The sequence below is a fragment of the Sediminicola arcticus genome, from assembly GCF_040566695.1.
Classification (GTDB): Bacteria; Bacteroidota; Bacteroidia; order Flavobacteriales; family Flavobacteriaceae; genus Sediminicola; species Sediminicola arcticus.
In genome coordinates, this window is the sequence record NZ_JBEXAE010000009.1 from 1 (window position 1) to 57,671 (window position 57,671).

A 57,671-nucleotide genomic window follows, 5' to 3' on the forward strand; every position below is an offset into this window, starting at 1 on the left:
AAGTACTCTGTGCCTCTACATTATCAGGAATACCGTCATTATCACTGTCTATATCAATTCTATCTGAATAACCGTCATTGTCACTATCCCTATCGATGGGACTACCATCAATGTCGTCAGATTCCACTGTATCCAAGATACCGTCGTTATCGTCATCAAGATCCGTTACATCGGGAACTCCGTCACCATCTGTATCCGTATTGTCATCGGTTGGATCTAGGTAATCCGGCGTACCGTCGTTATCCGTATCGTCATTGGTAGGGTTACCGTCATCATTGGCATCCTCGTCCGGGGTATCAATAGTATCCCCGTCATCGTCCAGGTCCCTATAGTTTACGTCACCATCCGTTGTAGCATCACCGTCCGTATCAGGCAGGTCGTTCGTAGGATCATCGATCTCGTCGTTCACATCAAAACCGTCATTCACATCACTGCCCTCGTAACCGTCATCTAGACCGTCACCGTCCGTATCCGTTCCTGTAAAGGTCTGATCAGGAATCCCATCAAAATTAAAATCGTTCCCCTCATTGTTGTCGGGTACAAGATCGTTGTCACTATCCAGGTCAAGGTGGTCCGTAGTGTTATCTCCATCCGAATCCACGGGTGTCAAACCTTCATTACCAGTGCCCTCATAGGCGTTGTCCAGACCATCGTTATCATCGTCCAATCCACTTGGAGCAACATAACCAGAAGTACTCTGTGCCTCTACATTATCAGGAATACCGTCATTATCACTGTCTATATCCCTGAAATTAGGAAATGAATCTGTATCTGAATTTATTGGGGTAATTCCTTCGCCCTTTCCAGGTGCACTTTCATAATGATCATCCAAACCATTTTCATCTGAATCTACGCCACAAGGTTCTTGGAAATCAGCTGCTATTTGAGCCTCTACATTATCTAATATCCCATCGCTGTCTGAATCTATATCCCTAAAGTCAGGATGATGATCTTCATCCGTATCAATTGTAGTTATTCCTTCTCCGTTTCCTGGATGACTTTCGTAATGATCGTCGAGTCCATTTTTATCCTTATCTATCCCACAAGGTTCTTGAAAAGTATTGTATTCTTGAGCCTCCACATTATCCAAGATTCCGTCATTGTCAGAATCGATATCTCTGTAATCTGGAATTTCATCTAAATCTGTATCCACTGGGTATAGACCAGAAGGACTGGAGGGGTTACCTGGACAAGCCCCAAGCGTATCACCATGATTTAAATGTGCTTGAACAGCTGCTGGAGAAACAGTAATCTGATGAAAGCCATTTCTTGGATTATTTGGGCTTTTATCTTCTCTATGGCATAATGTTACTTTATCATTTCCATTATAATTACTGGATACGCTATTATAATCACAAACACTATTCGCAGTACTACTGTAATAATCATCAAGACCATTATTATCTGCATCGATTTTACTTGGTCCATGAAAACCTTCAGTAGTCTGAGCCTCAACATTATCCAAGATCCCATCATTGTCAGAATCGATATCTAGATAGTCCTTAACCTTATCCGTATCCGTATCAATTGGAATTAATCCTCCACAACTTCCAGGTGTCTTTTCGTAAATATCATCTAATCCATTCCCATCCACATCTTTTCCACTAGGTGCCTTATACCCTTTAGTAGTCTGTGCCTCAACATTATCTAAGATACCATCATTATCAGAATCGATGTCCAAATAATTGGGAATGCCATCTTTATCAGTGTCTGTTGGGTTAGTGGCAGGATTATTATCCTTGTCCAAATTTGCATCCTCTATGGAATCTATAATTCCATCGCCATCATCATCAATATCCTTGGAATCAACAACACCATCTTTATCGGTGTCCAAAGTCGTAGCGATTGAGGAAATATTATCAAACGAAGAAAAAGAAATGAATAACAAAAAAACCACTAAGAGACTTAGCGTTTTATTCATCTCCCTCTTTATAGTATAAAAAGTAAAGTCGTCCATATGTGTCAGTAGTTTAATTTACTAAGCACCATGGCTGGTTAGGTTGGTTATTGCAAGAATTTAGGGCATTCTTAAAATACAGCGCAAGATAAATCTAAATATTTGAGCAACAAATTGTTTCTTTCACAATCATTATGAATTATCCTTAAATGACAATAATACTCGTTAAAGCGTATATTTTCGCTTAACACCCTATCCACAAAAAAACCTTTTTCTTGGACCATTGGATGTACACAAAAGCCTTTATACGATTATACCCTACAATTATCTTTTAAAGATTTAACTAGAAAACACTCAGTAAACCATAAAATTTAATAACATAGGAGCAAATATAATTTCCCTATGGTTCTTCCTTAGAAGCAATTAATTTGGCTTATTTTTGCCAAAATTTTACGAATGAGTTTTGACAAGGAAATACTGAGGAGAAGGACTTTTGGGATCATCTCCCACCCAGATGCAGGAAAAACAACCTTAACCGAGAAATTACTTCTTTTTGGGGGTGCTATTCAGGAGGCAGGAGCCGTAAAAAACAATAAGATCAAAAAGACCGCAACAAGTGATTTCATGGAAATTGAAAAACAACGTGGTATTTCTGTAGCTACTTCTGTTTTAGCCTTTATCTATAGAGACAAGAAAATTAACATCCTAGATACTCCAGGTCATAAGGATTTTGCCGAAGATACGTTTAGAACCTTAACCGCAGTGGACAGTGTTATTGTTGTTATAGATGTTGCCAAAGGGGTAGAAGACCAAACTGAAAAACTGGTAGAAGTCTGTAGGATGCGAAATATTCCAATGCTCGTTTTCATTAATAAGATGGACAGGGAAGGGAAGGACGCCTTTGACCTTTTAGATGAGGTGGAACAAAAGCTGGGCCTTAAAGTCTCCCCATTGAGTTTCCCTATCGGGATGGGCTATGATTTTAAAGGTATATACAATATTTATGAAAAGAACATTAACCTGTTCAGTGGAGATAGCAAAAAAAACATAGAAAACACTATAGCCTTTGACGATCTGGACAACCCTGAGTTGGAAAGAATAATTGGATCCAAGGCAGCCAAAGATCTTAGGGACAACCTAGAATTGGTGCATGGGGTTTATCCTCCTTTCAATAAAGAGGAATACCTAAAAGGAGCCCAACAACCAGTTTTCTTTGGTTCCGCATTAAATAATTTTGGGGTTCGCGAGCTTTTGGATTGCTTCATTGATATTGCACCAACACCAAGACCCAAGATGGCCGAGGAACGTTTGGTAAAAGCCAACGAAAAAGATTTTACCGGTTTCGTGTTTAAAATCCATGCAAACATGGATCCAAAACACAGAGACCGTCTTGCATTTATTAAAGTTGTCTCGGGAACTTTTGAAAGGAACAAACCCTATTTACACGTAAGGCAAGGTAAAAACCTTAAATTTTCTAGTCCTAACGCCTTCTTTGCTGAAAAGAAGGAAATAGTGGATATTTCCTATCCCGGAGATATTGTTGGGCTTCACGATACTGGTAATTTTAAAATTGGAGATACCTTAACCGAGGGCGAAACTTTACACTACAAAGGAATACCTAGCTTTTCACCTGAACATTTCAGATATATCAATAATGCGGATCCTTTAAAATCAAAACAGCTTTTCAAAGGAATTGACCAATTGATGGATGAAGGGGTTGCTCAATTATTTACTTTGGAAATAAACAATAGGAAAGTGATAGGAACCGTAGGTGCCCTACAATTTGAAGTAATTCAATACCGTTTAGAACATGAATATGGTGCCAAATGTACCTACGAAAATTTCCCTGTGTATAAAGCTTGTTGGGTAGAGGCCTCAGATAAGAACAATGAAGAGTTTAAAGAATTTAAAAGGGTAAAGCAGAAATTCTTGGCCAAGGACAAACGCAATCAATTGGTATTTTTGGCCGATTCTCAATTTTCATTACAAATGACACAACAGAAATACCCAACGGTAAAGCTGCATTTCACTTCAGAATTCGATTAGCATCATATCTTAGGATACAACATAAAAAAAACCCATGATTTTCATCATGGGTTTTTTCTTTTATGCCTCTCCTGTTGGACCGAAGTTCAACGGTATAGGTTGCTGTTCATAATCCTTTATTGTACCATGGGCTTTTTCAAAACGCTGAACGTTGTCACTTAAAGCTTTGAGAAACTTTTTGGCATGTTGTGGAGTTAGTACAATCCTACTCTTAACTTTAGCCTTTGGTGCTCCTGGCATTAAGCTGATAAAATCAACAACAAATTCTGATACGGAGTGGTTAATGATGGCCAAGTTGGAGTAAATCCCCTCGGCCGTTTTTTCATCTAACTCTATATTGATCTGCTTTTGGTTTTGATTGTTATCGTCCATAATCAATTAAAACTTGAACTCTTCCTTTCGGGCCATGATCTCATCGAATTCTTCTTTAGAACCAACAATGATGCTATCATAATCCCTCATACCTGTACCGGCTGGAATCTTATGTCCTACAATTACATTTTCTTTCAAGCCTTCCAAAGTATCTACTTTACCTGCAACAGCTGCTTCGTTCAATACCTTTGTAGTTTCCTGGAAGGAAGCTGCAGATATGAATGATTTAGTCTGTAGTGAGGCTCTGGTTATACCTTGTAAAATTGGTGTTGCCGTGGCTGCAATTGCCTCCCTAGCGGTTACTAAGTTCTTATCCCCTCTTCTAAGAAGTGAGTTTTCATCCCTTAATTCACGGGCAGTTATGATTTGACCTGGTTTCAAGTTCTCTGAATCCCCATCTTCCAAAACTACCTTTTTACCGTAGATCTCATCGTTTTCTAAAATGAAATCATCTTTATGGGCTAATTGGTTCTCTAAGAATATCGTATCACCTGGATCTTGGATACGTACTTTACGCATCATCTGACGAACAACAACCTCAAAATGCTTATCGTTGATCTTCACCCCTTGCAGACGATATACCTCTTGTACCTCATTCACCAAGTACTGTTGAACAGCAGATGGTCCCTTAATGGACAAGATATCCTCTGGAGTGATGGAACCGTCCGATAATGGCATTCCTGCACGTACATAATCGTTCTCCTGTACCAAAATCTGGTTGGAAAGTTTTACCAAGTATTTCTTGACTTCTCCCAATTTTGATTCTATGACAATCTCACGGTTACCTCTTTTAATTTTACCAAAAGAAACAACACCATCAATTTCTGAAACTACTGCAGGGTTTGATGGGTTACGAGCTTCGAACAATTCAGTCACCCTTGGAAGACCTCCAGTAATATCCCCTGATTTAGCGGACTTACGTGGTATCTTCACCAAGATTTTACCTTCATTGATCTTATCTCCATTGTCCACCATAATGTGTGACCCAACAGGTAAGTTATAAGAACGTAATACTTCGTCATTATTGTTTTTAATCAATAAGGTAGGTATCAATTTCTTGTTCCTTGATTCAGAGATTACTTTTTCCTGGAATCCTGTCTGCTCATCTATCTCAACTTGGTATGTAACACCTTGGTCAATATTTTCATAAGCGATTTTACCAGAGAATTCAGAAACAATTACTCCGTTGTATGGATCCCACTGACAAATAAGTTCTCCTTTTTCAACCTTAGTACCGTTCTTGACGAACAATTGCGATCCATAAGGAATATTATTAGTACTTAAAGTGATTCCAGTTTTGGCATCTACTACTTTTATCTCCGTGGTTCTAGAAATTACAGTTTCAACTGCTTTTCCTTCATTGTCTGATCCCGTTACAGTCCTTAGATCTTCGATTTCGGCTATACCACCAAATCTAGCTTCTAATTTACTATCCTCAGAGATGTTCCCTGCAATACCTCCCACGTGGAATGTACGCAATGTCAGCTGTGTTCCAGGCTCCCCAATAGATTGGGCAGCAACAACACCTACAGCTTCACCTCTTTGTACCATTTTATTAGTAGATAGGTTTCTACCGTAACACTTACCACAGATCCCTTTTTGGGCCTCACAAGTCAATGCAGATCTCACTTCTACCTTATCTATAGGAGATGCTTCAATTCTTTTCACATCTGCCTCTAAAATCTCTTGTCCAGCTCTTAACAAAATTTCTTCTGTTAAAGGATTGATAACATCGTGTAAGGTAACTCTACCTAAGATTCTTTCTCCTAAACTTTCAACGATTTCCTCATTCTTCTTCAAAGCCTCAACCTGAATACCGCGTAATGTTCCACAGTCTTCAATGTTGATGATCACATCTTGTGAAACATCTACCAAACGACGGGTTAAGTACCCTGCATCAGCAGTTTTCAATGCTGTATCCGCAAGACCTTTACGTGCACCGTGAGTAGAGATAAAGTATTCCAAGATAGAAAGACCTTCCTTAAAGTTAGAAAGAATTGGATTTTCAATAATTTCACCTCCACCAGCAGTAGATTTTTTAGGCTTAGCCATCAATCCACGCATACCGGTCAACTGACGAATCTGTTCCTTAGATCCCCTTGCTCCAGAATCCAACATCATGTACACAGAGTTAAATCCTTGTTTGTCCTCACGAATACGCTTCATTGCCAATTCGGTCAACATTGCATTCGTTGAAGTCCAAACATCAATCACCTGATTGTAACGTTCGTTGTTGGTAATCAGACCCATGTTATAGTTAGCCCTAATACCCTCTACTTGTTCGTTGGCATCGGCAATCATTTCATGCTTCTCTGGTGGGATAATAATATCACCAAGACTAAAGGATAATCCACCTTTGAAAGCGAATTCATAACCCATCGTCTTAATTTTGTCCAAGAAATCAGCTGTAGTAGGTACATCGGTCACACTTAAAATGTTACCGATAATATCACGTAATGATTTTTTGTTCAATACTTCGTTTACATAACCGGCCTGTTCTGGCACCACCATGTTGAATAAAACCCGACCTACAGTTGTTGGTATAATTTGGTTAACAAGTTCTCCAGATTCGTTAAAATCCTTCGTTCTTACCTTAATACCTGCATTAAGCTCTACTTTACCCTCGTTGAAAGCGATAACCACTTCCTCGTCAGAATAAAACGTAATACCTTCCCCTTTGACGATAACATCGCCCATGGTTTTTCTCTCTTTGGTCATATAGTATAGACCCAAGACCATATCTTGTGATGGTACTGTAATAGGCGAACCGTTTGCTGGATTCAATATGTTATGGGAAGCCAACATTAATAATTGTGCTTCCAAAATAGCTTCTGGTCCCAGTGGTAAATGTACAGCCATCTGATCACCGTCAAAATCCGCATTAAATGCCGTACATACCAACGGGTGTAAACGAATAGCCTTTCCTTCAATAAGTTTTGGCTGGAACGCTTGTATACCCAAACGGTGTAACGTAGGAGCTCTGTTCAATAAAACAGGATGTCCTTTCAATACGTTTTCAAGAATGTCCCAAACTACTGGTTCCTTCTTATCTATAATTTTCTTAGCTGATTTTACTGTTTTTACAATACCTCTTTCTATCAACTTACGAATAACGAAAGGCTTGTAAAGTTCTGCCGCCATATCTTTTGGCAGACCACATTCGAACAATTTCATTTCAGGACCAACAACGATTACTGAACGAGCAGAATAATCGACACGTTTACCCAAAAGGTTTTGACGAAAACGACCTTGTTTTCCTTTCAAGGAATCAGAAAGAGATTTTAATGGTCTGTTAGATTCCGTTTTAACGGCTGACGCCTTACGGGTATTATCAAACAAGGAATCCACAGATTCTTGAAGCATACGCTTCTCGTTCCTTAAAATTACTTCGGGAGCTTTGATCTCAACCAACCTTTTTAATCGGTTGTTTCTGATGATTACCCTTCTGTAAAGATCATTTAAGTCAGAGGTCGCAAAACGACCACCATCCAATGGCACCAGAGGTCTAAGTTCTGGTGGAATTACAGGGATTACTTTCATAATCATCCACTCAGGTCTATTTTCCCTGTTCTCCTGTGACTCACGCAAAGATTCTACTACTTGCAAACGTTTAAGAGCTTCAGTCTTACGTTGTTTGGAAGTTTCAGTATTCGCTTTGTGCCTTAATTCGTAGGAAAGCTTGTCCAAATCGATTCTTGATAAGATATCGATCAAACATTCTGCTCCCATCTTGGCAATAAATTTGTTTGGATCTGTATCATCCAAATATTGGTTCTCCGGCGGAATCGATTCCAATATGTTCAGATACTCCTCTTCAGTCAAGAAATCCATTTTCTGAATTTCTTCTCCATCAGGACCCTTGGCAATACCTGGTTGAATAACCACATAACGCTCATAATAGATGATCATGTCCAATTTCTTGGAAGGTAATCCCAAAAGGTAACCAATTTTATTTGGCAAGGAACGGAAGTACCAGATGTGAGCTACCGGAACCACCAAATTGATGTGTCCTACTCTGTCTCTACGTACTTTCTTTTCTGTAACCTCTACCCCACAACGATCACAAACGATACCACGGTAACGGATTCTCTTATATTTTCCACAAGCACATTCGTAATCCTTTACAGGACCAAAAATTCGCTCACAAAAAAGACCGTCACGCTCAGGTTTGTGCGTTCTATAGTTAATAGTTTCAGGCTTCAAAACTTCCCCTCTTGACTCCGCCAAAATTGATTCTGGAGATGCCAATCCGATTGAAATTTTATCGAACCTCTTTATTGTGTTATTATCTTTTTGTCTAGCCATAACAATATGGTGATAGTAAATTAAGTATGTATATTACAAATAGTGTTCAAGACCTATTATCTTATTCCTCCAATCTAATGTCCAAACCTAGTCCTTTAAGTTCGTGCATTAATACGTTGAAAGATTCTGGTAAACCAGGTTCTGGCATTGTCTCTCCTTTTACGATAGCCTCGTACGTCTTTGCCCTTCCAATAACATCATCAGATTTCACTGTCAATATTTCTCTAAGGGTTGCAGATGCACCATAAGCCTCTAGTGCCCAAACTTCCATCTCTCCAAAACGCTGACCACCAAATTGTGCTTTACCACCTAATGGTTGTTGCGTGATTAAAGAGTAAGGTCCAATGGATCTAGCATGCATCTTGTCATCTACCATGTGTCCTAGTTTCAACATATAGATCACCCCAACAGTCGCAGGTTGATCAAAACGCTGTCCAGTTCCACCATCATAAAGGTAGGTGTGTCCAAATCTTGGAATTCCAGCCTCATCGGTATATTCATTAATCTGGTCTATGGTAGCTCCATCAAAAATTGGTGTCGCATATTTCTTGCCCAATTTAAGACCAGCCCATCCAAGAACTGTTTCATAGATCTGTCCAATGTTCATACGGGAAGGTACCCCAAGTGGATTCAATACGATATCCACAGGTGTTCCATCCTCCAAGAACGGCATATCCTCATGACGAACGATACGGGCAACAATACCTTTGTTACCGTGACGACCCGCCATTTTATCTCCAACCTTTAGCTTACGCTTTTTCGCAATATAAACTTTAGCTAATTTCATGATACCTGCAGGTAATTCATCACCAACAGAAATCGTAAACTTATCCCTTCTCAAGTTACCCTGAAGATCGTTTAATTTGATTTTATAGTTGTGTAAAAGATCCGCAACCAATGTGTTGGATTCTTTATCTGTTGTCCAGCTTCCACCCACCAAGTGAGCAAAATCATCTACAGAGTTCAACATCTTCATAGTGTATTTCTTACCTTTTGGAAGTACTTCTTCCCCAAGATCGTTCAATACCCCTTGTGATGTCTTACCATTAATCAACACAAATAATTTTTCTACCAATACGTCCTTAAGTTGTTCGAATTTAACTTCGTATTCCAACTCCAATTTAGAAAGCTCTTCTTTGTCTTCGGAACGCTTACGCTTATCCTTAACTGATCTTGAGAACAATTTCTTATCGATAACAACACCTCTTAAAGATGGTGAAGCTTTTAAGGAAGCATCTTTTACATCACCAGCTTTATCTCCAAAGATGGCTCGTAATAGTTTTTCTTCTGGTGTAGGATCAGATTCACCTTTAGGAGTAATCTTACCTATTAAGATATCACCAGGCTTAACCTCTGCACCAATACGGATCATACCGTATTCATCCAGGTCTTTGGTAGCCTCTTCAGAAACGTTTGGAATATCGTTGGTCAACTCTTCAGCTCCCAATTTTGTATCCCTTACTTCTAATGAATATTCATCTATGTGAATAGAGGTAAAGATATCTTCACGTACTACTTTTTCTGAAATTACAATCGCATCCTCAAAGTTGTATCCTTTCCATGGCATAAAGGCCACTTTAAGGTTTCTACCCAAGGCAAGTTCTCCACTTTCCGTTGCATACCCCTCACAAAGAACTTGTCCTTTCTTAACCCTATCACCTTTTCTTACTATAGGTTTTAAGTTAATACTTGTTCCTTGGTTGGTCTTTCTAAATTTCACCAATTCATACGTCTTGGAATCCTCTTCAAAACTAACTGAACGTTCTGCGTCTGTCCTATCGTACTTTATGGTTATTTTCCTAGAATCAACATATTCTATAACCCCATCTCCCTCAGCATTAATCAATACTCTGGAATCTGAAGCAACTTGGCGCTCTAATCCAGTACCTACAATCGGAGATTCTGGCTTTAATAATGGCACGGCCTGACGCATCATGTTTGATCCCATCAAAGCACGGTTCGCATCATCATGTTCCAAGAATGGAATTAATGAGGCTGAAATTGACGCAATTTGGTTAGGCGCTACATCCGTGTAATTTACTTCGCTCGGATCAACCACTGGGAAATCTCCTTCTTCCCTAACAATTACTTTATCAATATCTATAGTACCATCATCTTTCAAAGGAATGTTAGCCTGAGCTATTTTCATACCTTCTTCCTCTTCGGCGCTTAAATAACCGAATTCCTTGGTATTCACTTTTCCATTTTCAACTTTACGGTAAGGAGTCTCTAAGAATCCCATTGGATTTACCTTTGAGAATACCGCCAAGGAAGAAATCAAACCAATGTTAGGTCCCTCTGGAGTTTCAATTGGACAAAGTCTCCCATAATGCGTATAGTGAACATCTCGAACCTCGAATCCAGCTCTTTCTCTTGAAAGTCCACCTGGTCCTAGTGCCGATAATCTTCTCTTGTGCGTTATTTCTGCCAATGGATTAGTTTGATCCATGAACTGAGACAATTGATTTGTTCCAAAGAATGAGTTGATCACAGAAGACAACGTCTTAGCATTGATCAAATCAATTGGAGTAAACACTTCATTGTCACGAACGTTCATACGCTCACGGATAGTTCTAGCCATACGGGAAAGACCTACACCAAATTGTTGCGACAATTGCTCCCCAACAGTTCTTACACGTCTATTGGAAAGGTGATCGATATCATCAATCTCTGCTTTAGAGTTGATTAATTCTATTAAATATTTAATGATGGTGATGATATCTTCTTTGGTCAAGACCTGCTTGTCCATTCCAATGTCCAACCCTAATTTTTTATTCATTCTGTAACGACCAACCTCACCAAGGTTGTAACGTTGATCAGAAAAGAATAATTTGTCTATAATACCGCGCGCAGTTTCTTCATCGGGCGGTTCTGCATTACGCAGTTGACGATAAATATGCTCTACAGCCTCTTTTTCAGAGTTTGTAGGATCCTTCTGCAAAGTATTATGAATGATAGAGTAATCTGATTGTGCGTTATTCTCTTTGTGCAAAAGAATAGTTTTTACATCAGCCTCTATAATTTTATTGATATGATCCTTTTCAAGAATAGTATCACGATCTAAGATAATTTCATTTCTTTCGATGGATACCACTTCACCAGCATCTTCATCAACGAAATCCTCATGCCATGTATTTAGAACTCTTGCTGCCAATTTACGGCCCAATACTTTCTTAAGTCCGGTGTTGGAAACTTTCACTTCTTCAGAAAGGTCAAATATTTCCAAGATATCCTTATCCCTTTCATACCCTATGGCTCTGAAAAGTGTAGTTACCGGTAATTTTTTCTTTCTGTCAATGTAAGCGTACATAACGCCATTGATATCTGTAGCGAATTCTATCCAAGAACCTTTGAATGGAATTACCCTAGCAGAATACAATTTTGTCCCATTTGCGTGGAAAGATTGTCCAAAGAACACTCCAGGAGAACGGTGTAATTGAGATACCACAACACGTTCGGCACCATTGATAACAAAGGTACCACTGGGTGTCATATAAGGGATTGTACCCAAATAAACATCCTGCACTATAGTTTCAAAATCCTCGTGCTCTGGATCGGTACAGTATAGCTTTAACCTTGCTTTTAGAGGTACACTATAGGTTAGTCCACGCTCAATACATTCCTGAATGGAATATCTAGGTGGATCAATAAAATAGTCTAGAAACTCTAAAACAAATTGGTTTCTTGTGTCAGTGATTGGAAAGTTTTCCATGAAGGTGTTGTACAAGCCTTCATTGCCCCTTTCATCAGATTTAGTTTCAAGTTGAAAGAAATCCTGAAATGATTTGATCTGAATGTCCAAGAAATCCGGGTAGTCCGGTATGTTCTTAGCGGATGCGAAACTTATTCTTTCAGTTTGTTTTGTAATCATCAATGGACAAAATTTTGATTGTGAATACTAAAGTGGGTGGTATATGTCCTTATATACAACATATATAAAAGGGTTTAGGTCTAGCCACCAAAAATGGTGGAAAGACCTAAACCAAAATAGTATGGTTGTCGCTATTATTTAAGCTCAACTTCTGCTCCAGCTTCTTCTAATGATTTTAGAATTCCTTCAGCCTCATCTTTAGAGATACCTTCTTTGATAGCTTTTGGTGCGCTATCAACGATATCTTTAGCTTCTTTTAATCCTAAACCAGTTAATTCCTTAACCAATTTTACAACTGCTAATTTAGAAGCACCAGCCGCTTTTAATATTACATCAAATTCAGTTTTTTCTTCTGCAGCTTCACCACCTTCAGCAGCTCCACCAACAGCAACAGCTACTGCAGCAGCAGCAGGCTCAATACCGTATTCATCCTTTAATATTGCAGCTAACTCATTTACTTCCTTTACAGTTAAGTTAACCAATTGTTCTGCGAAATTTTTTAAATCTGCCATTTTTCTATCGTTTAATAAAATTTTAAAATATAATTGTTTTTAGTGCGTACGTATTATTTCTCGGATAATGTTTTAAGGATACCGGCCAATTTACCACCACTAGACTTAAGTCCAGAGATAACATTTTTAGCAGGAGACTGAAGTAATCCAATGATTTCCCCAACCATTTCTTCCTTAGACTTGATATTGATCAAGGCTTCAAGATTTTCATCACCAACATAAACGGCCTCTGCAATATAAGCACCTTTTAATAATGGCTTTGTTGTTTTTTTTCTGAAGTTCTTGATTAATTTTGCCGGAGCGTTACCCGTATCAGAGTACATTATGGAAGTGTTACCTACCAAAACTCCGGTAAGCTCTCCAAAATCCTTATCCGATGCTTCCATTGCTTTTGCAAGCAAGGTATTTTTAACAACCGCTAATTTAATATTGGCTTTAAAACAAGCCCTTCTTAAATCTGATGTTGCCGAAGCATTCATACCAGAAATATCTGCCAAGTAAATAATGGAATTACTTCCTAACTGTGCAGTTAAATCTTGTATAACGTTCAATTTTTCTTCTCTTGTCATAATAAAAACTTTAAACTAACAGTTATACTCCTTTAGGATCTAGTTGCAAACTTGGGCTCATTGTACTAGACAAATAAATGCTCTTCATGTATACACCTTTCGCTGCTGCAGGTTTCATTTTGTTTAAAGTATCCAAAAGCTCCTTGGCATTGTCCGCAAGCTTATCTTCGGAGAAAGAAACTTTTCCGATTGCTGCATGCACAATTCCTGTTTTATCAACTCTAAAATCAATCTTACCAGCCTTTACTTCTGCTACTGCCTTAGCGACATCCATAGTAACTGTTCCTGTCTTTGGATTGGGCATTAAACCTCTTGGTCCCAATACTCTACCCAAAGGACCTAATTTTCCCATAACGCTTGGCATGGTGATGATTACATCAACATCGGTCCAACCGTTTTTAATTTTCTCCAAATACTCATCTAATCCAACATAATCCGCACCTGCCTCTGTAGCTTCTGCTTCTTTATCTGGGGTTACCAACGCTAAAACCTTAACATCCTTACCAGTTCCATGAGGAAGGGTAACAACACCACGCACCATTTGATTCGCTTTTCTTGGATCTACACCCAATCTTACAGCGATATCAACAGACGCATCAAATTTTACGTTCGTTATCTCTTTTACTAAAGCTGAAGCTTCTACCAAGGTATATAGCTTATTTTTATCTACCTTAGAAAGCGCTTCTTTTTGCTTTTTTGTTAATTTTGCCATTCTAAATTGCTTTTAAGATTTTAAAAAGGTCTAGTCCCTGAAACTTTTAAACCCATAGATCTAGCCGTACCCGCAACCATTGTCATAGCTGCTTCTGAGGTAAAGGCATTTAAATCCACCATTTTGTCCTCGGCTATAGCTCTTATCTGTTCCCAGGTAACGCTAGCCACTTTGTTTCTGTTAGGTTCGCCAGATCCTTTTTTAATCTTAGCTGCTTCCATAAGTTGAATTGCCGCTGGCGGTGTCTTAACAACGAAGTCAAATGACTTGTCCTTAAATACCGTGATAACAACTGGCAAAACTTTGCCTGGTTTATCCTGCGTACGAGCGTTAAACTGCTTACAGAATTCCATGATGTTAACGCCGGCAGCACCTAAAGCGGGTCCAACCGGTGGCGACGGATTCGCTGCACCTCCCCTAACTTGTAGTTTAACTACTTTACTTACTTCTTTTGCCATTGTTTAAAATTAAATTGAAAGCGTGTCAAATTGGAAGCGACACTACTTTAGATATATGTAACAATTCTTACTTATACTTTTTCTACTTGCATATAGCTAAGTTCCAATGGCGTCTTTCTTCCGAAAATCTTCACCATTACCTCTAGCTTACGCTTTTCTTCATTTATTTTTTCAACAGTTCCGTTAAAACCATTGAAAGGACCATCTATTACCTTTATGGTTTCACCCAAAACAAAAGGAATAGCTACGCTGTCCGATGTAATGGCCAACTCATCCACTTTTCCTAACATTCTGTTTACCTCAGATTTTCTAAGTGGCACAGGATCTCCCCCTTTAGTTTCACCTAAAAATCCTATTACATTGGTAATAGAACGTATAATATGTATCATCTCTCCGCCTAAATTAGCTTTGACCATGATGTAACCAGGAAAATAAACGCGTTCCTTGTTTATTTTTTTACCATTTCTAATTTGAACCACCTTCTCAGTAGGGACGAGAACCTCTTCTAGGTAATCCTCAAAACCAAGTCTTCCAACTTCGGTTTCGATGTATCCCTTTATCTTGTTCTCCTGCCCACTAACAGCTCTTACCACATACCACTTCTTCTCTAATACTTCCGACATAGGTATGACTTAGTTGATTATTTTATTGAAATACAATTGGATCAATTCTCCAAAAAGACTATCAACACCCCAAGTAGCCAATGCAAAAATAATTGAGAACACAGCTACAATTACCATCAAATTAGATGACTCCGCCTTAGGAGGGAGGGTAACATTGTATTTAAGCTCTTCAAAGGATTCCTTAATATAAGTCAACATGCTGTGAAAGGTTTTCTATAGTTTTAAAAATTTAGTCGAAAAACAACTTCATTTTTCTGATTCAGGGAATAAAACTTCAATTTCTATTATTGAATATTTTTAAGACCCTTTCTCACTCTTTTAACAATCTACTTTGGGATTACCCATAAATGACTTTCCCGATTAACACTAGCACGGGAGGAGAGACTCGAACTCCCGACACCTGGTTTTGGAGACCAGTGCTCTACCAACTGAGCTACACCCGTTTATATTTACACTGAAAGGTATCCCACATAGTAGGACACCCTCAGTGCAATATTTATAATGTAAAATTAATCTATAATCTCAGTAACCTGACCAGCACCAACTGTTCTACCACCCTCACGAATCGCGAAACGTAGACCAACATTCAATGCGATCGGAGACAATAAATCAACAGTAATAGTTAAGTTATCACCTGGCATTACCATTTCAATACCATCAGGAAGATTGATAGTTCCTGTTACGTCGGTTGTTCTTACGTAGAACTGTGGACGGTAGTTGTTATGGAATGGTGTGTGACGACCACCTTCTTCTTTCTTAAGAACATAAACCTCTGCCTTAAATTTAGCATGTGGCTTAACACTGCCTGGCTTACAGATAACCATTCCTCTTTTGATCTGTGATTTTTCAATACCTCTTAACAAGATACCTACGTTATCCCCAGCTTCACCTCTATCCAAAATCTTACGGAACATCTCTACCCCAGTAACAGTTGAATTCAATTTTTCAGCACCCATACCGATGATCTCAACTGGATCTCCAGTGTTAGCAACTCCTGTTTCGATACGACCTGTAGCAACAGTTCCACGACCAGTAATTGTAAATACATCTTCAACAGGCATCAAGAAAGGCTTATCAATATCTCTTTCTGGCAATTCAATCCAGCTATCAACAGCTTCCATCAAGGACATTACTGTATCAACCCATTTTTGCTCACCATTAAGTGCTCCTAATGCAGAACCAGCGATTACAGGTCCATTGTCACCATCATAATCATAGAAAGAAAGCAATTCTCGCACTTCCATTTCAACAAGTTCCAATAATTCTTCATCATCAACCATATCCACTTTGTTCATGAATACAACCATTCTTGGAATACCTACCTGACGACCCAAAAGAATATGCTCACGTGTTTGTGGCATTGGACCATCAGTAGCAGCAACCACCAAAATAGCACCGTCCATTTGGGCAGCACCAGTAACCATGTTTTTTACGTAATCCGCGTGACCAGGACAGTCAACGTGAGCGTAATGACGGTTTGCAGTTGAATATTCTACGTGTGATGTGTTGATGGTAATACCTCTTTCTTTTTCTTCAGGAGCGTTGTCGATAGAATCGAAACTTCTCATTTCAGAAAGACCTGCATTAGCTAAAACAGTTGTAATAGCGGCAGTCAATGTAGTTTTACCGTGATCTACGTGTCCAATAGTACCTATATTTAAGTGCGGTTTGGAACGATCAAAAGTTGCCTTTGCCATGTTTAATGAATTTTAATCTTAGTTTATATTAGTGTACAATTTATGCCTTCTAATGAGCCAATGATGAGATTTGAACTCATGACCTCTTCCTTACCAAGGAAACGCTCTACCCCTGAGCTACACCGGCATCTTTAAGTTCTATAGCCAGTTATAACTAAAACTTAAAACTATAACCATAAACTCAAAGTAAAGCGCGGACGGGTTTTATCCCGACTTCGCTCTGAACAAAATAAAATATCTCGTCCATTTAATTTTAATTGCCTAAAGCCCCAGTAAAGGAGCTATTTGCAATTAAAATTTAGAGCGGGAGACCGGGTTCGAACCGGCGACATTCAGCTTGGAAGGCTGACGCTCTACCAACTGAGCTACTCCCGCATTTTAATTTTTAGGCAAACCTAAAAATTTATTTCATAATTTCAAAAACAAACATTCTGTATTTTCATACAAAGACCCTTTAAGCCTTTTTTGTGGGGAGAGCAGGATTCGAACCTGCGAAGACGTAGTCAGCAGATTTACAGTCTGCCCTCGTTGGCCGCTTGAGTATCTCCCCAAACCAATATTTTAAGAACTTAAGAGCCGATAGAGGGACTCGAACCCACGACCTGCTGATTACAAATCAGCTGCTCTAGCCAGCTGAGCTACATCGGCCTTTTACTTCCTTTTTCTCTCACAAAAAAGTCCGCTATTTCTAACGGACTGCAAATGTATACGTTTTTTTAATTATTCAAAACATTTTTCAGATAATTTTAATCAAACTTATGCTTTTAATTTTTCCTTGCGTTTCACCAACTTTCTCTCCAATGAACTAGATGCCGCATCCACGGCCTCTTCGAAGGATCTGCACTGTTTTTTTATTATAAATTGATCTTTGGGGACATGAACCTTAATCTCCGCAATTTTATTCTCTTTGGAACTTGTGTTCTCCACCTTAAGGTAGACATCAGAACTGATGATCTTGTCGTAAAATAAATCTAACTTGTTCAATCTGGAATGAACGAAGTCAATAAGTTTTCCTTCCGCATTGAAATTAACGGATTGAACATTTACTTTCATAGGCTGAAAATTTAAAATTTAAACATTGAAAAAAGAATCTCGTACTATTTCTTATTTCTAGGATGAGAAGTGAAATGTACTTTTTTGAGTTCGGCTATACTGTTATGGATGTAAACCTGGGTGGAGGCTAAACTTGAATGACCCAACAATTCTTTGACCGAATTTAAATCTGCACCCTTATTTAGCAAATGAGTCGCAAATGTGTGTCTTAATATATGCGGACTCTTCTTTACCTTGGAGGACACTTTACTAAAGTATCGATTTATAATTCTATAAACAAGGATTTCATATATTTTGTTGCCAGCCTTCGACAAAAAGACATATTCTCCATCCTTAATGCATTCCAAGGCATCCCTAAAGACAAAATAAGCAGTAAACAGCTCTTGAGTAGATTCCAGCAGTGGCAAAATACGCTCTTTATTTCGCTTACCAAGAACCTTTAGGGTCATCGAAGAAAAATCTACATGGACCATCTTTAAATTGATCATTTCCGCCCTTCGCATACCCGAAGTATACAACAAGGCTACGATTAACTTATCCCTTGTACCCTCAAAATCATGGGTATATGTTGATTCCTGAAGTACAGCTTCCATTTCCAATTCAGAAAATGGTATCTCAACTTTTTTTGTAGTTTTTAAAGCAGTATGCTTAGCTAAAGGACTAGAGGATATACGTCCAATGCGTAAAAGAAATTTATAATACGCCTTTAAAGAGGCTATTTTTCGATTGATTGTCCTATTAGACACCTTGGAGTCTACCAATAGTACAATCCAACTTCTAATGAGGCTGTAATTAGCAATATCAACGTCATCCAATGAAAACTCTTTAAAACAAAACAAAGTCCACTCCTCCAAATCAGCCTTGTATGCGGTAACGGTGTGGGCCGAATATTTACGTTCTAAAGCGAGATATGACAAAAAAGACGGAACAGACATATAACATCAGCTTTAATAGCTAAGTTACTATTTAAATGACAGGATTTTGCATAAAAAAAGAGAATCCCACCAAAGGCAGGATTCTCTTATATCTCGTTCCAAGGAACTATATCTCTTCTCTATCTCTAAGACCTTGGATATATTCTGCTTTTTGAACTTGAGCTCTTCGCTCTACAGAAGGCTTACTGAACGCCTGACGCTTTCTTAACTGACGCATAGTGCCAGTCTTATCAAACTTTCGCTTAAAACGCTTTAGCGGCCTATCTATATTCTCTCCTTCTTTAATTGGTATAATTAACATAAGCTTTAACCTCCTCTCTTTTGTGATTTTTAAGACTGCAAATATAGAAACTATATTCAATTGAACAACCTAAATCTAAATAAAAATCTTCAACACTATTTTTTGAAAGATTTTTTAACCCTAAACCGTATTACCAAACCTGATTTGAACAGATTTTTGAATCTTAATGAGCCTGAAAATAAAATATGTTTAGACAGCAGCAGGCTTATACTCCTTTTTATCTATAACCATTTTAGCAATAATTTCTCTAAGAATTTCAGATGTGCCACCTCCAATTGGCCCTAATCTGCTATCTCTAAAATTACGAGCCATAGGATAATCTTCTATATAGCCATAACCTCCTAGAAATTGTAAACATTCATAAGCAACCTTATCAGCTATTTTGGTAGATTTCAATTTAGAAATAGTGGCCTCCTTCACAACGTATTGCCCTTTATCTAAACGATAGGCGACAGAATAATTATATTCCTTACACATATCTATATCTCCATACAAATCTGCTATTCTATGCCTTAAAGCCTGGAATTTGTCAATTGACTTCCCAAAAGCCTCTCTTTCTGACATATAATTTAATGCATATTCCAAAACATGTTCAGATCTTGCGTGGGCATTAATTCCCATAATCAAACGCTCCAATGCAAAATGTTCCATGATATAGGAAAACCCCATGTTTTCCTCACCCATGAGATTTTCGACGGGTATTTTTACGTTATCAAAAGCTAATTCAGCAGTATCCGAAGCACGCCAACCTAATTTATTTAATTTGTTAGCGGTTACCCCTTTACTTTGTCTATCTACGACAAAAATGCTAATTCCTTTATTACCAATAGATGGGTCGGTTTTTGCCGCAATAATCATGTAGTCAGCATAAACTCCATTTGTGATAAAGGTTTTGGAACCATTTAATACATAATGATCCCCTTCCCTAACGGCAGTTGTTCGCATAGCCGCAACATCACTACCTCCAAAAGGCTCTGTTATACACAAACAACCAATTTTTTCCCCATCAATACTTGGTCTTAAATACTTTTCTTTTATATTAGTATCGGCCTCCTTGTTCAAGTGAGTCATAGCCAAATAAGCGTGTGCCCAAATGGCAGCTGCAAATCCTCCGGAATTTACTTTTTGTAATTCCTCTAATAAAATAACCGTGTAAAATAAGTCTAAACCTAATCCTCCATCTTCTTCTGGAGTGGCGAGACCAAAATAGCCCATATCGCCAAATTTCTTCCAAATAAACTTTTCAATGGCTCCATTCTCCTCCCATTTGTCTATGTGAGGAACAACTTCTTTTTGTAAAAAGTCTTTCAGGCTTTGCCTGAATAATTGATGTTCTTCAGTGAAGTACATACTTTGCATAGCTTTTTTTTTATAATGACAAATATAATTTAATTAAATCAATCTTATCCGCAGGAAAACCTTGTATTTCTGTTAATTCCTCAAAACTAGTGATGACACCTTTTCTTTCTCGATAAGCCACAATAGCCTTGGACAAGGTATAGGGAATATATATCAATTAGGCCAACTCATCGCTTGAAGCCGAATTGACATTAATTTTAGTGATTTGTGGTTTGCTCAAAAGTACAAACTTAGCCAACACCCTACCCGCCGCCTCTTTCTCCAGGCCGTAAACATGATAAAGCTGGTCTTCTTCCAAAAAGCCTCCCAAGCGATCCTGAAATTTTATGATTCGTACGGAGAGCTTATCCCCAATTCCACGAACTATTTTTAATTCTTCGGACGAAACCGAATTGAGATCTCCTACAGGGATAGCCTTATTAAAATTGGAAGCGACCTCTTTATTCATTTTGGCCAATGGCGAAGAGGTTGCTTTTTCCTTTGTCCATTCCGGAAACTTAAAGAAGGGTGAAATCTTGTTCAACAAGGAGTCACCAATTTCTGTTACCTGTTGAAAATGAAAAGTCGTATTACCATATTTTCCTTGGGCCCTATAATCATGTAGCCTATCAATCTCATCAACACTCATGCCGAGTGCATAGCCCTTGTAATCATTTATAAAATTTGGATTAAAGGGATAAAAGTTTAAAGTATCCTTAACCGATTTTAAAGTCTCCATCTTCTCTTGTAAATCCGTATCAATTACGATAAACTGCTCCACTTGGGCAGGGTAAACCTTGAGATAGAAATAGCCTACTTGGAGAAGAACAATGAGCGCAAGCAAAAAGAACATCCCACTTCGTTCTTGTTTATTGAACCTAAAATGGGATGTTCTATCTTTTTTTCTCAAAGTACATACCTTATTATTCTTGCCTAATTACCTCATCGTCATTATCGGAATACGAATCTGGTTCTGGCTTTGGAGCAATAGTCAATACCTTATAAAAAAAGTACCCAGCAAAGAATATTACAATTCCTTGGGCTAAAAACATAACAATTAAAGCTGATGTGTTCATAATGTGGCCCTCCCCTCTCTTTTGCGTTTGTTATAAGCTAAATATACTAAAAATGCAATAAATGCAAACATGGCAAGTAACATGGTTCTACCAATATTCTTGTAAAATACTTTATTGGTAAACGAGCCTTTGGCAATGACATCGCCGGGTTTGATTATATCTCCTACTTTTACAACTGTTCTTTGATCATCTTTAAATAAATACGATCTAAAATCGATAAATTTTTCCTCAATGGAGACCTCATTCACTTTATCATAGCGTTTTCTGGTATTTTCAAAGGAAAATTTAACCTCTTGTGGTTTAACTTCTTCTACTGTACCTATCGAAGTTCCTTTTCCATCAAATTTTTCCGCATAGTATTCGTCTGCAAAAGAAGTGCTATTGTACGTATCCTTGTGAAGAATATTATCTACCATACTAGGGATACTTGCCAAAAAGACCCACCCTAATAATACAGGCGTTACAAATTTGATAATAAATTTATATACCAAGGGAATCTTTATATCGGCCCCAGTGTTTATCTCCTTCCATCCTTTTTCCATTCCGAAAATCCAAGCGAATAGGATTACTTCAAAGAAAGCAAACACCACCAAACTAACTGTACCTCCCCAGTAATCATAGTCATCAAATACCCCCTCTTGATAAAAAAATACGGTTGGCAATCCCATCAACAGGGCTAAAGCCCCAAAAGACCAAGCCCCTTTTTTCTGTCCCCATCCAAACTCATCCCTCATAAAACCAATCCATGGTGTTCCCATGGCAAGAGAACTTGTAATACCAGCGAAAAACAACAATCCAAACCACATCACCCCTGCCACTGCGGCTAAAATTGGGCCCCATTGTTGAAATAGGTATGGCATGGTCTGAAACGCCATTCCAAAACCTGCATTATTAATGACCCAATCCAATCCTAAATAACCCGCTGCAATTGGAATAACAATGGCACTACCAAGCACAACTTCCACAAAACCATTCATGAAACCGGCGGAGACAGCATTTAAAGCAATATCGTCCTTACTATTTACGTATGATGCATAACAGTGAATTGTTCCCATACCTACAGAAAGCGTAAAGAAAATTTGTCCGGCCGCTGCCAACCAAACCTTAGGATTTAGTAAGGTATCATATTGCGGAGTCCAAAGAAAATTTAAACCGTCCCAGGCATTTGCGTCTGGAAAAAGATCAGAAGCTCCTGTTGTTCCAAGGGTATATCCGCGGATCGCAAGAAATACCCCAAATAAAATTAAAAGCGGCATCCCAATCTTGGCTACCTTTTCAACGCCACCCAATCCTTTAGAAAGGATATAGGTATTCAATGACAGACAAAGCACATAAAACACAATAGCTTCGTAGGGAATTCCTGTGGTACTTTGAGCCACATCTACGTAGGAATTAAAAAATCCGGCTACTTCCCCTTGGGACATTCCTCCAAAAGTACCTACTATGGAATGATAGACATAGGACAATGTCCAAGATTCAATATAGGCATAATAAGCTACAATGGCTAGGTTGGTGAAAATACCGAAGACCCCGATATACTTTAAAATCGGCCCCTTAACCATAGAGTCAAAGATATAGGGCGTGCTATGATTGCCAAATTTACCACCATAACGTCCAGAGGACCACTCTATAAACAATAAGGGGATCCCCATTAATAAAAAACAAACCAAATATGGAATGATAAATGCACCCCCTCCATTTTGTACAGCCTGTACCGGAAAGCGGAGGAAGTTACCCAATCCTACAGCATTTCCTGCCATTGCTAAAATTAGCCCCATCCTGGAGCCCCAAGAATCTGATGTTTTTGCCATGATGTCAAGGTTAAATCTTAGATCTATTTAACCGGCACGAAATATCGTAAAAAAAAGAACACGTTAATGGAAATAATTAATACAGAAAATCCCGTTTAAATTGCTCGGAAAAACAACTTAAACGGGACTTTTAAAGACTCTTATTTTTTTTACTTAACCTCTTGTTTTTTAAATAGTTTATTCGCTTTTAAATCAACCCAATACTTGTTCAGATCAGTTTTTACTTCCCCTGACATGATATACAAACCTATAATATTAGGGAAAGACATTGCTAATATCATCATATCGGAAAAATCTAACACCGCTCCCAAACTCACTGAAGCACCAATAACAACAAATACCAAGAATAACATTTTATACGCATATTCCGTTTTCTTGCTTTTTCCAAATAAATAGGTCCAAGCTCTCATCCCATAATACGACCATGAGATCATAGTAGAAAATGCAAAAAGAAATACTGCCAAGGCCAATACGTAAGGGAACCAAGAAATTTGGCTTCCAAAGGCATCAGATGTCAATTGAGCACCCGCCATTCCTTCTACCTCATGCATCCCAGTAAAGATGAGTACTAAGGCAGTTAAGGTACACACCACTACAGTGTCTATAAAAGGCTCTAAAAGAGCTACAAAACCTTCCGAAGGAGGGTGGTTTGTCTTAGCTGTACTATGTGCAATAGCTGCAGAACCTACCCCGGCCTCATTGGAGAAAGCCGCTCGTTGAAATCCTACGATCAACACACCAACGACGCCACCTTTAAGTGCACTTGGACTAAAAGCACCATCTACAATCGCAGAAAATGCAGGCCCAATATTTTCAATATTCATTATAATTACCGCCAAAGCGGCAACAATGTAGACGGAAGCCATGATTGGGACAACTCTTCCTGTAACTTTGGCAATGCTATTGATTCCTCCAATAATCACCACTCCAACAAGAATTGCGGTTATAACTCCAAACCAAAATCCGTTTCCTTGTAGTGCAGGAAATTGTCCAGATAATTGTTCAAATGACTGATTGGCTTGAAACATATTACCTCCACCAAAGGAAGCACCTACGGCAAGTACGGCAAATACTGCTGCCAATACTTTTCCAAAGCCTTTCATATTTCTTTTTTCAAGACCATATCTCAAATAATTCATTGGTCCACCAAAGACACGTCCATCGGGAAGGATATTCCTATACTTAACCCCTAAGGTACACTCAACAAATTTTGAAGACATTCCCAATAGTCCGCATACGATCATCCAAAATGTAGCTCCCGCACCCCCTAAAGAGACTGCAACCCCTACTCCTGCAATATTTCCCAATCCTACGGTACCTGATACTGCAGTAGCCAAGGCTTGAAAATGCGTTACTTGCCCAGGAGCATCAGGATCGTCGTATTTCCCTCTAGCCAAATCCAAGGAATGTCTAAAGCCTCTTATATTAATAAAGCCCATTCTTAAGGTAAAGAACAATGCACCCAATACCAACCATATCACTATAAAAGGAATTCCTTTTTCTTGCGGATCCCCATTAGGATGTCTTATTATTTCTGGACTGTCGTATTTAATAGAAGCCAAATAATGGGCTCCTTGTTTTATAACGTCTTCTTGGTTATTAGAATCATAGATAACCCCTCCTTCTTTGACTAAATATTTTAAACTTCCGTTAACAGGTGAGTTCACTGTTTCTGCAGCCCCTCCATTTCTGGAAACAATTGCAACTGCATCACCTTTTTTTACCTTAGCTCCTTCAGGCTTTAGCCATTCCTTAAGTACAAATTTATCATTCGCTTCTGGCGACCAACCCGGAGCTCCTATTCTTTTTACATCAGCATATATCACTGGATCATAAATACCAATCGCAGCAAAAGGATCCCAAAAGAGCACAGATCCTAGAGCACTAACTGCAGGAGTCATTGCCCCATTGAAAACTTCTGTGATTTCTTGAGTTGGTACCTTATATTCTTTTGAAACAGACAATCCATTGGAATCGGTTATTGTCACATCATAGGTTAGACCTTCTACTAAACCACTTGCTCTGTTCGAGGACAGCGGGGTTGCTTGGTTGCTCCACTTATACGTGTAAGGCTCTGTTCCCCCTTCTACTTCGAGTTCAATAACACCATCATTGATGTTTGTTGATGGGTTTAAAAGTTTATGTTTTACTGTAAGTTCTTGAGAAAAAACTGCTATAGTAAGCAGCATAAAAATGGAAGATATATATTTCTTCATAAGAAATTTATGTTGGTATGATTTTATTAAGGATTGGCAATATCTTAAAAAAAATCCTCGCAATCAAGTATTCCATTAAAATATCATCAGTCAATATGGAACATTTCATTCAATTTCTTAATTTGTTCCGGCCGTCCCAATACAATTACCTTACTTTTTGGCTGCATTTGCAAATCTGCTTCGGGGTTAATGATGTAATTACCATTAGGCTCAATATATCCAATTATGGTACACCCCGTCTTTTTCCTCAAGTCCAAATCCCTCAAGGAATAACCTTCTACCTCATCGGAGAAATTCTCAATGGCGATCTCTTCCAAGTTGGTTGTGTGTTCACCTTCCATGGATAATTTATCCATAAAAGTGATCAAATCTGGCATGACAACCAAAGAGGCCATATGGTTTCCACCGATCTTGTCAGGCATAATAACCTTATCGGCTCCCGCCAATACCAGCTTTTTTTGAGAGGTGGCCAAGGAGGCTCGACTTATAATAAATAGTTTTTTATTCAGCTGTCTTGCCGATAGTACCACGAATAGATTGGCTGCGTCATCCGGCATTGCTGTGATTAAATATTGTGCCTTTTCAACGCCAGCCTCTTTTAACACCTCATCGTCAATAGCATCGCCCTCTACAAAAAGAATGTCGTTTTCATATTTTTCTATGACCTCCTTATCCTTCTCCACAACAACAAAGGCCCTTTTATACGCGCTAAGTCGCTCTATGGCCTGCATCCCATTTCTACCGAAACCACAAACAATGACATGGTTGGACAAACTATTGATTTTTTGTTTCACTTTTTTCTTTTTTAAAATTTGAAGAGAATTCCTTCCTAAAATATATTCGGTTATTACGGAAATGGCAAATGCAAAGATAAAAACACTTGAAATGATTAGAAAGACCGTGAAAATTTTGGCCACTGTATCCAAAGGCTTTACTTCGGAAAAACCAACCGTAGTTACTGTGATGACTGTCATATAAAATGCATCTAGCCAATTATAATCCGACAAATACCTATACCCTAATATCCCAGTAAACAATACACCAAGCACCATTACCAATGCCAAATATATTTTAGAACGAAAAAGTTTAATCATAGTTAAAGATCAAATACAGAAGTACGTTTGGTATATAATAAGTCTTTTATTTTTAGCCAAAAAGCAAGAAAAAGATACACTGCAAATCCGAAACCGAGGGTAACAAAAGTTAAATAAATAAATGTAGTCCTGACAACACGAGCCCTAATTCCTAGGCGCTCCGCAATTCGCCGACATACTTCAAATCCTCTTTTTTGAAGATAGTATAATAATTGATAGAAAGAATCCATTGGTTAAAATTAACTATTTCTGCACAATATGCTAATACCAACAGGACATTGAAGACATTTATTTTTTACACAATAAGAATTATACAACTGCAGCAGCCCCTGAGCATCCATAACACTTTTGCAAGAAACTCCAAGATCCTGGAAGTTAGATATAAGTGAATTTTGTTCCGGACTAATTGCTATTGCAAAATTTACAATACTCTTGGAAGACTCATTACCCTTAGACCTATCATAACAAAATTTTAATGGTAGGATAGCATTAATAATGATCAATTCCACCAAAGACTTCGACACTTTCTTCTCTTGTTTTTTGGATAACTTTCCAAAAGTGAAATGAGTAGTCCAATAAGAGTTGGCGGTAACAGTGAACAAATCATTAATCTCATCTAAGGTTTCTGCCCCCATCAGCTTGCTGAACAGGTGTTCTTGATTTTTATATAATGCGGCAACTTGGGAAAGCCTAAGGTTTGGAAAGTTATGGGGACGCAATTTAAAAAAATCTGGTTTTAAATGAGAAGTTCCTAATAACGAATATTTAATAGACAGGTATCCATACTCCTTTTTAAGATTTAAATAATGATCGTCTAAAATTGAATCATCTTCTAAGAATCCCGCAACCCCCATCAGCAAACTTTCCAGTTTAAAACCATCATTGTTTAATTTTCTGATGATAGGAAAGGGGATTGCTTTTCCAATTTCAAAAAAAGCCTCTCCATTTATTTTTGTGCCAAAACTTTTCATGAGTAATATGAAGAGAACCTGCTCCCAATCTTGGTTATATTCCTTTAGCAACTTATCAATGAAAATGGACTTTATTTCCAGACGTTCAAAATAAAGACGTTCTAACCAATTTTGAAATTTAAAACCATCAAATTCGCTAATACTTCCTCCACAATTTATAAAGGATTCCCTTTTATTAGAAAATAATTCCGCGTAGGAATTCAACAATGTCTTCGAAATAAAATCTTTTAATTGAAGTGAAGGAATCTGGCTGTTATCTGTCCTAAAAATAGTAGCGTCATCATCCCATACTATATGAAGTATTACGGAGTTGTATTTTTCGTCCGTTTCATAATGATGGGCGTACCAATCAGAAGAGCGCAAATGCATTTCTACATTTCCCGCCCATAATTGCGCTCCAATTTTAATTTGGGCATTGAAAAAATCGGGGCCTGCTAATTGCTTGTGCACACCGAAGTCTTTAATTACAATAGACTCCCCTTCAAATGTTCTTAAAGTTTGTCCTTGCAATTTCTTTAACTTCCAGATAAAATGCAGCAAATCTTCACGCATTCTTATAAGAAAAAAAAACCGCTACACATAGAAAAATAGCTACGCTTAGCGGATTTTTTAATGCTACATAAATATACTTAATCTACTACTTCTCCTTCCCACTTCATAAAACCACCTTCCAAATTATAGGCATTTTTAAAACCTGCATTATTCATAATACCACATGCTTGCCCACTCCTATTTCCAGATCTACAATACACATAATAATTTTTGGACTTATCTAATTTCTCCAATTCCTCTAAAAATTCCTGCCCTAAATAAATATCAATATTGGTGGATCCAGGGATATATCCTTCATCAACTTCATCCGAAGTACGTACATCCAAGATAAATGCATTTTGGTCTTGTTCTAGTTGAGAACACCACTCTTCTTGTGATAAATTTGCCATTTTTTTCAATTTTATAAACCAAAAATAAGGCTTTTCTTGTAATAATTGGCCATACCTACCTTTATGAAATCCTCTTAACTTTTAACAAAATATTATAGCAGCAACTATGGTAGAATTAAAAATTCAACATACATTTGTATGTACAAATGTTGTAACAACATGAATGTAGAGGAAATTATAAAAACGAACAAGCAAATACCTTTGGTTAGCAGGACGCTTATCCATATGAGTTTGGTAGAGCACAAACTTAACGAGGTGGTTTCCAATGCACTCAAACCTTTTGAAGTATCGCTGCAACAATTCAATGTTCTGAGAATCTTAAGAGGCCAAAAAGGAAAACCTGCTAACCTTTCTACCTTAAACGAAAGAATGGTTACCAAAATGAGTAATACTACCAGGCTAGTAGATAAGTTAATTACTAAAGGATATGTTGATCGAGTTACCTGCGAAAGCAATAGACGCAAAGTAGAGATCAATATTACTACGGCTGGTGAAAAAGCACTGTTGGAAATGGATAAGGTCATGAAAAAATCTGAACACGCAGTAGTAAAAAACTTCACGGAGGACGATCTCAAATTATTAAACAAATTGTTAGATAAATTTTAATTTAAAACCAGTTATAAAAATGAGTACCTATATAGACAGTTTAAATTGGCGCTATGCCACCAAAAAATTTGATACCACCAAAAAGGTGTCACGTGAGGATTTAGAATCCTTGTTGGAAGCAACTACCCTAAGTGCCTCTTCCTTTGGCTTACAACCTTACAAGATAATTGTAGTGGAAGATGCCGAGATAAGGTCTAGGTTAAAACCTGCTGCTTGGGACCAATCTCAAATCACAGACGCTTCCCACCTTATTGTATTAGCCAATCAAAATTCATTTGGTGCTGAATTGGTAGAGGACTACGTGGACAATGTAAGTAAAACAAGAGGAATACCGGCTGAGGGACTAAAAGGGTATGCTGATTTTATGATATCAAAATTAGTTCCTCTTTCAGAAGATGCCAAAGCAGTTTGGACTGCAAAACAAACCTACATCGCCTTAGGAAATCTACTATCCGCAGCCGCAATTAATAAAATTGATGCTTGCCCCATGGAAGGTTTCGATCCGCAGCAATTTAATGATATTTTAGGTTTAACAGAGAAGGGTTTAAATACATCTGTTTTAGTGGCTATTGGATATCGTTCTGAAGAAGATGAGACACAGCATTATAAAAAAGTTAGGAAGTCTAAAGAAAATTTAATTACACACATATAAATAAAAACAACAAGCATTAACTCTAAAATTAACACTATGAAAAAAAGCGTATTCAGTTTAGTATTGGCAGTAGTTGTAGGAGCTACAGCATTTGCAACCACACCAATTAAAGTAGAAAAGAAAGAAGTAAAAACATCAGAAAGCACCGTAACGTGGAAAGGGTATAAGGTTACAGGCTCGCATTATGGTACCATCAACCTAAAAGAAGGAGCATTGATGTTTGATGGAGATAAATTAACGGGAGGTGAATTTGTTGTAGACATGACTTCTCTAATCTCAACAGATTTAGAAGGTGAATCTAAAGGAAAATTGGAAGGACACTTAAAATCTGATGACTTTTTTGGAACAAGCAATAACCCAACTTCCAAATTAGTATTTACCACTGTTAAGGCCTCTGGCAAGAACTCTTACCAAGTAACAGGAGACCTTACGATCAAAGGAAAGACCAATTCAATTATGTTTGACGTTTCTGTCTATGGGAATAAAGCTACTGCTACCATGAAAGTAGATCGTTCTAAATATGATGTTAAATACGGATCAGGAAGTTTCTTCGACAACCTAGGAGACAAAACTATCTATGACGAATTTGATTTGGTGGTAGATTTAGCGTTCTAATCAAGAAAAAACAAAACGATTTAAACCTCACTGTTGTGGGGTTTTTTATTTTTTCCATTTAGCTGTTGTCAATTTAAATTTCCTCCTTATCTTTGATGCTCAATGAAAAACAGAATAGCAAATTTTTGGTGGTGGAAAAACTTACGAACAACGTCGTGAGCAGAGCATCATTGTAGTTAAACTATATAAAAGGCTTGTCATCACGACAAGCCTTTTTTCATTTTCATTTAGAATCTAAATAAGGCAATTAAATTTGAGTACGTCCATGAAATACGAATTAGTTACCCATTATAAAAAAATCCTTGCGGATACCATTACACCTGTTAGTGTGTATCTAAAGATAAGAGACAGGTTTCCAAATAGCATTTTGTTGGAAAGTAGCGACTATCACGCAAATGATAATAGCTTTTCTTATATCTGTTGTAATCCAATTGCCTCCATTAAGGTGGAGAATGAATTAGTGTCTCAGCATTTCCCTGACGGCAATAAAAAAGAAATTGGGGTAAATCCAGATACAGACATTCCTTCTATTCTGGATGAATTCAGTAAAAAATTCGAGGCCCAAAACAATGACTTTAAATTCATAAACAATGGTTTGTTTGGTTATATGGCTTACGATGCCGTGCGATATTTTGAAGATTTAAAACTTACTAAAAAAGACAATAGTATTCTTATTCCAGACATATACTATGCCGTCTATCAAAACATCATTGCCATAAACCATTTTAAGAACGAAGCCTATATTTTTGCTCATTGTTATAAAAATGAAAATAATATTCCAGAAATAGAACAAATCTTAAGTGCTAAAAATTTTGCATCCTTTACCTTTTCTAAAGCTGGCAATCCAATCTCTAATCTTAAAGAAGAGGAATACAAAGAGCAGGTGGCATTGGCTAAAAAACACTGCCAAAGAGGAGATGTCTTTCAATTGGTTTTGTCCCGAAGGTTTTCACAAGAATTTACAGGGGACGAATTTAATGTATACAGAGCCTTACGCTCTATTAACCCCTCCCCGTATTTGTTTTATTTTGATTATGGAGATTTCAAAATATTTGGAAGCTCTCCTGAGGCCCAATTAATTGTAAAAGACGGTAAAGCCGAAATTCACCCAATAGCGGGAACTTTTAAAAGAACAGGTAATGACGAGCAAGATGCCCTATTAGCCAAACAATTAAAAGTAGACGATAAAGAAAATAGCGAACACGTGATGCTCGTAGATCTGGCGAGAAACGACCTTAGCCGCCACGGCACCGATGTGGTGGTAGAGAATTATCGGGAGGTTCAATTCTTTTCCCATGTGATCCACTTAGTATCAAAAGTAACTGGACAAAAGAAAAAAGATACTCCAACAATGAAAGTGGTAGCAGATACCTTTCCGGCAGGAACATTAAGTGGTGCTCCTAAGCACATGGCTATGCAATTGATAGATAAATACGAAAAGACCAGCAGGGGCTATTATGGAGGGGCCATAGGTTTTATGGATTTTAATGGCAATTTTAACCACGCCATTATGATTAGAACTTTCCTGAGTAAAAACCACGAATTACATTACCAGGCGGGTGCTGGTATTGTAGCGGCATCAAATCCAGAAGACGAGTTACAAGAGACTTATAATAAACTTGGCGCATTGACCAAAGCTCTTGAGATAGCGGAAACCATATAAAATTCTAAAAAAGTTTATCAATCCGTTTTTAATCGGGATAGCAATAGAGTAAATGAAAAACATATTAGTAATAGACAACTACGACAGCTTCACCTACAATCTTGTACATTATTTGGAAGATTTGAACTGTAAGGTGACCGTAAAAAGAAACGACCAATTGAACCTAGATGAGATAGAACCATTTGACAAGATTGTTCTTTCACCGGGGCCTGGTATTCCAGATGAAGCAGGTCTGTTAAAAGAAATCATAGCCGCCTATGCGCCAACGAAAAGTATTTTTGGAGTTTGTTTGGGACAACAGGCCATTGCTGAAGTTTTTGGAGGTTCCTTGGATAATCTAGATCAGGTATATCATGGAATTGCCACAAAGATCACCATTATAAAAGACGATATCCTTTTTAAGGGAATGCCCAAGGAAATTGAAGTGGGTCGCTATCACTCTTGGGTGGTAAATACTAACTTACCAAAAACCCTTGAAGTCACATCAGTGGATGAAAATGGACAAATAATGTCGCTTCGCCACAAGGAGTATGACGTCTGTGCGGTGCAATTCCATCCAGAATCTGTACTTACCCCTGAAGGTAAAAAAATATTGAAGAATTGGGTTGAAAATTAACTTTACAAGGCCAGTAAAGGCACAATATTTAAATAGACCAACACAAGTAAAATACGAAAGGGGTTACGATAGATAGTTTACAATTAACTACTATAAGAATTCTGCAATAGACAAGAAAATGAAACAGATTTTAAACAGATTAATTAATCACGATGTCCTTTCCAAGACGGATGCTAAACAAGTATTGGTAAATATCGCCAAAGGGGATTATAACACCAGCCAAATCGCTGCATTTCTTACAGTATATATGATGAGAAGTGTAACTGTAGAGGAATTGGAAGGCTTTAGAGATGCCCTCTTAGAACTTTGTTTGGCGGTAGACCTTTCTGCCTATAATCCAATTGATCTCTGCGGAACGGGAGGTGATGGCAAGGACACCTTTAATATTTCTACCTTGTCTTCATTTGTAACAGCAGGAGCAGGGGTCAAAGTGACCAAACATGGAAATTATGGGGTATCCTCCACCTGCGGTAGTAGTAATGTCATGGAGTTTTTGGGGATTAAATTTAGTAGTGACCCCGGTTTTCTTGAAAAGTCGATAGATGAAGCTGGTATTTGTGTCTTACACGCACCTTTGTTTCATCCAGCCATGAAGAATGTGGCCCCAATCAGAAGAGAGCTAGGAGTAAAAACATTTTTCAATATGTTGGGACCCATGGTCAACCCTGCCTTTCCAAAAAACCAAATGGTAGGGGTTTTTAATCTTGAACTTGCAAGAATGTACGGTTATCTATATCAGAAAACGGATATCAATTTTACAATTTTGCATGCCTTGGATGGCTATGACGAAATTTCCTTGACGGGCAATACCAAAACTATTTCCAACCAATCCGAAACCATTTTAAAACCTTCTGATTTTGGTGTGGAGACCATTTTACAATCAGATATTGTCGGAGGAGATACCATAGAGAAATCAGCTCAAATTTTTCTTAATGTCCTGCAAGGCAAAGGTACGATCCAACAAAACAATGTGGTTTGTGCTAATGCAGGGATGGCCATAGCTACCGTAAAAAATATAAATCCAAAAGAGGGTTTTGAACTAGCCAAGGAGTCTTTAATTTCCGGAAAAGGCTTGGTAGCCCTTAAAAAGCTTCAGGCTTTAAGTGCATAATAAAATAACTTATAGAAATCATCGTGAATCAAAAACGGTCTCTTTAACAAATGAATATATTAGATAAAATAGTATTTGATAAGCGCAAGGAAGTTGATCTAAAAAAGCTGATCATCCCTACCTCACAGCTAGAAGCGTCTGCCCTATTTGAAAGACCTACCGTTTCTTTAGCTAAGGCCTTAGCAAATAGTTCTACGGGAATAATTGCAGAACACAAACGCAGATCCCCTTCCAAATCAGTGATCAATCAAAACCTTAATGTGCAGGATGTAGCTGTAGGTTATGAAAATGCGGGAGTTTGCGGGATGTCTGTGCTTACCGATGGAAAATATTTTGGCGGTTCCATGGACGATCTCTTATTGGCCAGAGCAGCTGTTAGCATGCCTCTACTGCGCAAAGAATTTATTATAGATGAGTATCAAATCTTAGAAGCCAAAGCTTATGGTTCCGATGTTATTCTATTGATTGCCGCTATTTTATCAAGAGAGGAAATAAAGATTTATTCTGAATTTGCAAAAAAATTAAACCTAAACGTTTTATTGGAAGTCCACAATGAGGAAGAACTACAAAAATCCATAATGCCAAGTTTGGATATGCTGGGAGTCAACAACAGGAACCTAAAGACCTTTGAAGTAAGTTTGGAGATTAGTAAAATCCTATCCACACTTATTCCTGATGAGTTTGTAAAAGTCTCTGAAAGTGGGATAAGTTCCGTAGAAGCTATTAATGACTTAAAGAATTACGGCTATAAAGGCTTTTTAATAGGGGAAAATTTTATGAAAACGGATAACCCTGGGAAAAGTGCGCAACAATTTATAAAAGCCCTAGGAGCCTAGGCATAAGTATTGAACCACAATAATGAAAACAAAGAAAATAACAAAAAAAAGCATGCAGATTTCTTCTGAAAACAGAGAAGTGAAAATCAAGATCTGCGGGATGAAGTATGCTGAAAATATGGAAGCAGTTGCCCATTTAGAACCCGATTATTTGGGATTCATTTTTTGGGAACCTTCAGAACGTGTTTTTACTGGTGATTTGGGTAGCATATCATCCGCTATAAAAAGGGTAGGTGTTTTTGTGAATACCCCTCTCGATGAAATTATCCAAAAGGTGTTAGAGTTTAACCTGCAGGCTATACAATTACATGGTAAGGAATCCCCTAGGTTTTGTAAGGACTTAACAGAAAATCATACTATACGCCAGCTGGGCAATTTAGAAATCATAAAAGTATTCTCCATAAAAGATGATTTTGATTTTTCAATATTGGCGGAATATGAACCTTTCTGTGATTATTTTTTGTTCGACACCAAAGGCAGATTACCAGGAGGTAACGGATACACCTTTAGTTGGGAGGTTCTAAAAAACTATCCATCCACCAAGCCATTTTTTTTAAGTGGGGGTATTGGATTGGAAGACGTTGAAAAAATAACGAATTTCCTAAAAAGACCAGAATCTCAATATTGCTATGCCATAGACGTCAACAGCAAGTTTGAGATAGAGCCAGGAAGGAAGCAAATTGATAAGCTTAACACATTTTTAAAATTATTGCGGAAATAAAAAATGGAAACGATGACATTTAACGTAGACGAAAAAGGATATTATGGAGATTTCGGCGGGGCCTATATCCCAGAAATGCTTTATCCTAATGTAGAAAATCTAAGGAAAAACTATCTGAAAATAATGGCAGAACCTTCCTTTAAGGAGGAGTTTGACCAATTGTTGAAGGATTATGTGGGCAGGCCAACCCCGCTATATTTTGCCAAGCGATTATCTGAAAAATACAATACCAAGATATATCTAAAAAGAGAAGACCTAAATCATACTGGAGCTCATAAGATCAATAATACTATAGGACAGATCTTAATGGCCAGGCGATTGGGGAAATCTAGGATTATTGCAGAAACCGGTGCTGGCCAGCATGGTGTGGCCACGGCCACCGTATGTGCTTTAATGGGTATGGAATGTATTGTGTATATGGGCGAGATTGATATTGCTCGCCAAGCCCCCAATGTAGCCCGTATGAAAATGTTAGGAGCCCAAGTGCGTCCTGCCCTTTCCGGAAGTAGAACATTAAAGGATGCTACCAATGAGGCTATTAGAGATTGGATCAACAATCCTGTGGATACCCATTATATAATTGGTTCCGCTATTGGCCCACACCCCTATCCAGATATGGTTACTCGTTTTCAGGCTGTTATTTCCGAAGAGATAAAATGGCAGTTAAAAGAAAAAGAAGGAAAGGAAAACCCGGATTATGTAGTAGCCTGTATTGGAGGAGGCAGTAACGCAGCAGGTACGTATTATCATTTCCTTCATGAAAAGGAGGTTGGTATTATTGCGGTTGAAGCGGCTGGTAAAGGTATAGATTCAGGTGAAAGTGCCGCGACCTCAGCTTTAGGTAAAGAAGGTATTATCCATGGCTGTAAAACCTTATTGATGCAAACCTTGGACGGACAAATTACCGAACCTTATTCTATTTCTGCAGGTTTGGATTATCCTGGAGTTGGACCCATGCACGCCCATCTTTATAAAACAGGTAGAGCAGAATTTATTTCGATCACTGATGATGACGCAATGGAAGCAGGTTTAGAGCTTTCCAAAATGGAGGGTATCATTCCGGCCATAGAAACTTCTCATGCCTTAGCTATTTTTGAGCATAGAAAGTTTAAACCAGATGATGTGGTAGTCATTAACCTATCTGGCCGTGGCGATAAGGATCTGAGCACGTACATTGAATATTTTAAATTGGCATAGCACCATAAGATGAACAGAATCAATCAGAAGTTACAAGAGGATAAAAAATTACTTTCCATATATTTTACTGCCGGATATCCCGCGTTGAACGATACCGTGAAAATCATTCAGGACCTGGAGAAAAATGGCGTTGATATGGTAGAAATTGGATTGCCGTTCAGCGATCCCTTGGCAGATGGCCCAACCATTCAGGCAAGCTCCACACAGGCTCTAAAAAATGGGATGAACACAGCCCTACTTTTTGAGCAGTTAAAGAATATTAGAGAAACTGTTTCCATTCCCCTAATCGTTATGGGATATTTTAATCCAATGCTCCAATATGGCGTAGAGCCCTTTTGTAAAAAATGTCAAGAAATAGGGATAGACGGAATTATCATGCCGGATTTACCCTTAGATGTATACCAAGACAAGTACGAACATATCTTTAAAGCTAACGGCCTTGCCAATATCTTCCTGATCACTCCACAGACTGGCGATGACCGTATCCAACAAATTGATCTTGCTTCCAATGCCTTTATCTATATGGTTAGTTCTGCTAGTGTAACAGGATCCCAAGACGGTTTTGGCAACACACAAGAAGACTATTTTAATAGAATTGATAATATGAATCTTAAAAATCCTCAAATTGTAGGATTTGGGATCAGTAATTCAGAAACCTTTAAACAAGCTACAAAACAAGCTAAAGGTGCTATTATTGGTTCGGCATTCATAAAGCATTTAACACAAAAAGGATCAGATGACGTCGCTGAGTTTGTAAGAGCTATTCGCTAAAATTCCAAATGGCACACTTTGATTTAAAATAACTCCTATGGATGTAATTAACAATTGGAAAATTGTTCTGCTACTTTGCCTGACCTTGGGTTTAGCTCCCTTTCTGCCAGAACCACACGTTTTAGGGAAGTTAAAATGGATAGCAGGGGGCGCCAAAGGCATGCAGTTCATGGATTGGTTTGATGCTTTGTTGCACGGCTTTCCCTACCTCTTGCTTTTAAGGCTCGTAGTATTAAAAATTAAAAGGAAATAATCAAGGAGCTTTTATAGCTCCTTTTTTTTTGACCAATAAAAGAGGTTGTGTATATCCGCTTATTATAAAAGTATTCGCTAAATTTAGATTTTTAAATTCATTTGAAACCTCATGAAAAAATTACTATTCCCGTTTATATTTCTGGTGATTTCTACCATTTCTGCCCAAGAAGCTATGCAACTGAAATCAAGTGTAAGGCACACCATTGATGAGTTAAGGGATTTTGTTTCCATACCTAATGATGCCTTGGAACACGCAGATATCAATAGGAACATCACCTGGCTCACCAATAAATTTAACGAACGAGGTTTTAATAGCTCTGTATTGCCTACGGAAGGAGAATCCCTTTTTTTTGCAGCCTTACCTATGGAGGACTCCAAGCCTACCATTTTGTTTTATATGCATTTTGATGGACAATCAGTAGACCCTTCCAAGTGGAACCAGCCAAATCCTTATGATGTGGTATTAAAAGCTCCAGAAGGCGACGGTTGGAAAACCGTATCCTTTGATGAACTCAAAGATGATATCAATTACGATTGGCGCTTGTTCGGAAGATCTACCTCCGATGATAAAGGTCCTATTGTAATGTTCTTGAACGCAATAGATCTTTTGAAAAAAGAGAACAAAACGCTCCCATATAATATCAAGGTAATCCTGGACAGTGAAGAGGAAAAAAGCAGTGCACCATTAGCAAAAGCAGTTAAGGAGTATAGAGAACTTTTAAAGGCTGACTTTTTGATCATCAACGATGGACCTGTTCATAATTCTGGCAAGCCTACCGTAATCTATGGCTGCAGAGGTATCACTACCCTCTCTCTTACTACTTATGGGCCAGAAAAACCACAACACAGCGGGCACTATGGAAATTACGCACCAAATCCAGGCTTTCAACTATCCCAAGTACTGGCCAATATGAAAGACACGAAAGGAAAGGTTATCATTGATGGGTTCTACAATGGTATTGTTTTGGACGAAGCCACAAAGGTCATTTTAAAAAGTGTACCTGATGATGAAACGGAAATTAAAAACAATTTACAGATAAAAACGGCTGAAAAAGTAGGGAGCAATTACCAAGAATCATTACAATATCCTTCCTTGAACCTCAGGGGACTAGGCTCTGGTTGGATTGGCGATAAAGCACGCACCATAGTACCCGAAAGTGCCACTGCTGAGATAGATATACGCTTGGTTCCTGAAAGTGATGGAACTCGCCTCAAAAATCTAGTAAAAAAACATATCGAAAACCAAGGCTTCTACATTACCGATAAGGTCCCTACAAAAGAAGAACGCTTGGCTCATGACAAAATCATGACCATTACAGAAGGCACGGTTACCAATGCCTTCAGAACAGATCTTAATAATCCATATGGCCAATTTTTAGTCGAAACCCTAAAGCAAGCTTTTAAGGAAGATGTTGTACAAATACGAATTATGGGTGGAACGGTGCCTATTGCCCCATTTATTAATGAATTAAAGATCCCCGCCTTTATAGTGCCTTTGGTAAACCCAGACAACAATCAACACAGTCCAAATGAAAATTTGAAAATTGGACAGATAGCTTATGGAATAGAAGTGTTTTATACGATATTGAGTACTCCAAAACTATAAAAATTCATCTGATGTCCTAAGAATACATCAATTTGAAATATTCTTATCCAACTAAAAAAAAGACTTCCTTTCCTGGAGGTCTTTTTTTTAAATTTGACCAAGGTAGATTTTTCAGTACCCATTAAGAATAGCGCAAACGATCCCAAGGTTGCCGCAAACACCACGTGCTGTTTAAATAGTAAATCATATAACCTATATTTAAGAGAACATTTAATTTCAAAGCCCTAAAGTTGAACATCACTAAAAGTCTTAGATTTATAAATTAAAAGCCATGGAAATGAAAAAATTCGACGCTATCATCATTGGATCTGGTCAGGCTGGCACCCCTTTAGCCTTTGCGCTTGCAGTAGCGGGTAAAAAGATAGCCTTCATAGAAAAGGAGCATTTTGGAGGCACCTGTTTAAATACAGGATGCACGCCCACTAAAGCATATATTGCAAGTGCGCGCAGAATGTATGACACCAAAAATGGTGAAGCTTTCGGCATACATATTCCAGCAGGATCTAAAACAGATCTCGAGAAAGTAAAAGAACGGAAAGATCATCTAATTCAAAGTTCTGTAAAAGGAATCCAAAAAGGAATAGAAAACAATGAGAACATAACCTATTTTGAGGGAATAGCTTCTTTCATTGGAGAGAAGACCATCGGTATTAATGGGAACAAAATTACAGCTGATGAAATCTATATCAACGTAGGAGGCCGTCCAAGAATCCCAGATGAATACAAAGCTTTGGATCCATTAGATAACCAAAGTATTTTAGAACTTACCGAACTTCCAGGACATCTCGTAATTATAGGCGGCAGTTATATAGGACTGGAATTTGGACAAATGTTTAAGCGGTTTGGAAGTGAAGTCACCATCGTTGAAAAAAACAGTGCTATTATTAACCGTGAAGATCAAGATATTTCAGCATCCATTCAAAGAACCATGGAAAATGAAGGAGTTGCGTTTCGACTTAACGCGACCTGTATTGGGGTTAAAAATTTGGATAATGGACAAATTTGTGTCAATGTCACTTGTAATAAAGGACAACCTCAAGTTATAGGTACTCATGTCTTATTGGCTATCGGTAGGGTTCCCAATACGGATCTACTTAACTTGGAAAAAGCTGGAATAAAGACGAATGTACAAGGTTATATAGAAGTTAATGATCACCTAGAAACTAACGTGCCAGGAATTTATGCCCTAGGGGATTGTAACGGACAAGGTGCATTTACTCATACAGCTTATAATGATTTTGAGATTATCGCTAATAATAAATTGCAAGGAGGGAACAGAAAAGTTTCCGACAGAATACTTACCTACGGGTTATTTGTAGATCCACCTTTGGGACGTGCGGGAATGACCTTAACTCAAGCAAAAAAAACAGGTAAAAAATTATTGGTAGGAAAAAGGGAGATGAATAACATTGCAAGAGCCAAAGAAAAAGGAGAAACAGATGGCTTTATGCGCGTTATAGTAGATGCTGAAACCGAGCAAATAATAGGAGCCTCCATTTTAGGGGTTGGAGGGGATGAGGTCATAAGTGGAATTTTGAATATCATGACCGCCAAACAACCCTATACCGTTATCCGAGATTCTGTTCAGATACATCCCACAGTTAGTGAGCTCCTACCCACCCTTTTAGGAACATTAAAGCCATTTGAAAACTAACTGCACTAAAGCAGATCCTTTAACATTCCCTAACAAAGTTTTATGATCGTATTAACGGAGATTTTCATGACATAATAGTATGTTATTATTGAATCTTAAAAACGAAAACGACACGGGAATTATTGATGATAAAAGATTAAAAAGAAAAGTAGAACAAAAAAATCCTACCAATACAACAGGAAATACTAATGTTGAAACGAACAAATTTGACATTAAAAAACCCACTATAAAAGCCCAACAGAATAAAAAATAGTCATCCTAATTGTGGAAAAGCAATAGCATTGCCTTTCCATTAAAAAAAAATGACTATACTGTAGGACCCGAAAACCAATTGTATTGAATTTCGGGTCCTTCTTTTTCAATTCTTTATACAACTGCAAACTGCCTACGGCTCCGTTGGCTGCACCGGTAGGAGCCGTAAGAGAAATAGTCCTTATGGTACGTTCCTCTCCTTTATAATTCACAGATGAGAATAGATCTAAAGGAAGTTTAAACTCGTGAATTCGGGGTACTTTGTCTGATATCAATTTTAATCGAAGTCCAAACTCATTTAAATGCTTTCTAAAGAAATATTCCGGGCCATTTTTACTATTTCCACCGGTAAATAGCAGCGTTTGAACATTAGGGTATTCTTGAAGATCACCTAGGATATTTCTAAGTTGTATTTGTTCCATGCCTAGGTCAGAAGCATCAATTTTAGAACGTTCGGCATTGGCAACAATATCGCAAATTCCAATCCTTCTTTCGAGCAAAAATTCCATTCGTTGTGCAACGGCCTTCTGAGTAGTCTCAAAATCCAAGTTCAAATTAAAAATCCGATCTAAAATTGGCCACAGCTGTCCGTCTCTACTACCATAGGAAAAATCTACATCACCTATCATTAATTCCCCACTAGTAAATCTGAGCGGAGGTAAAGTTCCCACGATCAATTTTCTTGCTTCTTTGAATAGAAATGGTTCGTACGGATGTGTATGAATAAATGGCTTCATTAGGTGAAATAAAGAAATCCTAATCAACTTTACAAATAACAATTAAACATTACCCAACTAATACCTGCCAGGAATACTACCCTAAAAAATGTGCCAAAGTCAAAAATATAATGGAATAGGCTTGACGTTAAAGTGTGATTTTTTTACCTTTAGAAGATAAATACGCTAATTATGGGAAAAGGTGATATCAAATCTAAAAAAGGTAAAATTTCTAATAATTCCTATGGAGCCAGAAGAAAACGTAAAATAAAAAAGCGACCTACCGTAGAAGAAAAATTAAAAATTGAAAAAAAGAAATAATCTTAGTCCACTACAAAACTCAACTGTACTTCCCCTGTTTCCAGAACATTGAGCTCATAGGTATAAAATCCTGGTGTTAAAGGTGTTTCACCAACAAAATCGATTGGCTGAAGGATAAAAACTCCTTCTTCGCCTGAAGTGATTTTTATATAATCGTATGCGTAGGCGGTCTCGTATTCCAAATATCCTGAAAATCCATTAGGAGACACATTATTGTGAATTTTGTCTTCTGTTCCAACCTGTACGGTGTCAAAATTTATAGTACTGACATTCTTTACCCTAATATTAGCCATGGTAATGGAATCATCCCTATCAGTACAGCCAAAAAAAACCAACACAAGAAATAATAGTACTGAAGTAACTTTGCCCATCATCTGATTTTTTAAAATTAGTATCAAATAATAAACGTTTTTTGGCAGGATATATTATCGCACAAAAACAGGTTCTTGCACATTTTCGGTGAACTGCTCGCTATAGGCATATCCATCTACATTAAAGGCCTTAATATCATCTAATGTCTCTGCATTGGTATCCAAAATAAATCGCACCATGGAGCCCCTTGCTTTTTTTGCAAAAAAACTGATAACCTTAAGTTTATCATTTTTCCAATCCTTAAAAACTGGAGTAATTACCGGCACTTTAAGGGCCTTTTTATCTACGGCACTGAAATACTCATTACTAGCCAAATTCACAAACAACTCATCATTCTCCAATTCGTCGTTTAATTGATCCGTAAGTTGCTTTTTCCAAAATTCGTAGAGATTTTTTTTTCTCCCAACCTTTAACTGGGTCCCCATTTCCAATCGATAGGGCTGCATTAAGTCTAGGGGTTTTAGAATACCATACTGCCCTGATAATATCCTCAATTTATCTTGTAAGTTCTCTAATTTTTGTTCTGTAATTGTATAGGCGTCTATACCTTGGTATACGTCCCCACTAAAAGCAAAAATAGCAGGTCTAGCATTTTCCTTTGTAAATGGCACTTTAAAATTTTGGTTTCTTTCCCAATTCAACGCTGCCAAATTATCTGAAATATCCATCAGTTTTGACAATGCTTTGGGATTTTTTTTTGCCAATATCGCATTAAGTGTCTTGGCTTCCTTTAAAAAGATAGGCTGCGTAAATTTATCTGTGGGCAATTCACTTTCAAAGTCGAGCGATTTTGCCGGCGATACTACAATTTTCATTCCTTACTAAAATTTAAATTTCTAAACATCAGGTGAATTCTATGCCTTACAACTAAGAAAACACCTTATTCTAAAAGGACTTTTCAATGGTTCTATCGAAGAAATTTATTCTTCTTGACTGTGTTTGGCGTATTGTCGCCATTTGGTAATACATGTCGCCATATCCTCAGGAACTTCTGAATCAAATCGCATAAATTCGTCCGAAACAGGATGGACAAAGCCAAGTGTCTTCGCATGTAGGGCCTGCCTTGGCAATATCTTAAAGGCATTATCCACAAATTGCTTGTATTTGGTAAAGGTGGTTCCCTTTAAAATTTTCTCGCCCCCGTAACGCTCATCATTAAATAATGTATGCCCTATGTACTTAAGATGCACTCTGATCTGATGGGTCCTACCTGTTTCTAATTTACATGAGATTACTGTTACATAGCCTAAACGTTCTAGCACCCTATAATGGGTAACAGCCTCCTTACCTTGATCTCCTTCCGGAAAAACATCCATTTGTAGTCGGTTTTTAGGATTCCTGCCAATATGACCTTCAATGGTACCGCTTTCATTTTCTACATTTCCCCATACTATTGCTATATATTCCCTTTCCGAGGTTTTATCATGGAATTGTTTGGCTAAATGTGTCATGGCAGCTTCTGTTTTGGCTACTACCAAAAGTCCAGAAGTATCCTTGTCTATTCTGTGAACCAGCCCAGGCCTTTCATCACTGTTTAAGGGTAAGGATTCAATGTGATGCAATAACGCATTAATCAAGGTACCAGAATAATTGCCATGGCCAGGATGCACTACCATACCCGGAGATTTATTTACCACCAACAGCACATCATCCTCATAAACTATATTTAAGGGAATATCCTCTGGCGTTAACAAAAATTCATAAGGAGGGTGTTCAAACATGACACGTACCTCATCCCCTGCCTTTACTTTATAGTTGGATTTCACGATGGAATTATTCACCCAAATATTACCTTCCTTGGCTGCTTGTTGAATTTTATTCCTGGTGGCATTTTCAATAAAGTTCATTAAAAACTTATCTACCCTGAGTGGCTCTTGTCCCTTTCCGGCAACAAATTTATAATGTTCAAATAACTCCTCATCATTTAATTCAGGCCCATTTACCTCTTCCATATGTTATTCTTCTAATTCATCTTTTATGACCACCCTATCCGAAATTTCTCCCCTTCCACAAACAAGTTCTATTTTGGAAGTCTTAGGCAATTGATCCCCAGGCTTTATATACTTGCCTTTAAACCTTATCTCATACACCATATCCTTGCCCATTTCTTCAATATACGTAATACGCTGCACGTCCAGACCCACTGCCCTTAGTTTCGAGGTAGCATTCCGGATGGAATTTTGAATAATATCCGGTACTGTGACCTTATCGTAGCCAGATGGGTTAATGGTGATATAAATTTTCCTATTAGATTTAACTTTATTTCCTGCTGGAGGATCCTGTTCAATGACAGAAAATCTAGGGTATTTTGGATTATAATTTGCAGAATCTAATACTTCATACCTTAGGTTGTTTTGCGCAATAACATTCCGCATTTCAGAAACTGATAGTTTTGAAAGATCAGGTACTATAACAAAATCGCCGTGATTGGTTGAACTTTTAAGCCATTGCATAATTACAAAAACCAACACTAACGATAGCACTATTCCTAATACCAGCTGTTTAAAAAAATTCTTACTCCCCAAAAAACGGAAAAAATTCATTTTTAACTCATTTAATAATCCCAGCAAATATATGAAACACAAAGCTTTTTTCTTTACTTTAAAAAAATGATATTTGTTTAGGCTGTTTACGTATTTACATCCTTGAGAAATAAACCAGCGACAACATACAACGTATTAGATTCAGATGAAAAAGAACATTGCCATTATCATGGGTGGATATTCCAGTGAATATAAAATATCTCTTAAAAGTGGAGGGGTAGTACTTAAATATTTGGACAAGGAAAAATTTAATGCCTATGCTATCCATATTTCTAAAGACAAATGGGTTTACATAGATGATAAACAAAATGAATATCACATAAATAGGAATGACTTTTCCTTGGATACAGCCAATGGAAAAATAGTCTTCGATTGTATCTTTAACGCCATTCATGGCACCCCTGGGGAAGATGGTTTAATGCAGGGCTATTTTAACTTGATAAACATCCCACAAACTTCCTGTGATTATTACCAAGCGGCTTTGACTTTCAATAAAAGGGATCTTTTAAGTGTCCTTAAACCTTATGGTATCTTTTCGGCAACATCTTATTATTTAAATTTAGGAGATTTAATTAATGAAGAAGAGATCGTTAAAAAAGTAGGCCTACCATGTTTTGTTAAGGCAAATAAAGCAGGCAGTAGCTTCGGTATTTCCAAAGTCTACCGCAAAGAAGACCTGTTCGAGGCAATTTCGAAGGCCTATAAGGAGGATGATGAAATTATCATTGAAAGCTTTTTGGATGGTACAGAAGTTTCTGTAGGGGTTATCACTTTTAATGGAAAGACTAAGGTATTGCCCATAACGGAAATTGTTACAGAGAATGATTTTTTTGATTACGAGGCCAAATATGAAGGAAAGTCTAAAGAAATAACCCCTGCAAGAATATCTAAAGGGCAAGAAAAATCGGTATCGGAAGCAGCCAAACGCGCCTACGAAGTCCTTAAAATGAAAGGGTTTTCTAGAAGTGAATTTATTTTTGTGGGTGACCAACCCTTTATGTTAGAGATGAATACAACACCTGGCCTTACCGAAGAGAGCATATTACCCCAGCAGGCAAGAGCCGCAGGGATAACATTGCCGCAACTTTTTGAAAGCGCCATCATGGAAGCCTTAAAAGAAAAATAAGTAACTTTAAACAACATAAAAATAACTACAATGAGACGTGCCATTTTTCCAGGTTCTTTTGACCCACTGACCCTAGGCCATTTTGATATCATCCATAGAGGGATTACCCTTTTTGATGAACTCATAATAGCCATAGGAATCAATGCCGATAAAAAATACATGTTTACATTGGAAGAAAGGACCCGCTTTATAAAAGAGGCCTTTAAAGACCAGCCAAAAATTAAGGTAATGACTTACAAGGGTTTAACAGTGGACTTCTGCAGAAAAATAGATGCCAGTTTTATTTTAAGGGGTTTAAGGAATCCAGGAGATTTTGAATTTGAAAAGGCCATTGCACACACAAATCGTAAACTATCCGAAATTGAAACCGTTTTTCTACTTACCTCTTCCGGAAAATCTTATATCAGTTCTTCCATCGTTAGGGACGTTATAAGGAATGGTGGCGATTATACCGGTTTGGTACCAGACAGTGTTCGTGTCAAAAAATAAAAATTCAGTTTACAAATTCAAATCCATACAAATAAGACTTACCAATATAACTCTTAACTAAGGCGTTCTGACGTTTATAAAACATAGTATTAGATATAAAACTTATTCGGTTTCACTTGTTCCTTTTTGATTTAGAATGTACTAATTTCCTACATTTCGCCGATTTTTAAGAACACTTCACCCTTAAATAAGGGGTCTACATCACTAGTTTGCTGCTATTCACAACAAGCTATTAATCAATACATTAAATGTCTTTATATTAGTAAGAAATTTCCTATAATGTCACATAAAACCCAAGTACAAACCATTGATTACCTAATAAAGTAATTACCAGCAGCAACGGCTTTTGTGAACACTAAGTTTGAGTTAGTTCATGCTTCGGACAAATGGGTATCCTCTTTCGATTTTAACTCTTCAACCGTATACGGAAAAACACTTCATAAACTCTTTAAGAGTGTAAATCAGCATTGGTAAAAAATATTGGATGGTTGTCTATTGGAAATTCACAGTGAGGTTCACATAGAAAGACATTTAGATAACGATAAGAATGAGCGTTGGTTCCAGTGGTTCAATAGGACCTGGTATGGTGACAAAGAAAATATCCTCGGTATCATTTTAAGCATCGAAGATGTATCCGAAAGAATACAAAATGAACTGAAATTAGAAAAGCTTGAAGTACTTTTCAAGGAAAAAACTGAAATTGGGAAAATAGGACATTGGGAATACGATGCTGAAAAAAATGAGTTATTTTGGTACAATATTACTAAGGCCATAAACACAGGGAAGTATGTGAACGGAAGAATTCCCTTGTTGACCGCGAAGGGAAATAATATTTGGGTTCTAGCCGCGGGCCAACCTATAATAAAAGATAAGGTGTTTGTTGGTCTTATAGGGACTTTCCAAGACATTATGGATATTGTAAGAGCTGAAGCCAAAATCATAGAAAATGAAAGACTGCTTCGGACAGTTTTAGACAATTTGCCCTTAAATGCTTATTAAAGGACCTGGAATCAAGAAAAGTTCTCGTCAACAAAGCCGAATGCGTATATATGGGCGTGAAAAGCGAAAAAATTTATTGGGGAAGAGCGATTTTGACTTATACGATGAAAAAATAGCGCAAATCTCAAGGGACGAAGATCTGCAGGTGCTCCACTCCATGAAATCTATTTTGGATAAAGAAACGGTAAGTATTACCAAAGAGGAGAAGGTAACCCATTTTCTTACCTCTAAAATCCCCCTTAAAGGAATAGACGGCAAAAAAAATTCTTTGGTTGGGATTAGTATGGACATCTCCCTGATTAAGCAAAAAGAGAAAGAACTTAGGGATTTGGTCATTGTAGCCTACTTACAAAACAAAAAACTAATCAATTTTGCGCATATTGTATCTCACAATCTAAGATCACATACTGCTAATTTTTCTATGTTATTAGATTTCCTAATAACATAGAAAAAGATGAAGAAGAAAAAATAAAAATAGTTAATATGCTTACCAATGCATCGGACAACTTATTGGAAACCTTGGATGATTTAAACGAGGTGGTCGCAATTAACACCAATATTAACCTTGGGAAGCACCCTATCCATTTAAACTCAAAAATTGAGGGAGCACAGCAAAATCTTTTAGCATTTCTAAAAAACAACAATGCCTCCATTATTAATCATATCCCAGAAGACGTATATATCAAAGCCATCCCAGCCTATTTGGAAAGCATATTGATGAATTTTATGACAAATGCTGTCAAGTACAAAGATCCAAATAGGGATCCTATAATAACATTGACTGCAAAAAGAAGTCAGGATTATATGATCTTGAGTATTGCCGATAATGGCTTGGGAATAGACCTAAAAAAAATACGGCAGTAAATTATTTGGCATGTATAAAACCTTCCACAACAATATAGATGCTAGGGGAATTGGTCTCTACATCACCAAGAACCAAGTCGAGGCCATGAACGGAAAAATTATTACTACTAGTGAAGTTGGAAAAGGCACTACATTTAACATATATTTCAATGAAAAAGATTAATTCTGTTTGCATTATAGACGACGATGAAATTATGGTATATCGTATCAAAAAAATGCTTGGATCGGTAGTTGATTGCGAAAACATATTCACTTTTGGCAATGGATTACTGGCTTTGGAAGGCATTCGGGAAATGATAAAGACAAAGAAATTCCCAGTATCATATTTTTAGATATCAATATGCCAATTATGGATGGTTGGCAGTTTTTAGAGGAATTCATAGCACTGAAACTGGATAAAAAAGTATTTATCAATATAGTCACTTCCTCATTAGATCCTTGTGACAAACAAAAGTCAGAAACCTTCAAATCAAGGACACATCACACCATTGAGTATAAGACCAAGCATATTAGGAGAAATGAAATTGAAGAAATAACAAATGCCGCTTAGCCTATAAACTTTAAATTTGCTTAATTTTGAAAAGACATTACAAAAAATGTCCAGTCAATAATTACAAATAAATGAGATATTTTTTAGTCTTTTCTATAGTGTTCCTGCTACTTTCCTGCGAAAAAAAAATAGAAGATAAAATAGCTGAATATCCCACTCCATTTGAAAGATCGAATGGTAACCAGACAGCCACATATTCAGAGGTCATTGAATTCTATATCCAATTAGCAAAGGAATTTCCTGCCATAAATATACAGACCATTGGTGATACCGATAGTGGCGAACCACTGCATGTTGTAACCTATAATTTTGACGGAGAATTCAATTTTTCCAAAATTGGCAAGGATAAAACAATCATCTTAATCAACAACGGTATTCACCCTGGGGAAAGTGATGGGATAGATGCTACCATGACGCTGTTCAGGGATTTGGCTGTAGAAAAAATGACGCCTCCAAAAAACACCGTCATTACCACTATACCCATTTATAACATTGATGGAGCCCTAAATAGGAATTCTACCACCCGCGCTAATCAAAACGGTCCTGAATCCTATGGTTTTAGAGGCAATGCCCAAAATTATGATCTCAATAGGGATTTCATCAAATCGGACACAAAAAATGCAAAAACTTTTGCCGATATTTTTCATTTGGTAAAACCTGATATTTTTATCGACAACCATGTTAGCAATGGTGCAGATTACCAATACACCCTAACGCACCTTTTTACGCAGCACAACAAACTTGGCGGAGATCTTGGTACATACCTTGAACAAGAATTAAGACCTAGGTTGGAACAATCCTTAGCGGCCGATAATTGGGATATTACCCCTTATGTAAATGTATTTAATGAAGTGCCGGAAAAAGGCTTTTCGCAATTTATGGACTCTCCCAGATATTCTACTGGCTATACTACTTTATGGAACACCTTAGGGATGATGGTGGAAACCCACATGCTTAAACCCTACAAAAAAAGAGTGGAAGGAACCTATCAATTAATGGTCAAAATGATAGAAATAACCGATACGGACACAAAGAAAATAAAGGAACTAAGAGAATTGGCCTTTTCCAAACAATTGGAAATGGACTACTATCCATTGCAATGGGAAGTGGACAGCACAAGAGTATCTACCCTAGATTTTAAAGGTTTTGAAGCTGACACCCTAACTAGTGAAGTAACGGGCCTTCCTCGCTTAAAGTACGATAGAAATAGACCTTTTACAAAATCAGTGGCCTACAAGAACAATTATAAACCCTCTTTAATGGTTGAAGTTCCCAAGGCTTATATCATCAAAAAGGGATGGAAAAAAATAGTAGACCTCTTAGTTAAGAACCAAATTAATTACCAAACACTGCAAAAGGACACCACCTTTTTAGTTGAATCCTATAAAATTGCAACCTACAATACCTATGAACGGCCTTATGAAGGTCACTATCCACACTATGGGACTACAGTTACTAAAAAATCTGACTCCATCAGATTTTCACAAGGAGATTTCTTAGTGCCAACCAACCAGCCTGGTATGAGATATCTCCTAGAAACCTTAGAGCCAGAAGCACCCGATTCATTTTTCAATTGGAACTTCTTTGATACCGTTCTGAGTAGAAAAGAAGGATTTTCTCCGTACGTTTTTGAAGATGTAGCACTTAAAATATTGCAGGAAAACGAATCTTTGAACCAGGAATTTCAGCTCAAAAAAGAAATGGAAGCGGATTTTGCCAAAAATTGGTATGCGCAGTTAGATTGGCTTTATACACATTCTCTATATTATGAATCTGCCCATATGCAATATCCAATTTATCGCATTCTTAAAGACAGTGGCTTGAGATAAAAATTAATCCTCAAAGAGAATTTTGATATTTGTATAGGAATTCTGGAGGGCCTTTTTTATTTTTTTAGGGCCCTTCCATTTCACTTTCACTATTCCTTCATCAGCTTGGCCAACCAATGGTCCTCTATATGCAGTTCGCATAGCGTACCAATGTACTTCCTTTAGTTTATATGTACCATTCCTTTTAAAAACATGATAGGTAGTCCTGAGGAAATTCTCTATTTTCAATCCTCGGACCCCTGTTTCCTCTTCTACCTCCCTTATTGCTGCATCTGGGAGGGTCTCTCCCTTATCTACCTTTCCTTTGGGTAAGTCCCATTTGTCGTTCCTGTAAATAAAAAGCACTTTTCCCTCCTTATTTGTCACTACACCGCCTGCTGCCACCACTAACGGTATCTTTTTGGTGAACTTTTTAAGTATTTCTTCGTGATTGGGATGATAGATATAAGCCTCGCTAATTTTATTCTTTGCCAGCGCATCAATAGCCTCATTAACAGATTTCCCATTCAACAAAAAATATTTGCTGTTGTCTGTTTCAGAGAGTTTATTTGTTAAAATAAGAGCAGACTCATTAACAAAAACTTTATACATTTGCGTTATGGTTTTAAATAAAGACACCGCAAAAAAAACAGCAGAGCTTTTGTTGCAAATTAATGCAATAAAGTTGACACCTGAAAATCCTTTTACATGGGCCTCAGGTTGGAAATCTCCAATCTACTGCGACAATAGAATAATCCTATCCTATCCTACTATAAGAAATTATGTAAGAGAGGAGATGGCCAAGCAAGTAGAAAATTTATATGGCAAGCCCGATGTGATTGCTGGTGTAGCTACTGGGGCCATTGGTATAGGGATGCTGGTTGCCGAATCTTTAGGCCTACCTTTTGTCTACGTGAGGCCAGAGCCAAAATCTCACGGGAGACAAAACCAAATTGAGGGATTTTTGGAAGCTAATCAGAATGTTGTGGTCATCGAAGATCTTATAAGTACTGGAAAAAGTAGTTTAAATGCAGTAGACGCACTTAAGGAAAGCGGCGCCAATATAAAGGGAATGATCGCCATTTTTACCTATGGCTTTTCTGTGGCAAAGGACAATTTTGAGGAAAAAGGGGTAGAACTCCACACCTTGAGCGATTATGACCATCTAATAAAACAGGCGTCAGATACCAATTATATTAAAGAAGCACAATTGAACACCCTTATTGCATGGAAAAACAATCCTGCAGAATGGAAAAAATAACATACTATGCATATTGAAACTCCAAAAAAAACAATTACCAAAAGCGCTAAAGAAGTCTATAATTTTTTGCTAGATATCAAAAATTTCGAAAAGTTAATGCCGGAAAACATTAGCAAATTTGAGGTATTAGGAGAGGATAAGTTTTTATTTGCCTTAAAGGGAATGCCAGAAATAGTTTTAAAACTAAAACACAAAAATCCGCATGATAAGGTAATCTTGGGTGCTGCAAGCGATAAACTACCGTTTACGCTCACTGCGGATATTGTATCCCTAAGTGAAAATGAAAGTGACGTTACCTTAAGTTTCGAAGGCGAGTTTAATGCGATGATGGCCATGATGATAAAAAATCCCATCACGAATTTTATGGGAACCTTATCTGATAACCTGCATAAAATCTAATACAATAATTTAATTTCTTTTAGGCCAAATTCCTTTTTTACATCGTCTTCTAGAGTAACGATTATCTTACCTTCTGCAGAAACGTCGGTGATGAATCCCATAAATAATTCGTCATTCTCGTTTCTAAAAGTAGAAGGTTTGTCTTTTCTAAAAAGTACACTTTTATAATTTTCAAGGATTGTATTTACTATTGACGGATCTTTTGCATTTAGCACCGCAAATGTCTCCTGCATCGATTTCAAAATGGAGCTTAAAAGTTCATCCAAGTCCATATTTTTACCTAAAATCAATTTAATGGACGAAACATTGGGAAGATTATTGAAGTGCATCTGGTTAACATTTAGACCAATCCCAATTACGGAAGACTGTATTTTATCACCTGAAAGGATATTTTCGATCAGAATACCGGCAATCTTATGGTGACCTGACAGAATGTCGTTTGGCCATTTAACACTGAGATCAGGTATTTGAAGCTTCTTCAAATGCTTATATAGGGCCATAGAAACCATAACGTTAATCATAAATTGCTGGGAGACCATGAAGTCATCAAACCTCTTCAACACGCTAAAGGTAAGGTTTTTGCCAGGCTCAGACTCCCATACAGTGCCCATCTGACCCCTTCCCTTAGATTGCTCATTTGCCACAACGACCGTAAAATCGTTCAGCGCAACCTCTGCAAATAGCTCCTTCAAGTATACATTTGTAGATTCCGTGGCATTAAGTTTGATTATATACATAGTACAGTAGTTGTTTCTTGCACAATCTTATGTTAAAAACAATAGCTAAAAAAACAAAAAAACAATAACTTTGTAAAATATAAAATTTTTGAATGCAGAATAGTAAAGTTAGTCAAGATGAATTAATCACTTCAATTTTATTCGGAATAGAAGAAGTTAAAGGAAACCATATAAATATCCTAGATCTCAGAGAAATTGAGAACACTGTTTGTGATTACTTTATTATCTGTGATGGTACTTCCAATACGCATGTAAATGCAATCGTAAATTCAATCCAAAAAACTGTTAGTAAGGGCTTAAAAGATAAGCCTTGGCATGTTGAAGGCTCTGACAACTCGGAATGGGTTTTAATGGACTACGTAAATGTTGTAGTGCATGTTTTCCAGACACAAACGAGGGAATACTATGACATAGAAGGTCTATGGGGCGATGCTAAGGTAACCGCTATTGAAAGTAGTTTTAATAAGTAAAAAAAAATAATGGCTAAAGAAAATAATACAAGTCCCAAAAAACCAAAATTCAGTTCTTGGTGGATTTACGGTTTAATTGCTATGTTGCTTATTGGTTTTCAATTTTTTGGAAGCGGCAATTTCAATAGTACAAAAAAAACTACTTCATCTGAACTCCAAGAATACTTAAGAAATGGTGATATTTCCAAAATTTTGATTATCACTAATACGCGTCAGGCTAAAGTGTTCCTCACCGAGGAAGCTTTAAATAAGGACGTTCATAAGGATGTGGCCGAAAAGGCTTTTGCACTTACCCAGGGAGTAACCCCACAGTACATATTGGATTATGGGGATTTACAGAACTTTGAGAACGAGATAAAAAATATTAAAAAAGAGAACAATCTAGATACCATTGTCGACTACGACACGGAGTCCAACGTTCTTGGCGATTTACTGTTGACCTTATTGCCTTTCGTTCTGATTATTGGTATATGGATCTATTTGATGAGAAGAATGTCTGGTGGAGCCGGTGGAGGTGCTGGTGGTCAAATTTTCAACATTGGCAAATCCAAGGCTAAACTTTTTGACGAAAAAACAGATACAAGAACATCCTTTAAAGATGTCGCAGGTCTTGAAGGGGCAAAAGAAGAAGTAGAAGAAATAGTGGAGTTCCTAAGAAACCCAGACAAATACACTTCTTTAGGTGGTAAAATTCCAAAAGGTGCTCTTTTGGTAGGGCCTCCTGGAACTGGTAAAACCTTATTGGCAAAAGCTGTTGCAGGTGAAGCGAAAGTTCCTTTCTTTTCATTGTCAGGTTCAGATTTTGTTGAAATGTTTGTAGGGGTTGGTGCTTCAAGAGTAAGAGATCTTTTCAAGCAGGCAAAGGACAAATCACCCGCCATTATTTTTATTGATGAGATAGATGCCATTGGTAGGGCTAGAGGTAAAAATAATTTTACTGGGTCCAATGATGAAAGAGAAAACACGTTGAACCAATTATTAACAGAAATGGATGGTTTTGGGACCAATACCAATGTTATCGTTTTGGCAGCCACTAACCGTGCCGACGTTTTGGACAAAGCACTTATGAGGGCAGGTAGGTTTGATAGACAAATTTATGTTGATCTTCCAGACCTTAATGAGAGAAAAGAAATTTTTGAAGTCCACCTTAGACCCATCAAAACTGCAGAAACTTTGGATCTTGATTTTCTTGCGAGACAAACACCAGGTTTCTCAGGCGCGGATATAGCTAATGTTTGTAATGAGGCCGCACTTATTGCAGCACGTAAAGAGAAAAAGGCAGTAACAAAACAAGATTTCTTGGACGCTGTAGATAGGATCGTTGGAGGTCTTGAAAAGAAAAATAAAATTATTACTCCTGGAGAAAAGAGAACCATAGCCTATCATGAAGCTGGTCATGCCACCGTAAGTTGGATGCTGGAACATGCAGCTCCCTTGGTAAAGGTTACTATAGTACCTAGAGGACAGTCTTTAGGAGCAGCATGGTATTTGCCAGAAGAACGACTTATAGTCAGGCCAGACCAAATGAAGGACGAAATGTGTGCCACTTTAGGCGGAAGAGCCGCGGAAAGGGTCATGTTCGACAAGATATCAACAGGTGCCTTAAGTGACCTTGAAAAGGTTACCAAACAAGCTAGGGCAATGGTGACTATTTACGGACTTAATGAAAAAATTGGGAACATTACTTTCTATGATTCCTCTGGACAGAACGAGTTTGGTTTTTCAAAACCTTATAGCGAAGAAACTGCACAGACCATTGATAGAGAAATTTCCAAATTAATAGAGGAACAATACAAGAGGGCAGTTGAACTATTAGAAAAAAATAAAGATAAACTTACCGAATTGGCAGAACGCCTTTTGGAAAAAGAAGTAATCTTCAAAGACGATTTGGAAAAAATCTTTGGCAAAAGACCATTTGACAAGGAGTTTGATGAAAAAGGGCAAGAAAAAATCAAAAAGGAAGATTTACCAAAAGAAGAACTAGAATCTTAGAAACAAAAGACGTGTTATTACACGTCTTTTGCTTTACTTTATGCCATAAATTGAAGATCGTATAAACAATCATGGGTCTATTTGATAAACTATTTGGGGGAGGAAAGAAGAAGGTTTCAAAAGAAACTACTGAAACCAGAGGGTTACATATGCCTGACCTCAACATTCCTGTAGACGAAAAATTTACGATTCACTTCAAAAAGAACGGCGGTAAATTTTTATACTGTGATTCCTTTTCAGAAATAACAGAGACTCTGGACAATATTATCGTTGAAAATCAATGGCAAGACAGCGCCTTCCTTTCCATAGATGACAGATTGAAAGATAGATTTTCCAAGCAAGGTCTTATATTTACAGAAAGTCCAAGTAAAAGCAACGTATTTTTCACCACCTGTGAGCAGTTAATAGCCCAAAATGGTTCTATCTTAGTCTGCTCTAACCAATTAAAAGAGTACAAACTGCACGATTTACCAGAAAACCTTATTGTTTTTGCCACGACCAGTCAACTCGTAGATTCTATCGGTGAAGGTCTAAAAAATATAAAGAAAAAATATAAAAACAGCATTCCGGCCAATATTACGACCATAAAACATTTTCAGTCCAATATAGAGGACAAAGATGATTTCCTCTCTTACGGAAGTAGTTCAAAAAATCTATATCTTTTACTTCTGGAAGACCTTTAACTATGAGAGAAATCCTTAGACGCCTAATTACGGGTGTCGTCTATGTCTTTTTATTACTTTCTGCTATTTTCCTTAGCTCGGACGCCTTTGATTTCTTGTTTATGGCCTTCGGACTAGCTTGTTTACACGAGTATAAGCGAATTGTAAAACTAAAAGGGTACCATATCTATTTAGCATATTTAATCCTTTGGTGGGCCTTTATTTATATTATTCAGGATAAAGTAGTCATCAATATTTTGATGTTACTAACTATTACTATTAATTTTGCACTGCTGGTATTTCTATTCACTAAAAAAGAAACCAAATTCAACACTGTGCAAAAATTCCTTTTTGGATTATTTTATATTGGTGGAGGTTGCATTTTTCTTACGATGATACCGTATAAGGACGACGAGTTTGCACAGTTTTTGATAATGGGTATTTTTATACTAATTTGGGTAAACGATTCTTTTGCCTACTTGGTAGGTAAAAGCATTGGCAGGACAAAACTATACCCCGCAGTTTCCCCAAAAAAAACAGTGGAAGGTGCTTTGGGAGGCCTTGTTTTCGCATTGGTTGCCGCGTACATTATGTCCTCTTATGAGACCAACCTCTCTCTTAAGGAATGGTTGATCTTAGCAATAGTCATTGTTGTAACTGGAAGTCTGGGGGACTTGGTAGAATCCAAATTCAAAAGAAGCGCGGGAGTCAAGGATAGTGGTGCTATTTTACCCGGCCATGGAGGCATGTTGGATAGGTTAGACAGTTTGGTCTTTGCAGCCCCATTTGCTTATTTAACGTTAAATATATTTTCATATGTTTCATAAAGAAGGTCAAAAAATCATTTTAATTACTTTTTTGATTGTTGCCTCAATTAGTCTTTTGGCCCATTTTTTTATTGACATAACCTGGCTAAGACTTGCTATACAAATCTTTGTCCTTTTTATTTTAGTGATGATCCTACAATTTTTTAGAAACCCCAAAAGAAAGGTTGTCAAAAATTTTGATG

General features: G+C 37.5%; 60 protein-coding genes, 5 tRNA genes and 1 pseudogene (1 of these 66 running past the window's edge). 30 read left to right on the top strand and 36 right to left on the bottom strand.

The window, feature by feature from the left end; genetic code table 11:
• Positions 1-1,921: pseudogene (locus ABXZ36_RS14485) on the bottom strand (gliding motility-associated C-terminal domain-containing protein); the annotation flags it as partial.
• A gap of 432 nt (positions 1,922-2,353) precedes the next feature.
• Here ABXZ36_RS14485 and ABXZ36_RS14490 point away from each other — a divergent pair.
• The gene (locus tag ABXZ36_RS14490; RefSeq protein WP_354616401.1) at positions 2,354-3,943 is read left to right on the top strand and encodes a peptide chain release factor 3; all 1,590 of its coding nucleotides are present in this window, start codon (positions 2,354-2,356) and stop codon (positions 3,941-3,943) included.
• A 60-nt stretch (positions 3,944-4,003) separates the two neighbouring features.
• On the opposite strand, the gene ABXZ36_RS14495 is transcribed toward ABXZ36_RS14490, so the two are convergent.
• The 28 genes from ABXZ36_RS14495 to ABXZ36_RS14630 form a co-directional block, all read right to left on the bottom strand.
• Positions 4,004-4,315: a DUF3467 domain-containing protein gene (locus ABXZ36_RS14495; RefSeq protein ID WP_354616402.1), complete on the bottom strand. Its 312-nt coding sequence runs from the start codon at positions 4,313-4,315 to the stop codon at positions 4,004-4,006.
• Positions 4,316-4,321: 6 nt separating this feature from the next.
• A complete protein-coding gene (gene rpoC / locus ABXZ36_RS14500; RefSeq protein ID WP_354616403.1) occupies positions 4,322-8,620 on the bottom strand; it encodes a DNA-directed RNA polymerase subunit beta' in 4,299 nt (1,432 codons plus the stop codon).
• Between the two features lie 61 nt (positions 8,621-8,681).
• Entirely contained in the window at positions 8,682-12,491 is a 3,810-nt protein-coding gene (gene rpoB, locus ABXZ36_RS14505) for a DNA-directed RNA polymerase subunit beta (protein ID WP_354616404.1), read from the bottom strand.
• Positions 12,492-12,625: 134 nt separating this feature from the next.
• Positions 12,626-13,003 carry a 50S ribosomal protein L7/L12 gene (gene rplL, locus ABXZ36_RS14510; RefSeq protein ID WP_354616405.1) on the bottom strand — a complete coding sequence of 126 codons (378 nt, stop codon included), beginning with the start codon at positions 13,001-13,003 and terminating at the stop codon, positions 12,626-12,628.
• 53 nt (positions 13,004-13,056) lie between these two features.
• Positions 13,057-13,572 carry a 50S ribosomal protein L10 gene (gene rplJ / locus ABXZ36_RS14515; RefSeq protein WP_354616406.1) on the bottom strand — a complete coding sequence of 172 codons (516 nt, stop codon included), beginning with the start codon at positions 13,570-13,572 and terminating at the stop codon, positions 13,057-13,059.
• 22 nt (positions 13,573-13,594) lie between these two features.
• Positions 13,595-14,284 (bottom strand): 50S ribosomal protein L1, encoded by a 690-nt coding sequence (gene rplA / locus ABXZ36_RS14520; RefSeq protein WP_354616407.1) that lies wholly within the window; start codon positions 14,282-14,284, stop codon positions 13,595-13,597.
• A gap of 20 nt (positions 14,285-14,304) precedes the next feature.
• Positions 14,305-14,742 (bottom strand): 50S ribosomal protein L11, encoded by a 438-nt coding sequence (gene rplK / locus ABXZ36_RS14525; RefSeq protein ID WP_354616408.1) that lies wholly within the window; start codon positions 14,740-14,742, stop codon positions 14,305-14,307.
• Between the two features lie 71 nt (positions 14,743-14,813).
• Entirely contained in the window at positions 14,814-15,365 is a 552-nt protein-coding gene (nusG, locus tag ABXZ36_RS14530) for a transcription termination/antitermination protein NusG (protein WP_354616409.1), read from the bottom strand.
• Positions 15,366-15,374: 9 nt separating this feature from the next.
• Positions 15,375-15,563, bottom strand: coding sequence for a preprotein translocase subunit SecE (secE, locus tag ABXZ36_RS14535; RefSeq protein WP_354616410.1), 189 nt, complete (start codon positions 15,561-15,563; stop codon positions 15,375-15,377).
• Between the two features lie 172 nt (positions 15,564-15,735).
• Positions 15,736-15,808: transfer RNA gene (locus ABXZ36_RS14540), tRNA-Trp, on the bottom strand.
• Positions 15,809-15,874: 66 nt separating this feature from the next.
• The gene (gene tuf, locus ABXZ36_RS14545) at positions 15,875-17,062 is read right to left on the bottom strand and encodes an elongation factor Tu (protein WP_354616411.1); all 1,188 of its coding nucleotides are present in this window, start codon (positions 17,060-17,062) and stop codon (positions 15,875-15,877) included.
• Positions 17,063-17,117: 55 nt separating this feature from the next.
• Positions 17,118-17,189 (bottom strand) — tRNA-Thr (locus tag ABXZ36_RS14550).
• 175 nt (positions 17,190-17,364) lie between these two features.
• Positions 17,365-17,437, bottom strand: a tRNA-Gly gene (locus ABXZ36_RS14555).
• Between the two features lie 93 nt (positions 17,438-17,530).
• Positions 17,531-17,612, bottom strand: a tRNA-Tyr gene (locus tag ABXZ36_RS14560).
• A 24-nt stretch (positions 17,613-17,636) separates the two neighbouring features.
• A tRNA-Thr gene (locus tag ABXZ36_RS14565) sits at positions 17,637-17,710 on the bottom strand.
• 108 nt (positions 17,711-17,818) lie between these two features.
• Positions 17,819-18,115 carry a ribosome hibernation-promoting factor, HPF/YfiA family gene (gene hpf, locus ABXZ36_RS14570; RefSeq protein ID WP_354616412.1) on the bottom strand — a complete coding sequence of 99 codons (297 nt, stop codon included), beginning with the start codon at positions 18,113-18,115 and terminating at the stop codon, positions 17,819-17,821.
• 44 nt (positions 18,116-18,159) lie between these two features.
• Positions 18,160-19,050 carry a tyrosine-type recombinase/integrase gene (locus tag ABXZ36_RS14575; protein ID WP_354616413.1) on the bottom strand — a complete coding sequence of 297 codons (891 nt, stop codon included), beginning with the start codon at positions 19,048-19,050 and terminating at the stop codon, positions 18,160-18,162.
• Between the two features lie 106 nt (positions 19,051-19,156).
• A complete protein-coding gene (gene rpsU / locus ABXZ36_RS14580) occupies positions 19,157-19,351 on the bottom strand; it encodes a 30S ribosomal protein S21 (RefSeq protein ID WP_354616499.1) in 195 nt (64 codons plus the stop codon).
• Between the two features lie 189 nt (positions 19,352-19,540).
• Positions 19,541-20,710, bottom strand: coding sequence for an acyl-CoA dehydrogenase family protein (locus tag ABXZ36_RS14585; protein ID WP_354616414.1), 1,170 nt, complete (start codon positions 20,708-20,710; stop codon positions 19,541-19,543).
• A 10-nt stretch (positions 20,711-20,720) separates the two neighbouring features.
• Positions 20,721-20,867 (bottom strand): helix-hairpin-helix domain-containing protein, encoded by a 147-nt coding sequence (locus tag ABXZ36_RS14590; RefSeq protein WP_354616415.1) that lies wholly within the window; start codon positions 20,865-20,867, stop codon positions 20,721-20,723.
• Positions 20,868-21,599: a ComEA family DNA-binding protein gene (locus ABXZ36_RS14595; protein WP_354616416.1), complete on the bottom strand. Its 732-nt coding sequence runs from the start codon at positions 21,597-21,599 to the stop codon at positions 20,868-20,870.
• Positions 21,600-21,612: 13 nt separating this feature from the next.
• Positions 21,613-21,765: a hypothetical protein gene (locus ABXZ36_RS14600; RefSeq protein ID WP_354616417.1), complete on the bottom strand. Its 153-nt coding sequence runs from the start codon at positions 21,763-21,765 to the stop codon at positions 21,613-21,615.
• Positions 21,762-23,576, bottom strand: coding sequence for a sodium-dependent transporter (locus ABXZ36_RS14605; protein WP_354616418.1), 1,815 nt, complete (start codon positions 23,574-23,576; stop codon positions 21,762-21,764). The genes ABXZ36_RS14600 and ABXZ36_RS14605 overlap by 4 nt, the downstream gene beginning before the upstream one ends.
• 149 nt (positions 23,577-23,725) lie before the next feature.
• Complete coding sequence (locus tag ABXZ36_RS14610; RefSeq protein ID WP_354616419.1) at positions 23,726-25,792, bottom strand: amino acid carrier protein; 2,067 nt, start codon at positions 25,790-25,792, stop codon at positions 23,726-23,728.
• Between the two features lie 86 nt (positions 25,793-25,878).
• Complete coding sequence (locus ABXZ36_RS14615) at positions 25,879-26,886, bottom strand: potassium channel family protein (protein ID WP_354616420.1); 1,008 nt, start codon at positions 26,884-26,886, stop codon at positions 25,879-25,881.
• A gap of 2 nt (positions 26,887-26,888) precedes the next feature.
• The gene (locus tag ABXZ36_RS14620) at positions 26,889-27,116 is read right to left on the bottom strand and encodes a PspC domain-containing protein (protein ID WP_354616421.1); all 228 of its coding nucleotides are present in this window, start codon (positions 27,114-27,116) and stop codon (positions 26,889-26,891) included.
• Positions 27,117-27,125: 9 nt separating this feature from the next.
• Complete coding sequence (locus ABXZ36_RS14625) at positions 27,126-28,409, bottom strand: DUF2851 family protein (protein WP_354616422.1); 1,284 nt, start codon at positions 28,407-28,409, stop codon at positions 27,126-27,128.
• 77 nt (positions 28,410-28,486) lie between these two features.
• Positions 28,487-28,798, bottom strand: coding sequence for a rhodanese-like domain-containing protein (locus tag ABXZ36_RS14630; protein ID WP_354616423.1), 312 nt, complete (start codon positions 28,796-28,798; stop codon positions 28,487-28,489).
• Positions 28,799-28,957: 159 nt separating this feature from the next.
• Here ABXZ36_RS14630 and ABXZ36_RS14635 point away from each other — a divergent pair, with 159 nt between their 5' ends.
• From ABXZ36_RS14635 to ABXZ36_RS14695, 13 genes are all read left to right on the top strand, one after another.
• Positions 28,958-29,404: a MarR family winged helix-turn-helix transcriptional regulator gene (locus ABXZ36_RS14635; RefSeq protein WP_354616500.1), complete on the top strand. Its 447-nt coding sequence runs from the start codon at positions 28,958-28,960 to the stop codon at positions 29,402-29,404.
• 19 nt (positions 29,405-29,423) lie between these two features.
• Positions 29,424-30,056 carry an NAD(P)H-dependent oxidoreductase gene (locus tag ABXZ36_RS14640; RefSeq protein WP_354616424.1) on the top strand — a complete coding sequence of 211 codons (633 nt, stop codon included), beginning with the start codon at positions 29,424-29,426 and terminating at the stop codon, positions 30,054-30,056.
• Between the two features lie 36 nt (positions 30,057-30,092).
• Positions 30,093-30,671 (top strand): YceI family protein, encoded by a 579-nt coding sequence (locus ABXZ36_RS14645; protein WP_354616425.1) that lies wholly within the window; start codon positions 30,093-30,095, stop codon positions 30,669-30,671.
• Between the two features lie 265 nt (positions 30,672-30,936).
• A complete protein-coding gene (locus ABXZ36_RS14650; protein WP_354616426.1) occupies positions 30,937-32,334 on the top strand; it encodes an anthranilate synthase component I family protein in 1,398 nt (465 codons plus the stop codon).
• A 52-nt stretch (positions 32,335-32,386) separates the two neighbouring features.
• Complete coding sequence (locus tag ABXZ36_RS14655; protein WP_354616427.1) at positions 32,387-32,950, top strand: anthranilate synthase component II; 564 nt, start codon at positions 32,387-32,389, stop codon at positions 32,948-32,950.
• A 118-nt stretch (positions 32,951-33,068) separates the two neighbouring features.
• On the top strand, positions 33,069-34,061 hold the full coding sequence (trpD, locus tag ABXZ36_RS14660) for an anthranilate phosphoribosyltransferase (protein WP_354616428.1): 993 nt from the start codon (positions 33,069-33,071) through the stop codon (positions 34,059-34,061).
• A gap of 50 nt (positions 34,062-34,111) precedes the next feature.
• Entirely contained in the window at positions 34,112-34,897 is a 786-nt protein-coding gene (trpC, locus tag ABXZ36_RS14665; protein WP_354616429.1) for an indole-3-glycerol phosphate synthase TrpC, read from the top strand.
• A 22-nt stretch (positions 34,898-34,919) separates the two neighbouring features.
• Positions 34,920-35,618 (top strand): phosphoribosylanthranilate isomerase, encoded by a 699-nt coding sequence (locus tag ABXZ36_RS14670; RefSeq protein WP_354616430.1) that lies wholly within the window; start codon positions 34,920-34,922, stop codon positions 35,616-35,618.
• A 12-nt stretch (positions 35,619-35,630) separates the two neighbouring features.
• Positions 35,631-36,815 (top strand): tryptophan synthase subunit beta, encoded by a 1,185-nt coding sequence (trpB, locus tag ABXZ36_RS14675; RefSeq protein ID WP_354616431.1) that lies wholly within the window; start codon positions 35,631-35,633, stop codon positions 36,813-36,815.
• 9 nt (positions 36,816-36,824) lie between these two features.
• The gene (gene trpA / locus ABXZ36_RS14680; RefSeq protein WP_354616432.1) at positions 36,825-37,586 is read left to right on the top strand and encodes a tryptophan synthase subunit alpha; all 762 of its coding nucleotides are present in this window, start codon (positions 36,825-36,827) and stop codon (positions 37,584-37,586) included.
• A 37-nt stretch (positions 37,587-37,623) separates the two neighbouring features.
• Positions 37,624-37,839, top strand: a complete 216-nt coding sequence (locus tag ABXZ36_RS14685) for a hypothetical protein (RefSeq protein WP_354616433.1) — start codon at positions 37,624-37,626, stop codon at positions 37,837-37,839.
• A gap of 111 nt (positions 37,840-37,950) precedes the next feature.
• On the top strand, positions 37,951-39,447 hold the full coding sequence (locus ABXZ36_RS14690) for a M20/M25/M40 family metallo-hydrolase (RefSeq protein ID WP_354616434.1): 1,497 nt from the start codon (positions 37,951-37,953) through the stop codon (positions 39,445-39,447).
• A 277-nt stretch (positions 39,448-39,724) separates the two neighbouring features.
• Positions 39,725-41,101, top strand: coding sequence for an FAD-containing oxidoreductase (locus tag ABXZ36_RS14695; protein ID WP_354616435.1), 1,377 nt, complete (start codon positions 39,725-39,727; stop codon positions 41,099-41,101).
• A 224-nt stretch (positions 41,102-41,325) separates the two neighbouring features.
• Here the strand turns inward: ABXZ36_RS14695 and ABXZ36_RS14700 are convergent, their stop codons facing one another.
• Complete coding sequence (locus tag ABXZ36_RS14700; RefSeq protein WP_354616436.1) at positions 41,326-42,090, bottom strand: uracil-DNA glycosylase family protein; 765 nt, start codon at positions 42,088-42,090, stop codon at positions 41,326-41,328.
• A gap of 171 nt (positions 42,091-42,261) precedes the next feature.
• Here ABXZ36_RS14700 and ABXZ36_RS14705 point away from each other — a divergent pair, with 171 nt between their 5' ends.
• A complete protein-coding gene (locus tag ABXZ36_RS14705) occupies positions 42,262-42,390 on the top strand; it encodes a 30S ribosomal protein THX (RefSeq protein WP_354616437.1) in 129 nt (42 codons plus the stop codon).
• Between the two features lie 2 nt (positions 42,391-42,392).
• Here ABXZ36_RS14705 and ABXZ36_RS14710 read toward each other — a convergent pair whose 3' ends face one another.
• From ABXZ36_RS14710 to ABXZ36_RS14725, 4 genes are all read right to left on the bottom strand, one after another.
• Complete coding sequence (locus tag ABXZ36_RS14710; protein ID WP_354616438.1) at positions 42,393-42,764, bottom strand: hypothetical protein; 372 nt, start codon at positions 42,762-42,764, stop codon at positions 42,393-42,395.
• A 51-nt stretch (positions 42,765-42,815) separates the two neighbouring features.
• On the bottom strand, positions 42,816-43,577 hold the full coding sequence (gene yaaA / locus ABXZ36_RS14715) for a peroxide stress protein YaaA (RefSeq protein ID WP_354616439.1): 762 nt from the start codon (positions 43,575-43,577) through the stop codon (positions 42,816-42,818).
• Positions 43,578-43,682: 105 nt separating this feature from the next.
• Positions 43,683-44,714 carry an RluA family pseudouridine synthase gene (locus ABXZ36_RS14720; protein ID WP_354616440.1) on the bottom strand — a complete coding sequence of 344 codons (1,032 nt, stop codon included), beginning with the start codon at positions 44,712-44,714 and terminating at the stop codon, positions 43,683-43,685.
• Positions 44,715-44,717: 3 nt separating this feature from the next.
• A complete protein-coding gene (locus ABXZ36_RS14725) occupies positions 44,718-45,305 on the bottom strand; it encodes a PASTA domain-containing protein (protein ID WP_354616441.1) in 588 nt (195 codons plus the stop codon).
• A 145-nt stretch (positions 45,306-45,450) separates the two neighbouring features.
• Between ABXZ36_RS14725 and ABXZ36_RS14730 the strand changes: the two genes are divergently transcribed.
• The 8 genes from ABXZ36_RS14730 to ABXZ36_RS14765 all read left to right on the top strand — a co-directional run bounded on the left by ABXZ36_RS14730 (position 45,451) and on the right by ABXZ36_RS14765 (position 51,162).
• Positions 45,451-46,431 carry a D-alanine--D-alanine ligase gene (locus ABXZ36_RS14730; RefSeq protein ID WP_354616442.1) on the top strand — a complete coding sequence of 327 codons (981 nt, stop codon included), beginning with the start codon at positions 45,451-45,453 and terminating at the stop codon, positions 46,429-46,431.
• Positions 46,432-46,461: 30 nt separating this feature from the next.
• Entirely contained in the window at positions 46,462-46,920 is a 459-nt protein-coding gene (coaD, locus tag ABXZ36_RS14735; protein ID WP_354616443.1) for a pantetheine-phosphate adenylyltransferase, read from the top strand.
• A 495-nt stretch (positions 46,921-47,415) separates the two neighbouring features.
• Positions 47,416-47,919: a hypothetical protein gene (locus tag ABXZ36_RS14740; protein WP_354616444.1), complete on the top strand. Its 504-nt coding sequence runs from the start codon at positions 47,416-47,418 to the stop codon at positions 47,917-47,919.
• A gap of 40 nt (positions 47,920-47,959) precedes the next feature.
• Positions 47,960-48,367 (top strand): PAS domain-containing protein, encoded by a 408-nt coding sequence (locus ABXZ36_RS14745; protein ID WP_354616445.1) that lies wholly within the window; start codon positions 47,960-47,962, stop codon positions 48,365-48,367.
• A 35-nt stretch (positions 48,368-48,402) separates the two neighbouring features.
• Positions 48,403-48,783: an ATP-binding protein gene (locus ABXZ36_RS14750; protein ID WP_354616446.1), complete on the top strand. Its 381-nt coding sequence runs from the start codon at positions 48,403-48,405 to the stop codon at positions 48,781-48,783.
• Positions 48,784-48,793: 10 nt separating this feature from the next.
• On the top strand, positions 48,794-48,946 hold the full coding sequence (locus ABXZ36_RS14755; protein WP_354616447.1) for an ATP-binding protein: 153 nt from the start codon (positions 48,794-48,796) through the stop codon (positions 48,944-48,946).
• Between the two features lie 72 nt (positions 48,947-49,018).
• The gene (locus ABXZ36_RS14760) at positions 49,019-49,333 is read left to right on the top strand and encodes a response regulator (RefSeq protein WP_354616448.1); all 315 of its coding nucleotides are present in this window, start codon (positions 49,019-49,021) and stop codon (positions 49,331-49,333) included.
• Positions 49,334-49,404: 71 nt separating this feature from the next.
• Positions 49,405-51,162 (top strand): M14 family metallopeptidase, encoded by a 1,758-nt coding sequence (locus ABXZ36_RS14765; protein ID WP_354616449.1) that lies wholly within the window; start codon positions 49,405-49,407, stop codon positions 51,160-51,162.
• A gap of 3 nt (positions 51,163-51,165) precedes the next feature.
• On the opposite strand, the gene ABXZ36_RS14770 is transcribed toward ABXZ36_RS14765, so the two are convergent.
• Positions 51,166-51,753: an NUDIX hydrolase gene (locus tag ABXZ36_RS14770; protein WP_354616450.1), complete on the bottom strand. Its 588-nt coding sequence runs from the start codon at positions 51,751-51,753 to the stop codon at positions 51,166-51,168.
• Positions 51,754-51,760: 7 nt separating this feature from the next.
• Here ABXZ36_RS14770 and pyrE point away from each other — a divergent pair, with 7 nt between their 5' ends.
• Entirely contained in the window at positions 51,761-52,402 is a 642-nt protein-coding gene (gene pyrE, locus ABXZ36_RS14775) for an orotate phosphoribosyltransferase (protein ID WP_354616451.1), read from the top strand.
• Positions 52,403-52,408: 6 nt separating this feature from the next.
• The gene (locus tag ABXZ36_RS14780) at positions 52,409-52,801 is read left to right on the top strand and encodes an SRPBCC family protein (protein WP_354616452.1); all 393 of its coding nucleotides are present in this window, start codon (positions 52,409-52,411) and stop codon (positions 52,799-52,801) included.
• Here ABXZ36_RS14780 and ABXZ36_RS14785 read toward each other — a convergent pair.
• Positions 52,798-53,538, bottom strand: a complete 741-nt coding sequence (locus tag ABXZ36_RS14785) for a biotin--[acetyl-CoA-carboxylase] ligase (protein ID WP_354616453.1) — start codon at positions 53,536-53,538, stop codon at positions 52,798-52,800. The genes ABXZ36_RS14780 and ABXZ36_RS14785 overlap by 4 nt on opposite strands.
• Positions 53,539-53,630: 92 nt before the next feature.
• Here ABXZ36_RS14785 and rsfS point away from each other — a divergent pair, with 92 nt between their 5' ends.
• The 5 genes from rsfS to ABXZ36_RS14810 all read left to right on the top strand — a co-directional run.
• Positions 53,631-54,008, top strand: coding sequence for a ribosome silencing factor (rsfS, locus tag ABXZ36_RS14790; protein WP_062052930.1), 378 nt, complete (start codon positions 53,631-53,633; stop codon positions 54,006-54,008).
• A gap of 9 nt (positions 54,009-54,017) precedes the next feature.
• Complete coding sequence (gene ftsH / locus ABXZ36_RS14795; RefSeq protein ID WP_354616454.1) at positions 54,018-56,000, top strand: ATP-dependent zinc metalloprotease FtsH; 1,983 nt, start codon at positions 54,018-54,020, stop codon at positions 55,998-56,000.
• Positions 56,001-56,071: 71 nt separating this feature from the next.
• Complete coding sequence (locus tag ABXZ36_RS14800; RefSeq protein WP_354616455.1) at positions 56,072-56,683, top strand: LUD domain-containing protein; 612 nt, start codon at positions 56,072-56,074, stop codon at positions 56,681-56,683.
• A 2-nt stretch (positions 56,684-56,685) separates the two neighbouring features.
• Complete coding sequence (locus tag ABXZ36_RS14805; protein ID WP_354616456.1) at positions 56,686-57,489, top strand: phosphatidate cytidylyltransferase; 804 nt, start codon at positions 56,686-56,688, stop codon at positions 57,487-57,489.
• Positions 57,479-57,671, top strand: the beginning of a protein-coding gene (locus ABXZ36_RS14810) for a phosphatidylserine decarboxylase family protein (RefSeq protein WP_354616457.1). It continues 476 nt past the right edge of the window; only the first 193 of its 669 coding nucleotides appear in the window; it begins with the start codon at positions 57,479-57,481; its stop codon lies beyond the right edge, outside the window. Before ABXZ36_RS14805 ends, ABXZ36_RS14810 begins: the two co-directional genes overlap by 11 nt.

Bases quoted from the DNA above. Each gene is read 5' to 3' on its own strand.
- ABXZ36_RS14780 (WP_354616452.1), top strand. From the start codon at position 52,409: ATGCATATTGAAACTCCAAAAAAAACAATTACCAAAAGCGCTAAAGAA.
- ABXZ36_RS14800 (WP_354616455.1), top strand. From the start codon at position 56,072: ATGGGTCTATTTGATAAACTATTTGGGGGAGGAAAGAAGAAGGTTTCA.
- ABXZ36_RS14690 (WP_354616434.1), top strand. From the start codon at position 37,951: ATGAAAAAATTACTATTCCCGTTTATATTTCTGGTGATTTCTACCATT.
- ABXZ36_RS14650 (WP_354616426.1), top strand. From the start codon at position 30,937: ATGAAATACGAATTAGTTACCCATTATAAAAAAATCCTTGCGGATACC.
- coaD (WP_354616443.1), top strand. From the start codon at position 46,462: ATGAGACGTGCCATTTTTCCAGGTTCTTTTGACCCACTGACCCTAGGC.
- rplJ (WP_354616406.1), bottom strand. From the start codon at position 13,572: ATGACAAGAGAAGAAAAATTGAACGTTATACAAGATTTAACTGCACAG.
- rplA (WP_354616407.1), bottom strand. From the start codon at position 14,284: ATGGCAAAATTAACAAAAAAGCAAAAAGAAGCGCTTTCTAAGGTAGAT.
- ABXZ36_RS14585 (WP_354616414.1), bottom strand. From the start codon at position 20,710: ATGCAAAGTATGTACTTCACTGAAGAACATCAATTATTCAGGCAAAGC.
- ABXZ36_RS14765 (WP_354616449.1), top strand. From the start codon at position 49,405: ATGAGATATTTTTTAGTCTTTTCTATAGTGTTCCTGCTACTTTCCTGC.
- trpA (WP_354616432.1), top strand. From the start codon at position 36,825: ATGAACAGAATCAATCAGAAGTTACAAGAGGATAAAAAATTACTTTCC.
- rplL (WP_354616405.1), bottom strand. From the start codon at position 13,003: ATGGCAGATTTAAAAAATTTCGCAGAACAATTGGTTAACTTAACTGTA.
- ABXZ36_RS14610 (WP_354616419.1), bottom strand. From the start codon at position 25,792: ATGAAGAAATATATATCTTCCATTTTTATGCTGCTTACTATAGCAGTT.
- rpoC (WP_354616403.1), bottom strand. From the start codon at position 8,620: ATGGCTAGACAAAAAGATAATAACACAATAAAGAGGTTCGATAAAATT.
- yaaA (WP_354616439.1), bottom strand. From the start codon at position 43,577: ATGAAAATTGTAGTATCGCCGGCAAAATCGCTCGACTTTGAAAGTGAA.
- rsfS (WP_062052930.1), top strand. From the start codon at position 53,631: ATGCAGAATAGTAAAGTTAGTCAAGATGAATTAATCACTTCAATTTTA.
- ABXZ36_RS14655 (WP_354616427.1), top strand. From the start codon at position 32,387: ATGAAAAACATATTAGTAATAGACAACTACGACAGCTTCACCTACAAT.
- trpB (WP_354616431.1), top strand. From the start codon at position 35,631: ATGACATTTAACGTAGACGAAAAAGGATATTATGGAGATTTCGGCGGG.
- ABXZ36_RS14630 (WP_354616423.1), bottom strand. From the start codon at position 28,798: ATGGCAAATTTATCACAAGAAGAGTGGTGTTCTCAACTAGAACAAGAC.
- rpsU (WP_354616499.1), bottom strand. From the start codon at position 19,351: ATGTTAATTATACCAATTAAAGAAGGAGAGAATATAGATAGGCCGCTA.
- ABXZ36_RS14615 (WP_354616420.1), bottom strand. From the start codon at position 26,886: ATGATTAAACTTTTTCGTTCTAAAATATATTTGGCATTGGTAATGGTG.
- ABXZ36_RS14575 (WP_354616413.1), bottom strand. From the start codon at position 19,050: ATGTCTGTTCCGTCTTTTTTGTCATATCTCGCTTTAGAACGTAAATAT.
- trpC (WP_354616429.1), top strand. From the start codon at position 34,112: ATGAATATATTAGATAAAATAGTATTTGATAAGCGCAAGGAAGTTGAT.
- ABXZ36_RS14620 (WP_354616421.1), bottom strand. From the start codon at position 27,116: ATGGATTCTTTCTATCAATTATTATACTATCTTCAAAAAAGAGGATTT.
- ABXZ36_RS14490 (WP_354616401.1), top strand. From the start codon at position 2,354: ATGAGTTTTGACAAGGAAATACTGAGGAGAAGGACTTTTGGGATCATC.
- ABXZ36_RS14720 (WP_354616440.1), bottom strand. From the start codon at position 44,714: ATGGAAGAGGTAAATGGGCCTGAATTAAATGATGAGGAGTTATTTGAA.
- trpD (WP_354616428.1), top strand. From the start codon at position 33,069: ATGAAACAGATTTTAAACAGATTAATTAATCACGATGTCCTTTCCAAG.
- tuf (WP_354616411.1), bottom strand. From the start codon at position 17,062: ATGGCAAAGGCAACTTTTGATCGTTCCAAACCGCACTTAAATATAGGT.
- ABXZ36_RS14805 (WP_354616456.1), top strand. From the start codon at position 56,686: ATGAGAGAAATCCTTAGACGCCTAATTACGGGTGTCGTCTATGTCTTT.
- ABXZ36_RS14725 (WP_354616441.1), bottom strand. From the start codon at position 45,305: ATGAATTTTTTCCGTTTTTTGGGGAGTAAGAATTTTTTTAAACAGCTG.
- secE (WP_354616410.1), bottom strand. From the start codon at position 15,563: ATGTTGACTTATATTAAGGAATCCTTTGAAGAGCTTAAATACAATGTT.
- ABXZ36_RS14600 (WP_354616417.1), bottom strand. From the start codon at position 21,765: ATGAACACATCAGCTTTAATTGTTATGTTTTTAGCCCAAGGAATTGTA.
- ABXZ36_RS14670 (WP_354616430.1), top strand. From the start codon at position 34,920: ATGAAAACAAAGAAAATAACAAAAAAAAGCATGCAGATTTCTTCTGAA.
- ABXZ36_RS14640 (WP_354616424.1), top strand. From the start codon at position 29,424: ATGAGTACCTATATAGACAGTTTAAATTGGCGCTATGCCACCAAAAAA.
- ABXZ36_RS14700 (WP_354616436.1), bottom strand. From the start codon at position 42,090: ATGAAGCCATTTATTCATACACATCCGTACGAACCATTTCTATTCAAA.
- rpoB (WP_354616404.1), bottom strand. From the start codon at position 12,491: ATGATTACAAAACAAACTGAAAGAATAAGTTTCGCATCCGCTAAGAAC.
- ABXZ36_RS14635 (WP_354616500.1), top strand. From the start codon at position 28,958: ATGAATGTAGAGGAAATTATAAAAACGAACAAGCAAATACCTTTGGTT.
- nusG (WP_354616409.1), bottom strand. From the start codon at position 15,365: ATGTCGGAAGTATTAGAGAAGAAGTGGTATGTGGTAAGAGCTGTTAGT.
- ABXZ36_RS14695 (WP_354616435.1), top strand. From the start codon at position 39,725: ATGAAAAAATTCGACGCTATCATCATTGGATCTGGTCAGGCTGGCACC.
- ABXZ36_RS14705 (WP_354616437.1), top strand. From the start codon at position 42,262: ATGGGAAAAGGTGATATCAAATCTAAAAAAGGTAAAATTTCTAATAAT.
- ABXZ36_RS14710 (WP_354616438.1), bottom strand. From the start codon at position 42,764: ATGATGGGCAAAGTTACTTCAGTACTATTATTTCTTGTGTTGGTTTTT.
- ABXZ36_RS14495 (WP_354616402.1), bottom strand. From the start codon at position 4,315: ATGGACGATAACAATCAAAACCAAAAGCAGATCAATATAGAGTTAGAT.
- ABXZ36_RS14730 (WP_354616442.1), top strand. From the start codon at position 45,451: ATGAAAAAGAACATTGCCATTATCATGGGTGGATATTCCAGTGAATAT.
- ABXZ36_RS14755 (WP_354616447.1), top strand. From the start codon at position 48,794: ATGTATAAAACCTTCCACAACAATATAGATGCTAGGGGAATTGGTCTC.
- ABXZ36_RS14745 (WP_354616445.1), top strand. From the start codon at position 47,960: ATGCGTATATATGGGCGTGAAAAGCGAAAAAATTTATTGGGGAAGAGC.
- ABXZ36_RS14750 (WP_354616446.1), top strand. From the start codon at position 48,403: ATGCTTACCAATGCATCGGACAACTTATTGGAAACCTTGGATGATTTA.
- ABXZ36_RS14645 (WP_354616425.1), top strand. From the start codon at position 30,093: ATGAAAAAAAGCGTATTCAGTTTAGTATTGGCAGTAGTTGTAGGAGCT.
- ftsH (WP_354616454.1), top strand. From the start codon at position 54,018: ATGGCTAAAGAAAATAATACAAGTCCCAAAAAACCAAAATTCAGTTCT.
- pyrE (WP_354616451.1), top strand. From the start codon at position 51,761: ATGGTTTTAAATAAAGACACCGCAAAAAAAACAGCAGAGCTTTTGTTG.
- ABXZ36_RS14685 (WP_354616433.1), top strand. From the start codon at position 37,624: ATGGATGTAATTAACAATTGGAAAATTGTTCTGCTACTTTGCCTGACC.
- ABXZ36_RS14605 (WP_354616418.1), bottom strand. From the start codon at position 23,576: ATGGCAAAAACATCAGATTCTTGGGGCTCCAGGATGGGGCTAATTTTA.
- hpf (WP_354616412.1), bottom strand. From the start codon at position 18,115: ATGAAAGTAAATGTTCAATCCGTTAATTTCAATGCGGAAGGAAAACTT.
- ABXZ36_RS14785 (WP_354616453.1), bottom strand. From the start codon at position 53,538: ATGTATATAATCAAACTTAATGCCACGGAATCTACAAATGTATACTTG.
- ABXZ36_RS14770 (WP_354616450.1), bottom strand. From the start codon at position 51,753: ATGTATAAAGTTTTTGTTAATGAGTCTGCTCTTATTTTAACAAATAAA.
- ABXZ36_RS14625 (WP_354616422.1), bottom strand. From the start codon at position 28,409: ATGCGTGAAGATTTGCTGCATTTTATCTGGAAGTTAAAGAAATTGCAA.
- rplK (WP_354616408.1), bottom strand. From the start codon at position 14,742: ATGGCAAAAGAAGTAAGTAAAGTAGTTAAACTACAAGTTAGGGGAGGT.